Source organism: Mesorhizobium norvegicum, from assembly GCF_004919685.1.
In the GTDB taxonomy this organism is placed as follows: Bacteria; Pseudomonadota; Alphaproteobacteria; order Rhizobiales; family Rhizobiaceae; genus Mesorhizobium; species Mesorhizobium norvegicum.
In genome coordinates this window covers 1-57,481 of the sequence record NZ_SMYZ01000061.1, presented here as the reverse complement: position 1 = coordinate 57,481, position 57,481 = coordinate 1, and the positions used below count along the sequence as shown (strand labels likewise).

Below are 57,481 nucleotides of genomic sequence, written 5' to 3'. Positions count from 1 at the left end.
GCAAGGAACGCCTCGTAGTGCTCTAATTCGCCATGTCGCTCTTGGCCGACCGGCCTGCGACATAGACCTCGCGGACAGTGCGGTCGTCACCCAGCGTCTGCAGGAGAAACAGTTCCTGCGCCAGCGTCTCAACCGTTTCCATCCTGAGCCGCATCGCCGGCGTCGCCCTGGCGTCGAGCACGACAATGTCGGCATCGCTGCCTTCATCCAGCGTGCCGATCTTTTCCGCCACCGACAGCGCCTCGGCATTGCCGCGTGTCATCTGCCAGAAGGACTGGAACGGGTTAAGCTTCTCGCCATTCAGCGCGATCACCTTGTAGCCCTCATCCATGGTGCGCAGCATGGAGTAATTGGTGCCGCCGCCGACATCGGTGGCGGCTGCAATACGGATAGGCTTGTCGCGTCGGCGGAAGCGCTGGAAGTCAAACAGGCCGGAGCCGAGGAACAGGTTCGAGGTCGGGCAGAACACCGCCACCGACCCCGAGTCCGACAGTGCATCAGCCTCGCGTTCGGACAGATGAATGCAGTGACCGAACAGGCTTTTGCGCCCCAACAGCCCGTAATGCTCGTAGACATCGGTGTAGTCGCGCGACCACGGATAGAGTTCCTGCGTGAAGGCGATCTCGGCGTGGTTTTCCGACAGATGCGTCTGCATGTGTAGATCGGGATGTTCGCGGCACAGCGCGCCCGCCATCTCCATTTGCTCCGGCGACGAGGTGATGGCGAAGCGTGGCGTGATGGCATAGTGCTGCCTACCCTTGCCGTGCCATTCCTTGATCAGCGCCTTGCTGTCGTCATAACCGGATTGCGGCGTGTCGAGCACGCCGTCGGGCGCATTGCGGTCCATCATCACCTTGCCGGCGATGTTGAGCATGTTGCGGTCATGCGACTCGGCAAAGAAGGCTTCGGCTGACGCCTTGTGCACCGAACAATAGGCGGCAACCGTCGTGGTGCCGTGGCGCACCATTTCATCGAGGAACAGCCGCGCGATGCGGCGGCCGTGCTGCGCGTTGGCGAACTTCGTTTCTTCCGGGAAGGTATAGGTGTTCAGCCAGTCGAGCAGTTCTGCGCCATAGGAAGCGATGATCTGCATCTGCGGAAAATGCGCATGCGCATCGATGAAGCCTGGCAGCAGTAGATGCGGCCGATGGTCTATTTTTTTCACTGCATCGCCGGCCTGCTTTTCGACCTCGGCATAGGTGCCCGAAGCGACGATCCTGCCGTCGCGGATCAGCAGGCCGCCATCCTCCTCGTAGCGCCAGGCGGAATGGTCGTCGATGGTTTCGGGCCAGCGCACAAAGGACAGCGTGCGGCCGCGCAGAAGCGTGGAGGTCATGCTATTTCCCTGCGCCTTCGAACCAGGCCACCAGCAGCGCCCGCTCCTTGTCGGTAATCTGGGAGACGTTGGCGGGCGGCATGGCGTGGCTGCGGCCGGCCTGCAGATAGATCTCGCGGGCGTGGTTGGCGATGTCGGCGTCGGTGTCGAGCATCACACCCTTGGGTGCATGATAGATGCCCTCATAGACCGGCTCCGCCGCATGGCACATCGAGCAGCGGCCGAGCACTGTGTCGCGTACCGCCGGGAAATGCGCTGAAGCGACATAGATTTGCGCCGAGGCAGATTCCTTGGGTTCGCCGGTCAGCACCTTCGGCGCGGTCGACAGCCAGATGATGATGATGAACAAGACAAGGGCTCCCAGCCAGGTCCAGGTCGGATTGCCTTTGCGCGCGTGGATCGAGTTGAAATAGTGCCGAATCAGCACGCCGATGATGAACACCAGCGAGGCGATGACCCAGTTGAACTGCGTGCCGAACGCCAGGGGATAGTGGTTCGACAGCATCAGGAACAGCACCGGCAGCGTCAAATAGTTGTTGTGGAGCGAGCGCTGCTTGGCGATCTTGCCGTATTTCGGGTCGGGCTTGCGGCCGGCGATGAGGTCGGCGACGACGATCTTCTGGTTGGGGATGATGACCATGAAGACATTGGCCGACATGATCGTGGCGGTGATGGCGCCCAGATGCAGGAAGGCGGCGCGGCCGGTGAACAGATGCGTCAGCCCCCAGGCGATGAACACCAGCACGCAGTAGAGCACCAGCATCAACCCGGTGTCGCTTTTTCCGAGCGGCGAGCGGCACAGAAGGTCATAGACCACCCAGCCGACGCCGATAGTTGCCAGCGACAGCAGGATGCCGACCGGCACCGACATGGGCAGCACATTGGGATCGATCAGGAACAGATCGGCTCCGGCATAATAGACGACGCACAGCATGGCGAAGCCGGACAGCCAGGTGGCGTAGGATTCCCATTTGAACCAGGTCAGGTGTTCCGGCATCTCGGCAGGCGCCACCAGATATTTCTGGATGTGGTAGAAACCGCCGCCATGCACCTGCCATTCCTCGCCGAAGGCGCCGACAGGCATGCCCGGGCGCTGGCGCAGGCCGAGATCGAGCGCGACGAAGTAGAAGGACGAGCCGATCCAGGCGATGCCGGTGACGACATGCAGCCAGCGCACGGCAAAACTCAGCCAGTCCCAGAAAATCGCGAAATCCATCATTGAAGTCGTCCCTGCCGATGACGCGACTTTACGGTGTCGTGCGCAAACGGAAAGAGGCGAGGTGTGCGATGACTTTCAAAAAAAAATGGAAAATACTAGGCTGATCGCTGCAAACCGGCGAAGGTGCTCCGCATGGCCTATCTCGACAACATCGCCGTCTTCGTTCGCGTCGTCGAACTCGGCAATCTGTCGGCGGCCGGGCGCGACATGCGCATTTCACCGGCGGTCGCCTCCAACCGCATCAAGGAGTTGGAGAAGCACCTGGGCGTGCGGCTGTTCAACCGCACCACACGGCAATTGATGCCGACCGAGCATGGCACGGTTTTTTACGGGGGCGCCAAGCAGGTGCTGGAGGCGATCACCGAGGCGGAAGCCGCGGTCTCGGCGCTATCCGGCCAGCCGCGCGGTACCATAAAGGTGACGGCGCCGCTCGGCCTCGGCCGCCGGCTGGTGGCTTCGGGCATTCCCGACTTCCACGACAAATACCCCGATATCGAGGTGCGGCTGAGGCTGTCCGACCACAATGTCGACATCATGAAGGAAGGCATCGACGTCGCCTTCCGGCTCGGCATCATCGAGGATTCCAGCCTCAGGATGCGCGGCATCATGGAATGCGAACGCGTGCTGGTGGCGGCACCGAAATATCTCGAGGCGCGCGGCGAACCCATTGAGCCGCAGGAACTGATCGGCAAGAAGCACGACTGCCTGATGCTGCGTTACTCCGGCGCGCGCGAATATGTGTGGACGTTGCAGACCCCCACCGGCCCGCAGAAATTCGAGGTGCACGGGCCTTACGACACCGACGATGGCGACGTGCTGACCGGCTGGGCACTGTCCGGACGCGGCATCATCAACAAGCCGCGCTTCGAGGTCGAGCCGTTCATCCGCGACCAGCGGCTGAAGGTGATCCTGCCCGGCGCCCCGCCGACGCCGGTGCAGTTCGCCGCCGTCTATCCGCACAAGAAGCTGCAGGATCCGAAGGTGCGGCTGCTGCTCGACTTCATGGCCGAGCGCTGCCAGCGGCTGATCAACGACCTGCTTGCTGGCAAATAGGACCGCCTGCGGCAAGGAAGGCACCGGTCGATCCTTGACGCCTGCGTACGAGATTGGCCGAAGCTCCCAAACGTCGTCATCCCAGGGCGGAGCAGGAGCGAAGCTCCGTCGCGGAGACCCTGGGATCCATGCCGCGACCTTCACCAAGCAGTGCGGCGGAGCAGAATTCTGCACCGCAGCAGCACTCTGAAGTCGCGGCATGGATCCCTTGGGCTGCGGAGCAGCTCCAGGGGTCTGCGCCGCGTCGCTTCGCTCCTTGCTCTGCCATAGGATGACGAAGTCATTGATGTTTCGGCTAATCGTCGAGGTGTGTGATCCGCCAAAGCAAGCACATACGACCTGTCCAAATGTCCGCACCCCCAGACCGGCCGGAAACTAATTGCTGGCCGGCAAGTGAGCCGCAGTTGGCCCAGCGCCAGCGGTTGCCTTCGCTGCGGGCGGCGAACATAGTTCCAGCTCCATCTCGTCTCGCAGGAACCATCGATGGGCGACAACGCCAGAATGCATCTTGCTGTTTCGCTGTTGTCAGGAATCGCCGATCCCGGGGTAGAGGCGGAATTCAGCCATCTGGCCAGCTTCGTGCAAAAGGCCGAAGCGGCCGGGCTGGACATGGTCCTGCTTGCCGATTCAGCGCCAGCGTCCGATGGCGATGCAGCGAACAGTCCGATGCCCTTCGAAGCGACGACCTTGCTGGCCGCGCTGGCGACAGTGACAAGCAAGATTGGCCTCGTTGCCGCTGCCTCGACCATTGCCCATCAGCCCTACAATCTGGCGCGCCGTTTCGCCTCACTCGACATCATCAGCCATGGCCGCACCGGCTGGAACGCGACGATGGCGCAGAACCCTCGCGAAACGGCCAATTTCAGCCGGCCGGAGGGGTTTTCGTCAGGCGATTTCCGCCGCCGCACGGAGGAATATATCAGCATCGTCCAAGGCTTGTGGCAGGGCTGGGACGCGGACGCGCTGCTGTTCGACAAGAGCGGCGGCCGCTTCCACGATCCCGAAAAGATGCACCTGCTCGACCACAAGGGCGAGTTCTTTTCGGTGTGCGGACCGCTGAACGTCGCACGATCGCCGCAGGATGCGCCAGTGCTGGTGCTGTCCGGCCTGTCGGAGCCCGACTTGGATATTGCCGCGCGCACCGCCGATGTCATCCTGCTGGACGAGCGACCGATCGACGACGCGAAAGCTCACTATGCCGATCTCAGGCGCCGCGTCGCAGCCTGTGGACGCGATCTGGATGCTGTGAAGGTGCTGATGAACGTCTCGTCTATCGCCGATAGTAAGCCGGCTGCCGTCGCCGACAGCTTGGAAGAAGGATTCCGGGCGAAAAGCTGCGACGGGTTCAACATCATAATGCCGGCACAACTCTCCGCACTCGACGATTTCGTCGATCTGGTTTTGCCGGAGCTGAGGCGGCGCGGCCTGTTTCGGGAGAGTTATCGCGGCGCAACCTTGCGCTCGCATCTCGGGCTTGCCGGTGGAGGTGGCCAATGACCGCTCGCCAGATGAAGCTCGGCGCCTTTCTGTGGGCGACAGGCCACCATATCGCCGCCTGGCGCCACCCCAAGGCGCACGTGACCGCCGGCATCGACATCGACCATTACATCCAGCTGGCGCGCACGGCGGAAGCGGCGAAATTCGACATGGTGTTCTGCGAGGACGCCGCCGGCTTGCGCGAAGCCAATGTCGGCATTGCCAGCCAGACGTCGCGCTCGATCGGTTTCGAGCCGATCAGCCTGCTGTCGGCGCTCGCCGTCCAGACCAGCCGCATCGGCCTCGTCTCGACAGCGTCGACCAGCTACAACGAGCCCTATGGGCTGGCACGAACCTTCCTGTCGCTCGACCATCTGAGCGGTGGCCGGGCCGGCTGGAACCTGGTCACCTCGGCCAGTCCCATCGAGGCAGCCAATTTCGGCTCGACCGGCTTGCGTCCGCATGCGGACCGTTATGAGCGCGCGCGTGAGTTCGCCGAGGTGGTTGCCCGACTTTGGCACGGCAAGCTCGATGGGGCTTCCGGTCACGACGGCCAGAGCTTTTCGGTGCGGGATCCGCTCGACCTGCCGCGTTCGCCCCAGGGCGCGCCTGTGCTGGTTCAGGCCGGCGCTTCGGATGTCGGCCGCGACCTCGCCGCCCGAACCGCCGATGTGGTGTTCACGGCGGCGCAGACCTTCGAGGAAGCCAAGGCCTTCTACGACGATCTCAAGGGGCGTCTGGCGGCCTATGGGCGCGAGCCGGACGACATCAAGATCATGCCGGGCGTAGCACCCGTGGTGGCGGAGACCGAGGCGGAGGCCCGTGAAAAATACGAGGAATTGCAGGAGCTGATCCCCGACGATGTCGGCGTTGCGCTGCTGTCCAGCTATCTCAGCATCTCCGATCTGTGGCGCTGTCCGATCGATGGACCGCTTCCGGAGCTGCCGCCCAGCGAGAGCATGCAGAGCCGTCAGGCGCTGGTCATCGAACAGTCGCGCCGCGACAACCTTTCCATTCGCCAGCTTGCGCGCCATTTCGCCGGCGCGCGGGGCCATTGGCGCATCGTTGGCACAGCGGCCCAGGTCGCCGACGAGCTGCAGGCTCGGTTCGAAGGGGGTGCTGCCGACGGCTTCAACGTCATGCCCTCTTATTTCCCCGGCGAACTCGATGCCTTTGCCACGCTCGTCGTGCCGGAACTGCAGCGGCGCGGCCTCTTCCGCCGGGACTATGAGGGTCGCACCTTGCGCGACCATCTGGGCCTGAAACGGCCGGTCTAGAGCTCCTTGTTTTGACGCAATTCCCAAGGGAAAGCGCTATGCGCTTTTCCCGGGAAAACCAGTTCCCACTTTTCCTGGAATTGCTCTAGCTGCGACGCAAGCTTAGCCCGCCAGCACCTTGTCATGCAGGACCTGATGGTCGGCATTTGAGGCTGCAGCGTGGATGACCAGCGCCGTCATGATTTCGGCGGCCGCCAACGCCGCAATGACTTGCGGGCGCTTGTCCTTGACGGTGTCGCCGCCAATTGGCGAGACGAGGCGGGCAAACTCGGCTTTGCTGCCGTCCGCCGAGTTCAGGAACCAGTTCCTGAACGTCGCTTTCTTGGTCTTCGAGCCGATCATGCCGACATAGGCGGTGTCGCCTCGTTTCAGCGCTTCGGCGACGATCAGGAAATCCAGCGCATGGTCGTGGGTGAGGATGGCGAAGGCGGTGCCGGCGGGGGCGTTTCGCACCTCAGCCTCGGGCATCGGCGTCAGCCGCGTCTCGACGGTTTCCGGCATGCCTTCCAGCGCCTCGGCCCGCGTCTCAATGACGACGCCGTGCACGGGAAGCAGTGCGATCGTCGACGCCAGCGCCTGGCCGACATGGCCGCCGCCGAAGATGTAGACATGCGGCAGGTGCGCCTCCTCGGCTTCCGCAGCCGCAACCAGCTCAGCGGCGAGCACGGCATCGACGAGCCGGATCAGCACTTCGACGCGCCCGCCGCAGCATTGGCCGATCTCGGGGCCGAGCGGGACGTCGAGGGTTGCGCGGCTATCCCTCCCCCTTGAGGGGAGGGTGGCGGCAAAGCCGCCGGGTGGGGTCGGATCGACCGGGCTCAACGCCCTGGCGGTGCCTTCTGATAGGCCCCCCTCTGGCCGCCTTGCGGCTTGCCCTTCGCTATGGCTCCGGGCGCTCGTCGCTGAAAAAGCCAAATCGTTGGCTTTTTCTCGGCCTTCGGCCGATCGCTCCTCTCCCCCCTCGAGGGGGGAGAAAAGCATCTGCCGGGCTTTGTCGATCGCCATGTATTCGAGCTGACCGCCGCCGATCGTACCAAAGATCGCCGTCTGCGAGACGAGCATGAAGGCGCCCTTTTCGCGTGGCGTCGAGCCTTTTGTCCCGGCCACTTCGACCAGGGCAACCCGGCCGACGCTGGCGAGAAAGGCTTTCAGGCTTTGCACTTTCGAGTCCATGGCTCACGTTCCCAAACGGGAAATATAGGTTTTTTCGGCCCGAATTGCACGCATTGCCGACCCTGGGGCCGGACTCAGGCCTTGGCTTCTTTCTTCAGCCGCTCGATCGCCATCAGCACCCGTTCCGGGGTCGCCGGCGCGTCGAGGCGCGGGCAGATCTTGTTGTCGGCGACGCTGGCCACGGCATCCGACAGCGCGTGCAGCACCGACATGCCGAGCGGGAACGGCGGCTCGCCGACCGCCTTGGAGCGGTGGATGGTTGGCTCGCTCGCTTCCGGCCAGTCCGCCAAGGTCACGTTGAAGATTTTTGGCCGGTCGGAGGCGAGCGGAATCTTGTAGGTCGATGGCGCGTGCGTGCGCAGCCGGCCCTTGGCGTCCCACCACAGTTCTTCCGTTGTCAGCCAGCCCATGCCCTGGATGAAGCCGCCCTCGATCTGGCCGATGTCGATCGCCCGGTTCAGAGATCGGCCACAGTCATGGAGAATGTCGGTGCGCTCGACCATGTATTCGCCGGTCAGCGTGTCGACCGAGACCTCCGAACACGACGCGCCATAGGCGAAATAATAGAAGGGGCGGCCCTCGCCCTTGTCGCGATTCCAGTGGATTTTCGGCGTCTTGTAGAAACCGGCCGCCGACAGCTGGATGCGGGCCATATAGGCCTGCTTGACGAGGTCGGCGAAGGCGATTTCCTGGTTGCCGATGCGCACCCGGTTGGGCAGGAACAGCACCTGATCGCGCGGCACCTGATATTTTTCGGCGGCGAAATCGGTTAGCCGATCCTTGATCTGGCGAGCGCCATTCTGCGCCGCCATGCCGTTGAGGTCGGAGCCGGACGACGCTGCCGTGGCCGAAGTGTTCGGCACCTTGCCGGTGGTGGTCGCGGTGATCTTCACCTGGTCGAGGTCGATCTGGAACTCTTCCGCCACCACTTGCGCCACCTTGACGTAGAGGCCTTGCCCCATCTCGGTGCCGCCATGGTTCAGATGCACCGAACCGTCGGTATAGACATGCACCAGCGCGCCGGCCTGATTGTAATGCGTGGCGGTGAACGAGATGCCGAACTTGACCGGCGTCAGCGCCAGGCCACGCTTGATGAAACGGCTGTTGGCATTGAAGGCCGATATTTCGCGCCGCCGCCGCGCATAGCTGGCGCTTTGCTCCAGCTCGGCGACGATGCGCTGGATGATGTTGTCCTCGACCGTCTGGTGGTAGGGCGTGATGTTGCGGTCCGATGTGCCGTAGAAGTTCTTCTTGCGGATTTCGAGCGGATCCTTGCCGACGGCAAAGGCCACCTCGTCGATGACACGCTCGGCGCCGACCATGCCTTGCGGGCCGCCGAAACCACGAAACGCGGTGTTCGACACGGTGTTGGTGTAGAGCGGCGCCGATTGGGCATGCACCGCCGGCCAGAAATAAGCGTTGTCGCAGTGGAACAGCGCGCGATCGGTTACCGGACCGGAAAGGTCCGACGAGAAACCGCAGCGCGCCGCGAACATGAAATCGACGCCGAGGATGTTGCCCTCGTCATCAAAGCCCACCTCGTAGTCGACGAGGAAGTCATGGCGCTTGCCGGTGGCGATCATGTCGTCGTCGCGGTCGGGCCGGATTTTGACGGCGCGATGGTGTTTCTTCGCGGCGATCGCGGCCAATGCGGCAAACTGGTTGCCTTGCGTTTCCTTGCCGCCGAAGCCGCCGCCCATGCGGCGGATTTCCACCGTGATGGCGTTGCTCGGCACGCCGAGCGCATGGCTGACCATATGCTGGACTTCGCTCGGATGCTGGGTCGAGGAATAGATGGTGACGTCCTGATCTTCGCCCGGAATGGCCATGGCGATATGGCCTTCGAGGTAGAAGTGTTCCTGGCCACCAATGCGCATATTTCCTTTCAGCCGGCGCGGCGCCTGACGGATCGCTGTAGCGGCATCGCCGCGCCTCAGCGTGAGAGGCGGCGTGACGAGCTTGCTCTTTTTCGGATCGAGCGCGCCTATGTCGGTGACGAAAGGCAATTCCTTGTATTCGACCTTGGCCAGCCTTGTCGCCCGCCGTGCTTGCTCGCGCGTCTCGGCGATGACGCAGAAGATCGGCTGGCCGTAGAATTGCACCTTGCCGTCGGCAAGCACCGGCTCGTCGTGGCGGCCGGTCGGCGAAATGTCGTTTTCGCCCGGCACGTCACTGGCCGTCAGCACGTCGACAACGCCGGGCGCTGTACGCACCGCCGAGAGATCCATGCTGGTGATCGTGGCATGCGTGGCGGCAGAAAGCCCGAGGCAGCCATGCAGCGTGCCGGCCGGTTCCGGCATGTCGTCGATATAGACGGCGGTGCCGCTGACATGCTTGTGGGCGGAGTCATGCCGTTGAGAGGTGGCGACGCCGCCGGCGATCTTTTCAGCCTTGAGATTTGATGTGGCGTGCTTGTTCATCGAGGACCTCTTTTCCCTTCTCCCCGTTCACGGGGAGAAGGTGGCCCGAAGGGCCGGATGAGGGGCGGCGCTGACCGTGACGGGCTTGCGGATATCGATCGACGACGGCGCCGCCCCTCATCTGCCTGCCGGCATCTTCTCCCCGTGAACGGGGAGAAGGACGCTATTCGTGATCGCTCCGCTATTTGTTCGCTGGCGTTGATATGCATCACGCCGCCTCGTTCCGGGATACCTGGAACGGCGCCTTGGTGCCGCTCGTCTCTGCAAAGAAGCGCAACAGAAGGTTTTTCGCCGCCAGTGCCCGGTATTCGGCCGAGGCCCGCATGTCGGTCAGCGGGGTGAAATCCCTGGCATATTCGGCCATCGCTGCCTCAACCGTCTCTTCGGTCCACGGCTTGCCGAGCAGCGCTTTTTCGACAGAAGACGCCCGCTTCGGCGTCGCCGCCATGCCGCCATAGGCGATGCGCACATCCGCGACCGTGCCATCCTTGGCCAGGGTCAAGAAGAAGGCGCCGAGGGCCGCCGTGATGTCCTCGTCACGGCGCTTGGTGATCTTGTGGACGGCGAATTTCGTACCCTTGGCAGGGATGGGCACGTGCACGGCCTCGACGAATTCGCCTGGTAGCCGGTCCTGCTTGCCGTAGGCAATGAAGAAGGTTTCCAGCGGAATCGTGCGCCGCTTCTTGCCCTTGCGCAGCGTCAGCCGCGCGCCGAGCGCGATCAAGGGCGGCGGCGTATCGCCGATCGGCGAGCCGTTGGCGATGTTGCCGCCGATGGTGCCCATGTTGCGCACCTGTTCGCCGCCGATGCGGTCGAACAATGGCCCCAGCGCCGGGATGCGTTTGGCCAGCGTCGAGAACGCCTCGCTGTAAGTGACGCCGGCGCCGATCGAAATGACGCCCTTGTCTTCCGAGATGGTGCAAAGCCCGTCGAGATTGCCGATGAAAATGGCCGGCGAAATATCGCGCATGTGCTTGGTCACCCACAGCCCGACATCGGTCGAACCAGCAACGATGGTGGCGCCGGGTTCCTTGTCCAGCACGGCGGCGAAATCGTCGACGTTGGCCGGCACGACCAGCCGCGCCTTGGCCGAACCGATCTCGACCCGGGCGCCGTCATGCATGGCCTTGAGCCTGGCCGTGATTGCCTTGCGCTCCGCGGCCAGCGGGTCCTTTGCCGCCTTGCCGTAGCTGGAGATGGCATGCGCCGCGCGCATAATCGCCTCGTAGCCGGTGCAGCGGCAGAGATTGCCTTGCAAAGCCTTTTCGATAGAGGCGTTGGACGGGTCGGGTGATTTCATCCACAAGCCGTAGAGCGACATGACGAAGCCCGGCGTGCAGAAGCCGCATTGCGAGCCGTGGAAATCGACCATCGCCTGCTGCACCGGATGCAACTGGCCGGGTGAACCACGCAGATGCTCGACGGTCACGACATGGGTGCCGTCCAGCGAGCCGAGGAAGCGGATGCAGGCGTTGACGCTTTCATAGACCAGGCCGCCGGCGGAAAGCTTGCCGACCAGCACGGTGCAGGCGCCGCAATCGCCCTCGGCGCAGCCTTCCTTGGTGCCGCGCAGCGACCGGTTGAGCCGCAGCCAGTCGAGCAAGGTCTCCTCGGGCGCCACTTTTGCAAGCACGATGTCCTCGCCATTGAGGATGAAGCGGATCTCGTTGCGGATCTTGACCTTGGCCATGCCTCAGCTCCCCCTGTAGGTCGAGTAGCCGTAGGGCGAGACGAGCAGCGGCACATGGTAATGCACCGGTTCGGCCATGCCGAAGCGGATCGGTATCACATCGAGAAAGGCGGGTTTCGGCAGGCTCAGCCCCTGCTGGCGCAAATAGTCGCCCGCGGCGAAGACCAGTTCGTATTCGCCGGTGCGGAACTCCGCTCCGGCCAGCAGCGGCGCGTCGCACCGGCCGTCGGCATTGGTGGCAACAGTCTTCAAATGTGTCCGCGCGTCGCCCTCAAGATGATAGAGTGCAATCGACAGTCCCGCCGCCGGCTTGCCGGTCGCGGTGTCGAGGACATGGGTCGTCAGACGCCCGCCATCGGCTTTCGACGTTTCTGCCATTGGCCGCCTCCCATTTCCGGTACGAGCGAATTGGCCCGGTACGATCAAGTATCAACAGTGAATTGTGCGCCAATTAAAGGCGATGCATAAGTCCCGGTCGAGCGGAGTGCGACAAAAACACTTTCAAAAATTTTCGGGGGAATGCGAGAAGCACCCTTTCGATATCCTGATCATACTTCGGGCCATGCCCGGCGGGAGGGACGATGCGTTACATCAGAGACATGCGCGGCTACGGAGCCAATCCGCCGGACCCGAAATGGCCTGGCGGTGCGCATGTCGCCGTGCAGTTCGTCGTCAATTATGAGGAAGGCGGCGAAAACTGCGTGCTGCATGGCGACAAGGCGTCTGAAGCCTTCCTGTCGGAAATCGTCGGCGCGGCACCCTGGGTGGGCCAGCGCCACTGGAACATGGAATCGATCTACGAATACGGCGCCCGCGCCGGCTTCTGGCGGCTGCTTCGTCTGTTTACCGAGGCGCAGGTGCCGATCACCTGCTATGGCGTCGCCACCGCGCTCGCCCGTTCGCCCGATCAAGTCACGGCCATGCAGGAAGCCGGCTGGGAGATCGCTTCGCACGGGCTGAGATGGATCGACTACCGCGACCACAGCGCCGAGGATGAGCGCCGCGACCTCGAAGCGGCGATCAAGCTGCATTACGAAGTGACCGGCGCGCGCCCGACCGGCTGGTACACCGGCCGCACATCGGTCAACACGGTGCGGATTGTGGCGGAAGAAGGCGGTTTCGACTATGTGTCGGACACTTATGACGACGAACTGCCCTACTGGTTCGAGCATGAGGGCGGCACGCAACTCATCATCCCTTACACGCTCGATGCCAACGACATGCGCTTCGCCACCCCGCAGGGCTTCAACTCGGGCGACCAGTTCTTTGCCTATTTGAAGGACAGCTTCGACACGCTCTATGCCGAGGGCCAGGCCGGCCGGCCGCGCATGATGAACATCGGCCTGCATTGCCGCCTCGTCGGGCGGCCGGGCCGGGTGGCGGCGCTGAAGCGCTTCGTCGACTATGTGAAGTCGCACGACAAGGTCTGGCTGGCGCGGCGCATCGACATCGCCCGCCACTGGCAAGAGGTCAATCCTTATCAACCGGCGGCGCTCCGCCCATCGAAGATGGAATTCGAGACCTTCGTCCACACATTCGGCGGCGTGTTCGAGCACTCGCCCTGGATCGCCGAGCGCGCCTACGAGCTGGAGTTGGGCCCGGCGCACGACACTTCAGGCGGCCTGCACAATGCGCTTTGCCGTGTCTTCCGCTCCGCCAGCGAAACCGAGCGCCTTTCGGTGCTCAACGCCCATCCCGACCTTGCCGGCAAGCTGGCCAAGGCAAAACGGCTGACGGCGGAATCGACCAGGGAACAGGCCTCGGCAGGGCTCGACGCGCTGACCGACAAGGAACGCGAACTGTTTTCCAAGCTCAATGCCGCCTACGTCACCACCTTCGGCTTCCCCTTCATCATCGCGGTGAAGGGCAAGACGAAGGAGGAGATCCTCGCCGAATTCGAGGCACGCATCGGCAACAGCCGCGGCGTCGAATTCGAGACCGCCTGCAAACAGGTCGAGCGCATCGCGCTGCTCCGCCTCAAGGACATGCTTCCGCAATAGGTTTGAACCCATGGATACGATCAGGATGCCCGACCGAACCTATTACGCACCGCATGGCGGCCACCCCGGCCAGAGCGAGCTTCTGACCGGCCGCGCCGTCTTCACCGAGGCCTATGCCGTCATTCCGCGGGGGGTGATGCAGGACATCGTCACCAGTGCCCTGCCATTCTGGGACAAGACGCGCGTCTGGATATTGTCGCGACCGCTATCCGGTTTTGCCGAGACGTTCTCGCAATATATTGTCGAGGTCGCGCCCGGTGGCGGCAGCGATCGGCCGGAACCCGATGCCGGCGCCGAGGGCGCCCTGTTCGTGGTCGAGGGCGAACTGACGGTTCTGCTTGCCGGCAAGAAGCATGTCTTGCGGCCCGGTGGATTTGCCTTCCTGCCGCCGGCCAGCGGCTGGACAGTTCGCAACGAGCGCAAGGCCGACGTCCGCTTCCACTGGATTCGCAAGGCTTACGAGGCGGTCGACGGTCTCGATACACCGGAAGCCTTCTTCACCAACGAACAGGAGATCGCGCCGACGCCGATGCCTGGCACCGAGGGCCGGTGGGCGACGACACGTTTCGTCGATCCGGCCGATTTGCGCCACGACATGCACATGACCATCGTGACGCTGGAGCCCGGCGCGGTCATTCCCTTCGCCGAGACCCATGTCATGGAGCACGGGCTCTATGTGCTGGAAGGCAAGGCGGTCTACCGCCTTAACCAGGACTGGGTCGAGGTCGAAGCCGGCGACTATATGTGGCTGCGCGCCTTCTGCCCGCAGGCCTGCTATGCCGGCGGTCCGGGAAAATTCCGCTATCTGCTCTACAAGGACGTCAACCGGCACGCCAAGCTCGGCGGCGCCGGCATCGCGAAGCGCACGCCATGACCCGGATCGTGGCGCGGCCGCTGACCCGCGAGAGCTTTGCCCCCTTCGGCGATGTCATCGACATGGCCGGCGACAACCACTACCCGATCAATGGCGGCAGGGCCGAGCGCTACCACGATCTCGCCACCGCCGAAGCAACCGGACCGAACGCCCGCGTGCTGATCTCCATGGTGCGCGGCACGCCCTACGAACTGCCGTTGAAGCTGAGCATGGTCGAGCGCCACCCCTTCGGCAGCCAGGCCTTCATCCCGCTGTCGTCGCGCCCCTTCCTGGTCGTCGTCTGCCATGACGGCGATGAGGGGCCGGGCGAGCCGCATGCCTTCATCACCGCACCGGGCCAAGGCATCAACTATTCCCGCAATCTCTGGCATGGCGTGCTGACGCCGCTCGGCGAGGCGCAGGATTTCCTGATCGTCGACCGTGGCGGTGACGGCTCCAATCTCGAGGAGTTCCATTTCTCGCACGCCTACGAGATCCATCTCCCTTAATTTTTTTGTGCATGTCGTTACCCCAAAACCGGGGGCACTTTTGGGCAACATGCAGCAGGAGACCCCGTAATGACCGACATTTCACTGATCGACCGCTTGCTTGATGTGATCGAGCACGACATCGTGCCGAAGACGGCCGACGGCGTTGCCCACGGCAACAAGCTGTTCGGCGCGGCGATCCTGAGGAAGGATGATCGTTCGCTGGTGCTGGCCGAGACCAACAACGAGATGGAGAACCCGCTCTGGCATGGCGAGGTGCACTGCCTGAAGCGTTTCTACGAAATGCCCAGGGCTGAGCGCGTCGATACGAAAGACGCCATCTTCATCGCCACGCACGAACCCTGCTCGCTGTGCCTGTCGGCGATCACCTGGACCGGCTTCGACAATTTCTACTATCTGTTCAGCCACGAGGATTCGCGCGACAGTTTTGCCATCCCGCACGATCTGAAAATCCTGAAAGAGGTCTTCACCCTCGACCCCGGCGGCTACAATGCCGAGAACGCCTATTGGAAGAGTTTTTCCATCCGCAGGCTGGTGCGGGCGTTGCCCGAGGCCGAGCGCCAGCGCCTGGAAACGCGTATTGGCGCGATTTCGGCGCGCTACGATGACCTGTCCGGCGTCTATCAGGCGAACAAGGACGATAACGACATTCCGCTGAACTGACGCGGATTGACCAGCCGAATTCGTTGGCTGGCCCACGACGCGGTACGGCAGGCTCCATCATCTGGCGATCCTGGAGCACGCCATGAAAACCGTCACCGAATTTCCCCGCAAGATCGTCGAATTCCCGGATATGGGGATCGTCATGCCGGATGGCTGCCGGCTGTCGGCGCGGGTGTGGATGCCGGAAGATGCCGGCGATGATCCGGTGCCGGCGATCCTCGAGCATCTGCCTTACCGCAAGCGCGACGGCACGATCTTTCGCGATCAGTTGACGCATCCCTATTTTGCCGGCCACGGCTATGCCTCGATCCGCGTCGACATGCGCGGCAATGGCGATTCCGAAGGGCTGATGGACGACGAATATTCCGAGCAGGAATTGCAGGATGCCTGCGACGTCATCGCCTGGGCGGCATCGCAGCCCTGGTGCAACGGCAATGTCGGCATGATGGGCATTTCCTGGGGCGGCTTCAACTGCCTGCAGGTGGCGGCCAAGCAGCCGCCGGCGCTGAAAGCGGTGATCAGCCTGTGCTCGACCGTCGACCGCTATGCCGACGACATCCACTACAAGGGCGGTTGCCTGCTGATCGAGAATTTCGGCTGGGCCTCGACCATGCTGTCCTATTCGTCGCGGCCGCCGGACCCGCTGCTGGCCGGCGACAACAGATGGCGCGATCTGTGGCTGACCCGGTTGGAGAATCAGTCCTTCCTGGCGCCGCTGTGGCTGAAGCACCAGCACCGCGATGCCTACTGGAAGCGCGGCTCGATCTGCGAGGATTTTTCCGCCGTCAAAGCCGCGGTGCTGTCGATCGGCGGCTGGCATGACGGCTACCGCAACACCGTCTCGCATCTGGCCAGCAACATCGAAGCACCGGTCAAGGGCATCATCGGGCCGTGGATCCACAAATACCCGCACTACGCCGGGCCCAAGCCTGCCATCGGCTTCCTGCAGGAAGCGTTGCGCTGGTGGGACCGCTGGCTGAAGGGCGTCGACACCGGTGTCGAGGCCGACCCCGCCTACCGCGCCTATGTGATGGACAGCGTGCGGCCGGCGCGCTGGCATCCCGAGCGGCCTGGCCGCTGGGTGGCGGAGCAGGAATGGCCGTCGTCCAACATCAAGACGCAAGCGATCGACCTCATCCCCGAGGGCGGCAAGCCTGCCGTCGTCGCCTCGCCGCAAAGCTGCGGCCTGGCCGGCGGCGAGTATTTCCCGTTCACCTTCGGCCCCGAACTGCCGGGCGACCAGCGCCCCGACGACGCGCTGTCGGTGTGTTTCGACCAGCCGGAACGCAACGAGGCGATCGACATTGTCGGCGCGCCGGAAGTCGAGCTGCGGCTATCCTCCGATCGTCCGCAGGCCAACATCGCGATCCGCCTCTGCGACGTGCATCCCGACGGTGCCTCGGAGCTGATTTCCTACGGCGTGCTCAACCTGACGCATCGCAACTCGCACGAATTCCCGGAAGCGCTGGTGCCGGGCGAAACTGTGTCGGCTCGCGTTGTGCTCGATCAATGCGCTTACCGCGTTCCGGCCGGCCACCGCCTGCGTGTTGCCGTTTCGAACACCTATTGGCCGATGATCTGGCCGTCACCGGAGCGGGTACAGCTCACCTTGTCGGCGGCGACGCTCAGCTTGCCGCTGCGGCCGCTGGCAACAGGCGACGAAGTAACGTTCGCCGAGCCGGAAGGGGCCACCCCCTGGGCAACAGAGACGATCCGCGCCGCCAATTCCGAGCGTCATGTCGATCGCGACGAAAAGACCGGAATCGTCACGCTTTCCATCGTTGATGATTTCGGCGAGGTGCGCGATCTCGCTCACGGCCTGGCCAATGGCAGCATCGCCCGCGAGATCTGGACGATCCATCCCGACGATCCGCTGTCGGCTTCGGGGAAAACGCACTGGACGCAGACCCTGTCGCGAAATGGATGGTCGGTACGCACCGAGACATCGGCGGAGATGCGGTCGGACGCGCAAAACTTCATCGTCAGCGCCAGAATCGAGGCCTATGAGGGCGAGAAACTCGTTTTCGAGCGCAATTTCGAGGAGAGGGTGCCGCGCGCGCTTCTTTGAGCGCCGATTTCATTGGTCCAATTGCGACGTACGATTTACGCCACGGCATGTCGCATTCGGTCTTGCTTACCGCTTTCCCTTGCGGTCATTATTCTCCTCACAAGAAACAAGAAAAACGACCGCAGAGTCGAACCAACAGAGTGAGGAACTCAAATGTCGAACGAACTGGAATTTCTTAGCCGGCGTGTCGCGTCGGGCAAACTGAGCCGTCGTGATTTTCTCGGCCGGGCGGCGGCGCTCGGTATCTCCGCACCCTTCGCCAACTCGCTGCTTTCAAGTGCTGCGCGCGCGGCGGGCCCGGTCAAGGGCGGCACACTGAAGGCCGGACTTGTCGGCGGTGAATCCACCAACAGCCTCGACCCTGCGCTGATGATGACGCAGGTGCCGTTCGCCTTCGGCAAGTGCTGGGGCGAAATGATCGTCGAGCTGTCCCCCGAGGGCAAGCTCGAGAACCGCATCGCCGAGGAGATCGGCTCGTCGGACGACGCCAAGGTGTGGACGCTGAAAATCCGCGACGGCGTCGAATTCCACAACGGCAAGACGGTGACCGCTGAGGACGTGGCCGCCACACTCGAGCGCCATTCCGACGAGAAGTCGAAGTCCGGCGCGCTCGGCTACATGAAGGGCATCGAAACCATCAAGGCCAGCGGCAAGGAAGTGGTGCTGACGCTGAAGGAGGCGAACGCCGACCTTCCCTACCTGCTGAGCGACTATCACCTGATCGTCCAGCCCAATGGCGGCAAGGACAAGCCGGATGCCGGCATCTCGGCCGGCCCTTACGTGGTCAAGACCAACGAGCCTGGCGTGCGCCATGGCGCCGAGCGCTTCGCCAACTACTGGCAAGGCGACAAGATGGGCCATGCCGACCAGATCGAAGTCATCGTCATCAATGACGCTACCGCCCGCACGGCCGCCCTGCAGGGCGGCCAGGTCAACATGATCAACCGCGTCGAACCGAAGATCGTCGACCTGATCAAGCGCCTGCCGGGCGTTACCATCCGCAACCACGCGGGTCCCGGCCACTACGTGTTCATCATGCATTGCAACACGGCGCCGTTCGACAACGCCGATTTGCGCATGGCACTGAAGCTGGCCATCGACCGCGAGGAAATGCTGGACAAGATCCTGCGCGGCTACGGCTCACTCGGCAACGACTTCCCGATCAATGCGTCCTATCCGCTGTTTACCGAGATCGAGCAGCGCAAGTACGACCCGGACAAGGCCAAGTTCCACTTCAAGAAATCTGGTCATGACGGCTCGGTGCTGCTGCGCACCTCGGACGTCGCCTTCCCCGGCGCCGTCGATGCAGCACAGCTCTTCCAGCAGAGCGCGGCCAAGGCCGGCATCACGCTCGAGATCAAGCGCGAGCCCGGCGACGGCTACTGGAACGAGGTCTGGAACAAGCAGCCCTTCTGCGCCTCCTACTGGGGCGGCCGTTCGACCCAGGACCAGATGTACTCGACCGCCTATCTGTCGACCGCCGACTGGAACGACACGCGTTTCCTCCGTCCGGATTTCGACAAGATGGTGCTGGCGGCGCGCGCCGAGCTCGATGAGGCCAAGCGCAAGCAGATGTACCACGACATGGCCGTCATGGTGCGCGACGACGGTGGCCTGATCCTGCCGATGTTCAACCAGTTCATCGACGCGACCGGCGCCAAGGTCGGCGGCTGGGTCGACGATCCACATCAGGAGTTGATGAACGGCTACGCGCTGGCGAAGTGCTGGCTCGAAGCCTGAGCTTGGCCTTGCGGATATGTCCTCACCCATCTTGAAACTGGTGGCCCAGCGCGTTGCGCTGGGCATTCTCCTCTTGTTGGCCGTTTCGGTCCTGATCTTCGCCGGTACCCAGATCCTGCCCGGCGACGTCGCGCAAGCCATTCTCGGACAGTCGGCGACGCCGGAGTCGCTCGCCAATCTGCGCGAGCAGCTCGGGCTCAACCAGCCGGCCTATCTCAGGTATTTCCATTGGTTGGGCGGCGTGCTGACCGGCGATCTTGGCACGGCCATGTCGAGCGGGCAGGATATCGCAACGTCGATCAAGGGACGGCTGTGGAACACGCTGTTCCTCGCCTTCTGGGCGGCGATCGTCGCCGTGCCGCTGGCGATCATCCTCGGCCTGATCGCAGTGCGCTACCGCAATGGCTGGGTCGACAAGCTGATTTCCGGACTGGCGCTCGCCTCGACGTCGTTTCCCGAATTCTTCATCGGCTATGTACTCGTCTATTTCTTCGCCGTGAAATGGCAGATATTCCCCGGCATCTCGACCGTCTATGACGGCATGCCGTTCGGCGAGCGGATGCAGGCGATCGCACTGCCGGCGACGGCGCTGACGCTGGTCGTGCTCGCGCACATGATGCGCATGACACGTGCGGCGATCCTCAATGTCATGCAGTCGGCCTATGTCGAGACGGCGGAACTGAAAGGCCTGTCGGCCTTCAACGTCATCCGCAAGCACGCCTTCCCCAATGCCATCGCGCCGATCATCAACGTGGTCATGCTCAACCTCGCCTATCTGATCGTCGGCGTCGTCGTGGTCGAGGTGATCTTCGTCTATCCGGGCATGGGACAGTATCTGGTCGACCACGTCACCAAACGCGACGTGCCGGTGGTGCAGGCGGTCGGCCTGATCTTCGCCGCCGTCTACATCAGCCTGAACATCATTGCGGACATAGCGGCGATCGTCGCCAATCCGCGTCTCAGACATCCGAAATAGGGGGCGGATATGCTCGATATCAAACGCATCCCCATCCCTGCACTGATCGGCATAGTCCTGACGGCACTGTTCGTGCTGGCGGCGGTCTTCGCACCGTGGATCGCGCCGCACGGCAATGGCGAAATCGTCGGCGATGTCTGGGAACCGATGTCGGCTACCCATTTGCTCGGGACCGACAATCTCGGCCGCGACCTGCTTTCGCGCATGATTTACGGTGCCCGCGTCACCCTGTTCATCGCGGTGCTGGCCACCGCGCTGTCGTTCTCGCTCGGCGCCATTCTCGGCTTCTCGGCGGCCGTCTTTGGCGGCTGGTTCGACACGCTGCTGTCGCGACTCGTCGATCTGCTGATGTCGATCCCGACGCTGATCATGGGTCTCGTCGTGCTCTCCGTGCTGCCCACCAACCTGGTGACGCTGATCCTGGTGATGGGCGTTCTCGACTCGACCCGCGTCTATCGCCTGTCGCGCGCGGTCGCCGTCGACATCAATGTCATGGACTATGTCGAGGCGGCGAAACTGCGCGGCGAGGGCAGCGCCTGGATCATCTTCCGCGAAATCCTGCCCAATGCACTGTCGCCACTGGTTTCGGAACTCGGCCTGCGCTTCATCTACGCCGTGCTGTTCCTGTCGACGCTGTCGTTCCTCGGCCTTGGCGTCCAGCCACCGGACGCCGACTGGGGCGGCATGGTCAAGGAAAACAAGGACGGCATCGTCTTCGGCATCGCGGCCGCGCTCATCCCGGCGGCGGCGATTGCCTTGCTGGCGATTTCCGTCAACCTGGTCGCCGACTGGGTGCTCAACCGGACGACAAGCCTCAAGGGAGGACGCGGGTGATGGCCGACAGCAAAGCGAAACCCGGCCTTCTGCTCGACATCCGCAACCTGCGCATCGAGGCCACCGTCTTCCCGCCCGGCGAACCGCCGAAGAACATCGTGCTGGTGCACGATGTCTCGCTGACGCTCGAAAAGGGCAAGGTGCTCGGCCTGATCGGCGAATCCGGGGCCGGCAAGTCGACCATCGGCCTGTCGTCGATGGGCTACGGCCGCGGTGGCGTGCGTATCACCGGCGGCGAGGTCATCCTGAACGGCCGCGACATCCTCAAGGGCGGCAAGGATGGCTTCCGCAAATTACGCGGCCGCGAGGTCTGCTATGTCGCGCAGTCGGCGGCAGCTGCCTTCAATCCGGCGCACAGACTGATGGACCAGGTGGTGGAAGCCACACTGCTGCACGGCACCGCGACACGCGCCGAGGCCGAGAAGCGCGCGGTTGCGCTGTTCAAGAAGCTCAGCCTGCCAAACCCCGAAACCATCGGCGAGCGTTTTCCGCACCAGGTTTCGGGCGGCCAGCTGCAGCGCGTGATGACGGCGATGGCGCTGTGCTCCGAGCCGGACCTGATCGTCTTCGACGAGCCGACCACGGCGCTCGACGTGACGACGCAGATCGACGTGCTGGCGGCGATCAAGGACGCCATCCGCGACACCCATGTGGCGGCGCTCTATATCACGCACGACCTTGCCGTCGTCGCCCAGGTCTCGGACGAGATCATGGTGCTGCGCCATGGCCGGCTGGTCGAATGGGGCGGCACAAGGCAGATCATCAAGGAGCCGCGCCAGGAATACACCAACGCGCTGGTGTCGGTGCACGAGATCGAGCATGCCGAGCAGAAGCCCGGCATGACGCCGTTCCTGTCGGTGAAGAACGTCACCGCCGCCTATGGCCGCAGCCACATCAAGGTGCTGAAGAACGTCTCGGTCGACATCTACCCGGGACAGACGCTTGCCGTCGTCGGCGAGTCCGGCTCCGGCAAATCGACACTGGCGCGCGCCATCACCGGCCTGCTGCCGCCCGAACAGGGCACCGTCACCTTCGACGGGCGTCCGCTGGCAAACCGGCTGGCCGACCGGCTGAAGGAGGATCTGCGCCAGCTGCAGATGATCTATCAGATGGCCGACGTGGCGATGAACCCGCGCCAGACCGTCGGCACCATCATCGGCCGCCCGCTCGAATTCTATTTCGGCATACGCGGCCGCGAACGCGATAAACGCGTTGCCGAACTGCTCGACAAGATCGAGATGGGCAAGGGCTTTTCCGACCGCTACCCGGCCGAGCTTTCCGGCGGCCAGAAGCAGCGCGTCTGCATCGCCCGTTCACTCGCCGCCAAACCCAAGCTGATCATCTGCGACGAGGTGACCTCGGCACTCGATCCGCTGGTGGCACACGGCATCCTCGAGTTGCTGCTCGAGCTGCAGAAGGAGGAGAACGTCGCCTATCTGTTCATCACGCATGACCTCGCCACGGTGAAGTCGATCGCCGATTCGATCGCGGTGATGTATCGCGGCGAAGTGGTGCGCTACGGTCCAAAGAGCAAGGTGCTGGCGCCGCCCTTCGACGCCTATACCGACCTTCTCTTGTCATCGGTCCCCGAGATGGAGATCGGCTGGCTGGAAAAGGCGATCAAGGGACGGCGCATGGCCAGCGCGGGGAACTAGAGCAGTTCACCGTTTCACGGAAACGGCGAACCGCTCTAACTCTTTGTTTTGACGCAATTCCGGACGGAAAACCGTTTCACACTTTTCCTGGAATTGCTCTAGCAAGCCAGCGGTCCGCCAGGTCAGGGGGCCGGCGGCCGTCATCCGGATGCAACACTAGAGCGCCACACGTCCTACGGACGGGCGGCGCCCGTACGATTTTTTCTTAAAAGGGGTTGGACATGAAGACTGAACTCGACCATCTCGCTGAGCTCGCCGGCCAGGGCCGGATATCGCGCCGCGACTTCCTCGGCCGCACAGCCGCACTTGGCGTGTCGGCGGCACTGGCAACGACGCTGGCCGGTAAGGCTTTTGCCCAGACCCCCGTCAAGGGAGGAACGATCAAGGCCGGCCTGCAAGGCGGCGAATCGACCAACAGCCTCGACCCGGCGCTCAACCTCAGCCAGGTCACCTACAGCTTCGGCAAGCAGTGGGGCGAATACCTTGTCCGGCTGATGCCGGACAACAGCCTGACAAATCTGATCGCCGAGGAGATCGGCGCCGCCAAGGACGCCAAGACCTGGACGATCAAGGTGCGCGACGGCATCGAGTTCCACAATGGCAAGACCGTCACCGCCGAAGACATCGCCGCCACCATCGAGCGCCACGCCGACGAGAAGTCGAAATCCGGCGCGCTCGGCATCCTCAAGAACATCAAGGGCGTCAAGGCGAGCGGCAAGGAAGTGATCGTCACGCTTGGCGACGCCGATGCCGACTTCCCCTATCTGATGGCCGACTACCATCTCGTCATCCAGCCGAATGGCGGCAAGGACAACCCGAATGCCGGCATCAGCGCTGGGCCCTACAAGGTCACCGTCAACCAGCCGGGCGTACGCCATGGCGGCGAACGCTTCGCCAATTACTGGCAAGGCGACAAATTGGGCCATGCCGACCAGATCGAGATCGTCGTCATCAACGACGCCACGGCGCGGTTGGCTGCCCTGCAGGGTGGTCAGGTGCACATGATCAACCGCGTCGAGCCCAAGGTGGTGGATCTGGTCAAGCGCATCGCGGGCGTCACCATCGAGAACGTGTCGGGCAAGGGCTATTACCCGTTCAACATGTTCTGCGACACAGCCCCCTTCGACAGCAACGAGCTGCGGATGGCGCTGAAACTTGCCATGGACCGCGAGGAGATGCTGGAAAAGATCCTGCGCGGCTATGGCTCGGTCGGCAACGACTTCCCGATCAACGAGGCCTATCCGCTGTTTTCCGCCGACATCGAGCAGCGCAAGTTCGACCCGGAAAAGGCAGCGGCGGCTTACAAGAAGTCCGGCCATAGCGGCTCGATCGTGCTGCGCACCTCGGACGTCGCCTTCCCGGGCGCCGTCGATGCCGCTCAGCTCTATCAGCAGTCCTGCGCCAAGGCCGGCATCAAGATCGAGATCAAGCGCGAGCCCGGCGACGGCTACTGGTCGGAGGTGTGGAACAAGCAGCCCTTCTCGCTCTCCTACTGGGGCGGACGCGCCACGCAGGACCAGATGTATTCCACCGGCTACGTCTCGACCGCCGACTGGAACGACACGCGGTTCAAGCGGCCGGAATTCGACAAGATGCTGTTTGCTGCGCGCGGCGAACTCGACCAGGCCAAGCGCAAGGCGATCTACCACGACATGGCGGTGATGATGCGCGACGAAGGCGGGCTGATCGTGCCTTTCTTCAACCAGTTCATCGACGCTGCCGCCACCAACAAGATCAGCGGCTTTGCCAAGAGCCCGATCGGCGAAATGATGGACGGCTACGCGCTCGGCGAGTGCTGGCTCAACGCTTAGCCGAAATCTGATCGTCCGATTTCATTTATCAAGGACGCCGTGTGCCCAGAACGGCACACGGCGTTCCCGTTTCAACTGCCAAACCGCATGGAGCAGCCCATGGCGCTCAAATCCAAGCTTTTGCTGATCATCCTCGACGGCGTGCCCTACAGGAACTGGCGTCGGCTGATGGGCAATCTCGAAGGCTGGGTGCAATCGGGCGCGGCGCGGGTCTGGAAGATGCGCTCCGTGCTGCCGTCGACGTCAGCCTGCTGCTATGCCTCGATCCACACCGGGGTTTCGCCGCAGGTGCACGGCATCCTGTCCAACGAAAACCGGTTCCGCGTCGCACAGCCTGACATCTTCTCCGAAGTCAGCAAGGCCGGCGGCAAGACGGGTGCGGTGACACATTCCTACTGGTCGGAATTCTTCCGCGCCTATCCGTTCGACCTGGTCGAGGACATGGAATTCGACGAGCCAAGCGGGCCAATCACGCATGGCCGCTTCCACACCATGACCGGCTACAATCTCAGGAACCAGATGACGCCGAGCGACGTCGACCTGTTCGCGACGCTGACCATGCTGACCAAACGCCACGGCATCGACTACGGCATCCTGCACACCTGCACGCTGGATTCGATGGGGCATCGCTTCGGCCATGACTGCCACGAGATGGATCATGCCGTCTATGCAATGGACGGCATGCTGGCGGCCTTCCTGCCGCGCTGGATCGAAGCCGGCTATGAGGTGATGGTCACCGCCGACCATGGCCAGACCGACCGTGGTCATCATGGCGGCCATGACGACGAGATGCAGGATTTCGCGCTGTATTATTTCGGCGCCGGCAAGGGACCTCAGGCCGATACGCTGCTCGACCAGCTGCAGCTGGCGCCGACAGTGCTGAGCCGGCTGGGTGTTCCAGTGCCGGAGACAATGAAGGCGAAGTCTTTCTTGGGGTGAGAAGCGGTCCGCGTAGCGGACGAAAAGCCAATTGCTTGGCTTTTCGAGCTTCGAACGCCCTGAGCCTGCGAAGGGCCGGGCGAACGCGGATCGGCGCGCGGCGTCGATGACGGCGCTGGAAGAAACGCGGCGCGGCCGGCCCTACGCTATGGCTTCGGGCGTTCGTCACTTCAATCGACAAATCGTTGTCGATTGACCCGCCTCCGGCGGGACGCTCCTCACCCTCTGGCAACCTCCCCGCTCTTCGGTTAGCCTCCGCAAAATTCCTTGGCGGAGGATGAACCTTTTTGGGCCGATCAGCGACAGAGCAGACAGGAGCCAGGCGGCTCGACCGGCCATGACGGCAGCGACGGAGACCGATCGCGCGCTTGTCGACCGGGTCGCGAAGGGCGACCGTGCCGCCGTGCGGCTCCTGTTCATGCGTCACCACGCGCGGGTCTACCGCTTCGTGGCGCGCCAGACGGGATCGGAAATGATGGCTGACGATATCGCCAACGAAGTGTTCCTCGAACTGTGGCGCCAGGCGCCAGGTTTCGAGGGACGCTCCGAAGTCTCGACATGGCTGCTCGGCATCGCCCGCTTCAAGGCGCTGTCCCTGCTGCGCAAGAAGAAGGAAGACTGGATCGACGACGAGGCCGCCGCCGCGGTGCCTGACGGCGCCGACACGCCGGAGGTCGTCACCATGAAGGGAGACAAGGCTGCCGCCTTGCGGCGCTTCGTCGACGCCTTGCCCGAAGAGCATCGCGTGGTGATCGATCTTGCCTATTATCACGGACAGTCGGTGAGCGAGATCGGCGAGGTGCTCGACATTCCGGTCGCCACCGTCAAGACCCGGATGTTCTATGCCCGCAAGAAACTCGGTGAGGCCCTCAAGGCCGCCGGTTACGACAGGGGGTGGCCATGAGCGCCGCTGAAAAGATGTCGCGCCGCGACGAAATGGAAACGCTGCTGCCGTTCTATCTGAACGGCTCGCTGGAAGGCTCGGATCTGGAAGCCGTCGAGGAATGGCTGGCCAGCGATCCGTCCGCACTTGCCGCCCTTGGCGAGGCGGAAGCCGAATTCTCCGGCACAACGGCCGCCAACGAAGCGATCCGCCCACCGGCCGATGCGCTCAGCCGCTTCGCCAGGGCGCTCGATGCCGAGGCTGGACCGGCGCGAGCGCCGGCGGGATCGTCCTGGCTGGCGCAGGCCTGGGGCCGCTTCATGGCGGTGCCGGTCGGTGTCGCCTGGGCCGCGGCCGCGGTTCTGCTGGCCCTGGTCATGGTGCAGTCGTTTGTCGAGCCCGGCGGCAAGGGCAATGATTTCGAGATTGCCGGCGCGCAAGACGATCTGGCGAAAATGCCGTTCGCGCTGGTCAAGTTCAAGCCGGATGCAAGGATGTCTGACATTTCCGCCTTCCTCGACAGCAACGGGCTGAAGATCATCGGTGGGCCGACCGCCGACGGTGTGTTCCGGCTTGGCATCCCGGCTGCGACCGCTGCCGACTACACGAAGCAAATCGGCCTTATTGCCGCCCAGCCTTTTACGGAGACTGTGATCGAGGGAAGGAAACCGGTTGATGGCGGCTGAGGCAGTCATTCGATTTGCGGCAATGCTTGCGGCGGCGATGACAATTGCCGCCGTGCCTGCGTCGGCGCAGACCAGCGCCAATCCCGACCAGACGAAAATCGACTGCCGCAACGGGACCAACGCGGCAGGCACCGACTGCGCCAAGGATGGTAGTGATGCAAAGGGCGGATCGGACGCAGGCCAATCCGGCGCTGTCTTCCTGCCGGCGCTGATCGTCGACCTGTTTCCCAATCCGGCGGCGACGCCGGCACCGGTGCCGACGCCACGGCCGGCGCCCGCGACGCCGCCTGCCGGTACTCAAGCCGGCCCCCCGCCTGGTGGCCCGATCGTCTCGCCGACCGATCTCATCGCGGTTCAGCCGCCGCGCGCGGTGATCGGCGATTTCGTGCCCGACGAGGTGCTGGTGACCGTCGACGGCGATGCCGGCGCCGTTCAGCAGATCGCCGCTTCCTTCGGCCTGCAGGTGCGCTCGCAGCGCCAGTCGCGGCTGCTTGGCACCACGCTGGTGCGCTTCGGCATTCCCGACGGCCGACCCGTCGGCGTCGTTCTGGCGCAACTGGCCGCCGACGGCCGCACCCAGCGGCGCGAGCCCAACCATGTCTATTCGCTGCAGCAGGCCGCCGGCATCGTCAATTATGCCTTCGACCGCATCGCGCTCGATGCCAAGCAGGCCAGCGGCGAAAACGTCCGCATCGCGGTGATCGACACCGGCATCGACGACACCAATCCGGCGCTGTCAGGCGTCATTGCCGGGCAGTTCGACGCCATGCCCGACGTGCCGATCGAAAAGCGTGATCACGGCACGTCGATCGACGGCCTGATCGCCGGCGTCGGCGCGCTGGAGGGCATGGCGCCCGGTGCCAAGATCTACCACGCCCGTGCCTTCGAGGGCGGCAAGTCGACCATGGACGTCATCCTGGCGGCGCTCGACTGGGCGGCGGAGCAGGACGTGCGCATCATCAATATGAGCTTTGTCGGGCCGAAGAACGACCTGCTCGGCGTCGCCTGCCGCAATGCCCGCGCGCTCGGCATGGTGCTGGTCGCCGCCGCCGGCAACAACGGGCCCAAGGCGCCCTATGGCTATCCGGCCGCTTTCGACGGCGTCATCGCGGTGACCGCCACTGACGCCAAGGACGGGCTAATGCCGCAGGCCAATCGCGGCGCCTATGTCTTCATCTCGGCGCCCGGCGTCGAGATGGTGGCGCCGAGCGGCGCCGGCTCGGATGTGGTCACCGGCACTTCGTTCGCGGCGGCGATCGTGAGCGGCGCCATCGCCAATCTCATCCATGCCGCGCCCGATCGCTCGGCCGACGACATCGAGAAGGCGCTCGCGGCAACGGCCAGGGATCTCGGCCCCAAGGGACGCGACAATGATTTCGGCTATGGGCTGCTGGACATCAAGGCGGCGGCGGCGAGGGAATAAGGTCAGTCGAAGTGGGTTTGGGTCAAAACTCAATCAACTGACTGCCGCCAATGGCTGAGATGGGTGGGCAGCGGAAGCCCGAGGCTGGCACGAGCAGCAACTACATTAAACCAGAAACAGTCATTCGCCACCGGTTGTCGAATGACCGGGATGGGCCGAGAGCGGACCGGCTGCTTCGGGCTGCCTATCTTCAAGAGCAGACATTTTACTCGTGACCTGACTCAGCGCACCGACAAAGGGTTCCAGCTCTCAAGTGGTCGGGCCTGGTCATCACCAGAATGGCTTTGCAAGTTCAGATTCGACTTCGTCCTTCGTCAAGCCAATATCGTCGATCATGTGCGGCGCTACCCTGGATAGTCGCGCGAGGTCACTGCGGTAGAAATTCCGTTCCCGCCATCTTGAGACATAGTCAGCTATTCTGATTGCTCGAACCGTTTGGACCGAGTGCTGTAACGTGGAGGATAGGAGATCGTTGCTCACCGTCAGGCCTCCGTGCCAATCTCGCTTACAGTGACAGCGTACCGCCGCATCGAGGTGCTTCACTGTCACAGCATCCACGTCTGTTGCAGCAAGTCCTGGTAAGACGTTGGCTCCCTCGCGATAAACGACGGAGGGGGCGGCGAAAGGTGATCGATCTCACCGATATCGCGCCTTAGGTGCGCGGGGAGCTCCGCGATATTGCGCTTTTGGACGGCATCTACGTACCACCGGCAGATGATCCCGAAGACGGCGACCGGCGCGGCGACAATCGCCTTGCCCAGCGGACGGCCGGGAATTTGGGAGGCGACCTGTGCGTCATCGGTGATAGTCATGTCCTATCCTCTTGTTCAGTGAGACGAGAATGCCGCTCTCGCTGTGCGAACGGAAACGAGTTGTGCAAATCCAGCGAATAAGGGAGACTTATCGCCATGCCCCTCGCGGCAAGCTTTGACCTCGACCTGTTGCGCAGCTTTGTCGCCATTGCTGAGGAGAAGAGTTTTACGCGTGCAGCATCTCGCGTCGGCCGGACGCAAGCTGCGGTCTCGTTGCAGATGCAGCGCCTCGAGGGCTTGCTTGGCAAAGTCGTAATCGTGCGCGGCAAGGGTGGTACCGTCGATTTGAACGGCGACGGGCTCCAACTTCTCGAGCGAGCACGGGAACTTCTGGCGCTTAACGATGACATCATGCGCTCGATGCAGGCCACTCCGGTCCATGGCACGATCCGGCTAGGGATCGCTGCCGAACTATCGCCACGGTTCCTGCCTCAAATCCTCGACCGCTTTACGCACACGACGCCTTGGGTGGAGGTAGAGGTGGAAGCGAACGTCTCCTGCCTCTTGGCATTGAAGTTGAAGAACGCCGAGTTCGACCTCGTGATCGTAAGGGAGGGGCTGGAACCCAGGCAATGGCCGGCGACCGAAGTCTGGCGCAGTCAGGCCAAGTGGATCACGTCACAGCAGCACGCCCAGCATATGCGTGAGCCGCTTCCTCTCGCCATCTCTGCCGCAGATTGCCCGGGGCGGCCGGCCGACCTCAGTGAATGCCCTTGGCGGAGCATGCTGCTGCGGGCGCTGGAGCAAGACGGTCGCAGCTACCGTATCGTCTCCACTTCCTCAACAACGCAAGCCCTGCTGGCACCAGTGCTGGCGGGCCTCGCGGTGACCAGTACTCCGGAAGGCTATGCGCTGCCAGAGGGCCTCAGAACTGTTCGCGCCGACGAAGGGCTACCGAAACTGCCTGAGAGTCGCTACTTGATGCTGAAGGGGCGCAACCCGCGCCAGCCCGTAACTGACATGCTGGCCGTGCAGGTGCAAGACGTGTTCAGCGAGAGCCACGCGCCATAGCAATCAGCCGTCGCGATTGTGCATGGGTCTTGCCTCGATTATCTCTGGCGAGACATCAATCGGCAGTGTGCCGAGTCCCGACGTTTATCACGATGATTGCGCCACCCACCGATGGCGCCAAACGCTTCGCCCAGCGCGCGATTGGAACGTCAGGTTTAAGGCAACTGCAAAAGGTACCTGCTACGGCCGAGATGCGGCGCGTAGCGGCCATTCGCGTCGTGGAAGACGGACGTAGGCTTTGGGTCGAGCTCGATCGCTACAGGTGATTGAGTTCTGACCTCAGGCTGGCGCGCCGGCGACCGATCCCCTGACCACCAGGTCGACCGGCCAGACCTCGCCGCGGGCGCCCTCCTCCAGTCCGGAAATCCGTGCCGCCAGCCGCTCGGCGACGCGAGCGCCGGCGAGGCGTATCGATGAACGCGTCGTCGACAGCGGCACCGAAAAATTCTCCGGCCTCAGCCAGGGGAAGACATCGTCATGGGCGATCAGCGAGACGTCGCCCGGAATGCTCAGGCCGAGGTCGCGCACCGCGCGCACGACGCCCAGCGCCATGATCAGGCTGGAGCAGGCGATCGCCGTCGGCGCGTCGCCCTCTTCCAGCAAACGCCTGGTGGCGCGATAGCCGTTCTCCTCGGTCATCACAACCGAGCAGACATGGCGCTCGCCCAATGTCAGCCCGCTAGCGGCAAGCGCCCGGCGCACGCCGCGTTCGCGATGGATGGCGAAGGTCTCGCGATCGTCGCCGTTGATCAGCGCCAGCCGCCGGTGGCCGAGCTGGATCAAAAGCCTGGCCGCCTCGTGGAAGGCGCCCTCATTGTCGATATCGGTGAAGGCATAGTCGAAATCGAAACCTTCGCTGCGGCCATGGACGATGAAGGGAATGCCGAGCGTGTTGACCAGCGCCACGCGCCGGTCAACGGGCCTTGGCGAGGAGATGTAGACGGCGTCGACCTGCCGGTTGGCAACGATGCGCCGGTAGGTTGTCTCCTGGTCGTCGGCGTCGGCCGGCGACAGCACCAGGTCGAGTTCGTGCGAGCGGGCGTAGTCGCCGAGGCCGGACAGGAACTCGACGAAATGCGGATCGATGTCGACGGCGGCCCCCGTCGGCAGGACATAGCCGATCATCCCTGTCTTGCCGGTCGCCAGCCGGCGCGCGCTCGGATTGGGGCGGTAGCCGTGGCGCTTGGCGGCATCCATCACGCGCCGGCGCGTTTCCTCGTTGACCTCGGGATAGCCGTTCAGCGCACGGCTTACCGTGGTCTGCGAAAGTGCCAGCATATGGGCGAGCTGCTTGAGGTTCACGAAAGGTCTCCATTCCCTCAAAGCGCTTTTAAATTGAATCGACCCAAGTGCCGCAAGGGCCGGTCCATAGGAGGATGAAGCATAGACGCGGTTTGGGCCCGTTTGAAACAAAAATTGCTGCTGCACTGCCATAAAAGCATGTTGCAGCGCACTTTTTCTGTCGCAAATACGCGAAGTTAAATCGATTAGCTCGCCGGCCTCTTGACTTCCAAGCGATTCAATGGCGAGATCAAAAAAGCCAAAGCGCTTTGGAAGACTCTTCGAAAGGTTGCGGTTCCTTTCTGACTGAGTCACAGTCCTGCGGCGTCGGCGGGCGGAATGGAGGTTCCGTCCGGTGTGTGTGTGACCCACTGGGAGGAATACCGATGAAGAAAATGCTTTTGCTGGGTGCTGCGTTTGCCACGCTCGCCCTGAACGCGCCCGCGCATGCCGAATTGAAGTTCAAGCCGGGCGAAGACAAGCGCTTCAACTGGGCGAACTACGAAGAGCTCAAGAAGGTCGATCTCAAGGGTGAGACGCTGTCGATCTTCGGACCGTGGCGCGGCGAGGACGAAGGCCTGGTGCGCGGCGTTCTCGACTATTTCTCGGAAGCCACCGGCGTCGAGATCAAATACTCCTCCTCGGAGAATTACGAACAGCAGATCGTCATCGATACACAGGCCGGCAGCCCGCCCAACATCGCCGTGCTGCCGCAGCCGGGCCTGATCCAGGACCTGGCATCGAAGGGCCTTTTGACGCCACTCGGTGACGACACCGCCAAATGGGTCAAGGACAATTACGGCGCTGGCCAGTCATGGGTCGATCTCGGCACCTTCAAGGACAAGGACGGCAAGCCGGGCTTCTTCGCCTTCCCCTACAAGGCCGACGTGAAGTCGCTGGTCTGGTACTCGCCGGACAATTTCGAGGAAGCCGGCTACAAGGTTCCGAAGACGCAGGAAGAACTCGCCGATCTCGAAAAGAAGATCATCGCCGATGGCGGCAAGCCGTGGTGCATCGGCCTCGGCTCGGGCGGCGCCACTGGCTGGCCGGCAACCGACTGGGTCGAAGACCTGATGCTGCGCACCCAGCCTCCGGAAACCTATGACAAATGGGTGAAGAACGAGATCCCGTTCAACGATCCGGCGGTGGTCAACGCCATCGACATCTTCGGCAAGATCGCGACCGACGACAAGATGGTCGACGGCGGCGCCAAGGCGGTTGCGGCTACCGATTTCCGCGACAGCCCGAAGGGCCTCTTCTCGGTGCCGCCGAAATGCTACCTGCACCATCAGGCATCGTTCATCCCGACCTTCTTCCCGGAAGGCACCAAGGTCGGCCAGGACGCGGACTTCTTCTACTTCCCGCCCTACGCTTCCAAGCCTGAACTGGGCACGCCCGTGCTCGGCGCCGGTACGCTGGCGATGATCACGAAAGACAGCAAGAGTGCCCGCGCGTTCATCGAATTCCTGAAGATGCCGCTCGCCCATGAGATCTGGATGGCCGAGGGTGGTTTCGTGACGCCGCTCAAGTCGGTCAACAAGGATGCCTACGCCAGCGACGCGCTGAAGAAGCAGGGCGAAATCCTCGCCAACGCCTCGACCTTCCGCTTCGACGGTTCCGACCTGATGCCGGGCAAGATCGGCGCCGGCGCTTTCTGGACCGGCATGATCGACCTGGTCGGCGGCAAGTCCGCGCAGGATGTCGCCACCGACATCCAGAAGAGCTGGGACGCCATCAAGTAGGCGGCCGACAGGTAAGCGACCGATTGTTCGGCTGGACGTTTGGACCATCCGATCCTGACTGGATCCGGGCCCTGGAGGCCCGGATCCAACCGGCGGCCCGTGCCGCAGCGACTATCATGAGCACACAGACATCCGGCATGAAGCGCGATCAGCAAAAGGGAAAACCCGTCTTGCTTGGCGATCGCGCTCTGAACAACTGAATCGGCGCATCTCACCGCCCGGACCGTTCGGCTTTGGCTAGTGATGCGCAGGGGGAGGGACCCATGGCGGCTCAGATTTTCTCGGCCATATTCGTCATCATCGTCGGCGTCGGCGGTTGCGTCGCCTATTTCTGGGGCGCCAACAAGCTGGTCGACCTGATATTCCCGTCGCGCGGCGTCGCCGGTGCTGCGGCCATCGACAATCTGCGCCGGCAGGGGCTGGTCCGTCCCTGGCTGTTTGTTGGCCCAGCGATGATCATCCTGACCATCTACCTGATCTATCCGGTGGTCGAGACGCTACGGCTGTCCTTCCTCGATCGCGGCGGCATCAATTTCGTCGGCTTGGCCAATTACGAATGGGCTTTCGGCGACCGCGAGTTCCGCAACTCGATCCTCAACAACATCATCTGGCTGGCGGTCGTGCCCGCCGCCTGCACCTTCCTCGGGCTGATCATCGCCGTGCTCACCGACAAGATCTGGTGGGGCACGATCGCCAAAAGCCTGATCTTCCTGCCGCTGGCGATCTCCTTCGTCGGCGCCAGCGTGATCTGGAAATTCATCTACGAGTATCGTGGCGAGGGCCAGACGCAGATCGGCATCCTCAACGCCGTCATACAGCATTTCGGCGGCCAGCCGCAGGTTTGGATATCGCTGCCGTTCTGGAACAATTTCTTCCTGATGGTGATCCTGATCTGGATCCAGACCGGCTTTGCCATGGTCATCCTGTCCTCCGCCTTGCGCGGCATCCCGGAAGAAACGCTGGAAGCCGCCGTCATCGACGGTGCCAATCCGTTCCAGATCTTCTGGAAGATCATGGTGCCGCAGATCTGGGGCACCATCGCCGTCGTCTGGACCACGATCACCATTCTGGTGCTCAAGGTGTTCGACATCGTGTTGACCATGACCAACGGCCAGTGGAACAGCCAGGTGCTGGCCAATCTGATGTTCGACTGGATGTTCCGCGGCGGCGGCGATTTCGGCCGTGGCGCCACCATCGCCATCATCATCATGATCGCGGTCATTCCGATCATGGTCTGGAACATCCGCCAGGCGAACAAAGAGACGGGAGGACATTGAGATGGCCGTTGCGACCGGAAATTCCTTCGCCAGCCGCTTTGGCGTCCACATCGCCGTGCTTGTCTTTGTCGCGATCTGGACCATCCCGACGCTCGGCATCCTGGTCTCGTCGCTGCGCGACAAGAACCAGATCATCGCCTCGGGCTGGTGGAATTCGTTCTCCAGCTCCACCCAGACCGAAGCCGGCCGGCTGCCGGCCGCCTCTACGCAAGTCGAAAAGGACGGCAAGTTCGTCCTTCAGGGCAACATCTTCGGTGACGGTGCTGCCCGCAACATCAGCGCCTTCGGCGTCAAATCGGCGGCACCGACGCAATATCCTGCCGGCACGACAGCCGATCTCGGCGACGGCGTGACATTGCTGCTCAACGCCGACGGCAGCTTCGTCATGGCCTCGCCCAAGGCGTTCGACGGCGATCGCGGCCAGCGCGTCTACTATGCCTCGTCGGCGCCGCCGAAATTCACCACCGACAATTACAAGACGGTGTTGTTTTCGGAGGGCATCGGACGGTCGTTCATGAATTCGCTGACCGTCACCATCCCGGCGACCGTCATTCCGATCCTGATCGCCGCCTTTGCCGCCTATGCACTGGCCTGGATGCGGTTTCCCGGCCGGGCGCTGCTGATCGCGGTCATCATCGGCCTGCTGGTGGTGCCGCTGCAGATGTCGCTGATCCCGCTGTTGAAACTCTACAACGGCGTCGGCTCTTTCTTCGGCATGCCGTCGAAAACCTATCTCGGCATCTGGCTGGCGCATACCGGCTTCGGGCTGCCCTTCGCCATCTACCTGCTGCGCAGCTACATTGCCGGCCTGCCACGCGAAATCATGGAGTCGGCGCGCATCGACGGCGCCAGCGATTTCGAGATCTTCGTCAAGATCGTCTTGCCACTGTCGTTCCCGGTGCTGGCTTCGTTTGCCATCTTCCAATTCCTGTGGGTATGGAATGATCTGCTGGTGGCGATGGTTTTCCTCGGTACAGAGGCAGACCAGATCGTGCTGACCGCCAAGCTCAACGCCCTGTTGGGCTCACGCGGCGGCGACTGGGAGATCCTGACGACATCGGCTTTCGTGACCATCATCGTGCCGCTGATCGTCTTCTTCTCGCTGCAGCGCTATTTTGTCCGCGGGCTGCTTGCCGGCTCGGTGAAAGGAGGCTGAGACGATGCAATCCGCTTTGAAGGCCAACTCGAAGCCTGATCTCGCCATCGATAGCGACTGGTGGCGAGGCGCGGTGATCTACCAGATCTATCCGCGCAGCTACCAGGACTCGAACGGCGACGGCATCGGTGACCTCAAGGGCATCATCGGGCGGCTGCCCTACATCGCGGCACTCGGCGCAGACGCCATCTGGATTTCGCCGTTCTTCAAGTCGCCGATGAAGGATTTCGGCTACGACGTGTCAGATTACTGCGACGTCGATCCGATGTTCGGCACGCTGGCCGACTTCGACGCGCTGACTGCCGAGGCACACAGGCTGGGCTTGAAGGTGATGATCGACGAGGTGCTGTCGCACACCGCCGACAACCACCCATGGTTCAAGGAAAGCCGGTCGAGCCGCACCAACCCGAAGGCCGACTGGTACGTCTGGGCGGACGCCAGGCCGGACGGCACGCCGCCCAACAACTGGCTGTCGATCTTCGGCGGCTCGGCCTGGCAATGGGACACCAGCCGCCAGCAATATTACCTGCACAATTTCCTGGCCGAGCAGCCTGACCTCAATTTCCACAACCACGAGGTCCAGGACGCGTTGCTCGATGTCACCCGCTTCTGGCTGGAGCGCGGCGTCGATGGTTTCCGGCTCGACACCATCAATTTCTACTTCCACAGCCAGGGCCTGGAAAACAATCCGCCGCTGCCGCCGGAAGAGCGCAACGACCAGACCGCACCGGCGGTCAACCCCTACAACTACCAGGACCATCTCTACGACAAGAGCCGCCCCGAGAACCTCGGCTTCCTCGAACGCTTCCGCGCCCTGCTCGATGAATATCCGGCAACCGCCGCGGTCGGCGAGGTCGGCGATTCGCAGCGCGGGCTGGAAGTGGTGGCTGCCTACACCGCCGGCGGCAAGCGCGTGCACATGTGCTATTCCTTCGATTTCCTGGCACCGGAAAAGATCAGTGCGGCCAAGGTTCGTTCGGTGCTGGAATCCTTCGGCAAGGTCGCCAGCGACGGCTGGTCGTGCTGGGCCTTTTCCAACCATGACGTGATGCGCCCGGCCTCGCGCTGGGCCGCCAATGAGGCCGACCCGACCGCCTACCTCAAGGTGATCTCGGCGCTGCTGATGTCCTTGCGCGGTTCGGTCTGCATCTATCAGGGCGAAGAGCTTGGGCTCGGTGAGGCCGACCTGCGGTTCGAGGATCTGCAGGACCCCTACGGCATCCGCTTCTGGCCTGAATTCAAGGGCCGCGACGGCTGCCGCACGCCAATGGTGTGGGACGGCAGCGCCAGCAATGGCGGCTTCTCGTCGGCAAAGCCCTGGCTGCCGGTGCCGGCCAAGCATCTGGCGCAAGCGGTCAATGTCCAGCAGGGCGACGAGACTTCGCTGCTCGAGCATTACCGCCGCTTTCTCAGCTTCCGGCGCGCCCATCCGGCGTTGGCCAAGGGCGACATCACCTTCATCGAAAGTGAGGGGGACACCGTCGCCTTCACGCGCCGCGCCGGCAACGAGCAGATCGTCTGCGTCTTCAATCTGGGCGCCAAGCCGGCCGAGGTTGACCTTGGCAACCGATCGCTGCAACCTTTGCCGGGACACGGATTTTCGGGGCAGACGAGCAGCGGCGCCATAAAGCTCGGCGGCTATGGCGCCTGGTTCGGGCGTATCGACTGAATTTCAAATCACTTGAATTTCAAAATTACTGGGAGGAAACCAATGGCCGATGTCACGCTAAGACAAGTGAAGAAGTCCTACGGCAATCTGAACATTCTCCACGGCATCGACCTCGACATAAAGTCGGGCGAGTTCATCGTCTTTGTCGGCCCGTCGGGCTGCGGTAAGTCGACATTGCTGAGGTCGATCGCCGGGCTCGAGGAAATCACCTCCGGCGAGCTCAAGATCGCGGGCGAGGTTGTGAACGACGTGCCGCCGTCGAAGCGGGGCATCGCCATGGTGTTCCAGTCCTACGCGCTCTATCCGCACATGACCGTCTACGACAACATGGCGTTCTCGATGAAGATCGGCAAAGAGAACAAGGCCGAGATCGACCGCCGTGTGAAGCAGGCGGCTGAAATCTTGCAGCTGACCAAATATCTCGACCGCCTGCCCAAGGCGATGTCGGGCGGCCAGCGCCAGCGCGTCGCCATCGGCCGCGCCATCGTGCGCAATCCGAAAGTGTTCCTGTTCGACGAGCCGCTGTCGAACCTTGACGCCGCACTTCGCGTCGCCACCCGCATCGAAATCGCCAAGCTCAAGGAATCGATGCCCGCCACGACCATGATCTACGTCACCCACGACCAGGTCGAGGCGATGACGCTGGCCGACCGCATCGTGGTGCTCAAGGATGGCCATATCGAGCAGGTCGGCACGCCGATGGACCTCTACAAGAAACCCGGCAATCTGTTCGTTGCCCAGTTCATCGGCTCGCCGGCCATGAACATCCTGCCGGCGACCATCGACAAGACCGGCAACCCGACCGTCGTCAGCCATGTCGGCGGGCGCAAGGCAACCGTGCCGATCACGACGCCGGCTTCGGCGAAGGGTACCGCGGTGAGTTTCGGCGTGCGGCCGGAAGATCTGATCATCTCCAGCGGCGCTGACTATCTGTTCGAGGGAACGGTCGACTATGTCGAGCAGCTCGGCGAGGTCCAGCTGGTCTATATCGACATCGGCCGCGCCGATCTGCCGCTGGTGACCAAGCTGCCCGGCAATGTCGAGGTCAAGCGCGGTTCGACATTGCGGCTGAGCGCCAATGGCGAGGACTTGCATATCTTCGATGCGGACGGACATTCCTTTGCGCTGCAAAAGCCGGAAGCAAAGGCGGCCTGAGGCGGAACCATCTCGACGACGACGTAAAAAAGAGCGGCGGGCCAAGGCCCGCCGCTCTTTTCTGGACATCAGCTTCGGCTGTTAGCGGCCGAAGAGGTTCCGGTCGCTGCCCTGAGGGGCGGACTTCTGCACATCACCCGACGAATTGAGCAGCTTGTAGACGGGCGATTCGCTGTTGCGGATCGAGCCCGTATGCGAGGTGTCGACGTTGACGGTCGCCTGCTTGTTGATGTCGGTGCCGCCAACGTTGTCGTTGCGGGCATAGGCGCTGCCGGCGGCGATCAGAAGAGCGGCGGCAGTAAGAACAATCTTTTCATTTTTGATACTCCGGTATTTTCGAATCTGAGGTGGCGGGCTGACCCGCCGCCTCACGGTCGGATGTTAGTTGTTGCCGAACAGGTTGCGGTCGCTGCCATGGTTGACAGGCGCCTGCGTGGCCGGCTCCGACTTCTTGACGGAAGCCGTGTACGAGCTGTCGACGGCGGTGGTGGCAGGCTGGTTGGCGCCATTGGAGCCAAAATTGTCGCTGCCGGCGAAGGCACTGCCGGTGATGGCCAGAACGGCGGCGGTAGCAAGAATGATCTTCTTCATTTCAAGTCTCCTGAATTTTTGGATTTCGCCAGGGCGGCGGGCGAACCCGCCGTCAATTGGTGATTCGGCTGTTAGCGGTTGCCGAAGAGGTTACGGTCGCTACCCTGAGCAGGCGTCTGAGCAGCCGGTTCCGACTTCTTGATCGAAGCGGTGTACGAGCTGTCGGCAGCAGTGGCTGCCGGGGCGTTCGAACCATAGTGGTCGCTACCATTAGCGAAGGCGCTGCCGGAAATGGCCAGAAGGGCGGCGGCAGTGAGAATGATCTTTTTCATTTTATGTACTCCAGTATTTTTCCCGTCCGTCTAGCGGCGTGTCTTGGGAGGAAATCGCGTCGTTCGGACAGCCCCGATGTGGTAGGGCCGGTCTGCCTTTTCCAATCACGAAGTTGTTCCGTGTGGACCATGAAACCACCACTTGAAATTGCGCCAAGGGCGTCTACGCCATATATTTTTCTCTTTTATTTCAAATATTTAGGCAAAAACTGCGCATGGATCACCAACTGTTTCGGAGGCCCAGCGTTCACACCGTCTTGCACGCACCGTCAACAGAAACGAACCGTTCGGTTCGATTTTAGAACGAGCTAATAGTCACTTTTCGAAACTGTTAACCTTTTTTGACCCCGGTCAGGGATCGGTTTCGAGGAGATTGCGGACGGGGAACGGCCGCCGCGGAGATAGGATATCAGCTCCGCAATCGCCAACCGGAACGTTTCGCGTCCCGTGTCGCGCCGCATGGATACGATGTCGTTTTCATGCCGATGGCGCGTCCGCGATCGTGGTTAGATCATGCCATCTCAGGTGCCGCTTCGTGACGACGGGGCGGAGAATTGGGAAGCCGGTCAGAATCCGGCGCTGCCCCCGCAACGGTGGTGGAGTTCAAGTCGCAACGGGAGACCACTGGGCAACTGCCTGGGAAGGTGTCGCGATGGTCCGCAAGGACAACTCCAGAGCCCGGAAACCAGCCCGAGATTTCTAGACTCGACTGATCGCGGTGGGCGGTCAAGAGGTGGATAGTGCATGTCCGGCTTATCGCCGGCCTGCGTCCAATCCTTCCTCCGTCACCACCAGTTCAGTCCTTAAAGCGAGGACAGGACATGGATATTCGCAACGACATGCTGAGGCTCTTGAACAGCCGCCGGCAAGGCTTTTCGCTAGAGCAGCCCTTCTACACCGATCCGGATTATTTCAAGCTAGACATGGAGCTGATCTGGTATCGCGACTGGCTGTTCATCGGCCACGATTGCGAACTGCCTAAGCCGGGCAGCTACATCACAGTGCAGATCGGCGACTATCCGGTCGTTCTTGTCCGCGACCAGCAAGGCAAGATCAACGCCTTCCACAATTCCTGCCGCCATCGCGGCAGCCGCGTCTGCAACACCGAGAAGGGTACGGCGGCAAAGCTCGTCTGCCCCTATCACCAGTGGACCTATGAGCTCGACGGCCGCCTGCTGTTTGCCCGCCAGATGGCCGACGGTTTCGACAAGAGTGAGTTCGGCCTGAAGCCGGTCGCCTGCGAGAGCGTCGGCGGCTACATCTTCATCTGCCTGGCCAAGGAGCCGGCGGACTTCGCGCCGATGCGGGCGATGATCGAACCCTATCTTTTGCCGCACCGTTTGCGCGAAGCAAAGATCGCCTTCGAGAGCACAATCATCGAGAAGGGCAACTGGAAGCTGGTCTGGGAAAACAACCGCGAGTGCTACCACTGCGCCGCCAATCATCCCGAGCTGTGCAAGACCTTCCCCGAGGCGCCGACCGTGACCGGCGTCAACGGCGCCGACAGCGACCCTGAGATGGTCGCGCACTGGGCCAAATGCGAGGCATCAGGCCTGCCGAGCAAATTCCGCATCGATCCGGCCGGACAGTATCGCGCCACCCGCGCGCCGCTGCTGCGCGATGCCGTCAGCTACACCATGACCGGCAAACTGGCGGTGAAGAAGAACCTCTCCGACACTGTGTCCGCCGACCGGATCGGCACCTTGATGCACTATCACTATCCGACGACCTGGAACCACATCCTCATCGATCACGCGGTGACGTTCCGGGTGCTGCCGATCAGCGCCACGGAAACGGCGGTGACGACCAAGTGGCTGGTGCACAAGGATGCGATCGAGGGCGTCGATTACACCATCGAAGACCTCACCCATGTCTGGACCGAGACCAACGACCAGGACCGCCGCATCGTCGAGGAAAACGCCTTCGGCATCCTGTCGCCCGCCTATGAGCCGGGCCCCTATTCCGAGCTGCACGAAGGCGGCGTGATCCAGTTTGTCGAATGGTACGCGTCGTTCATCGGGCCACGCCTTGCCGAGGGCGGCCGGCGGGCGCTGCGCAGCGTCGCCTAGTGCACGGCATGCACAGAACAAAAGGGACAAGGGGATGAATGCGATGACGGATCTTGGCCTCTATCGCCATCTCGACCAGATGACGCCGTGGAACGACAGGCTGCAGGTGCTGGAAGTGATCGGCGTCAGCGACGAAGCGCCCGACGTGAAGACCTTCACCTTCCGCTCCGACAACCAGACCTGGTTCCGCTACAAGCCGGGCCAGTTCGTGACGCTGGAACTGCCGACATCAGACGGGCCGCTGATGCGCACCTATACGCTGTCGTCCTCGCCGTCGCGGCCGTTCTCGATCGCGGTGACGGTGAAGGCGCAGGCGGGCAGCGCAGGCACGCGCTGGATGTTCGACCATCTGACGCCGGGCTCGCACGTCAAGGCCTATGGGCCGACAGGCGACTTTTCGCTGCACAGCCACCCGGCGGCCAAGTATCTGTTCATTTCGGCAGGCTCCGGCGTGACGCCGATGATGTCGATGCTGCGCTGGCTGAACGACTGCGCGCCATGGACCGATGTCGGCTTCGTCAACTGCGCGCGCCGCCCGGAAGAAATCATTTTCCGCAAGGAACTCGAGCTGCTCGGCAGCCGCATGCCCGGCCTGTCGCTCGGGTTCATGATCGAGGAGCGGTCGAGCCGCGAGGGTTGGTTCGGCCATATGGGCCGCATCGATGCGATCCGGCTGCCGCTGCTGGCACCCGATTTCCGCGAGCGCGAAATCTTCTGCTGTGGCCCCGATCCCTTCATGCGCGCCGTGCGCGGCATGCTGGACTCCGCCGGCTTCGACATGACGAAATACCATCAGGAGAGCTTTGCGGCGCCTGTCGTGGAAGAAATCCCGGCGCCGTTCACCTCGCCGGCTGAAAACGGTGCCGCAATTATCGTCGAAGCCGCGACGCCGATCCGTTTCGCGCTTTCGGATGTCGACGCCGAATGCGTCGCCGGCCAGACGGTGCTGCAAACGGCACGGGCCTCGGGCGTGCGGATTCCCGCCGCCTGCGAGTTCGGCCTGTGCGGCACCTGCAAGGTGAGGAAGGTCGCGGGCGACGTCGAGATGAGCCACAATGGCGGCATCCTCGATCACGAAATCGACGACGGTTTTATCCTCGCCTGTTGCTCAAAACCGCTTTCGGCGCTCGAAATCGAGGCGTGATCCGCTTGGAGCCGCCGGCGCTCCTTGGCTTGCCAACAAAGAATCGAGTGTTTACAGGCGTTACAAGCTGAGCGACGGTGCCGACCGGCGATTGCTCGCGCAGCTGCGGGGGCCGAGAGCAATGCGTCATACCGACGTCTACGCAATTTCGAGCAAGGACATTGTCTTTGAATCCTTCGACGGCGAGGCCGTCGTGCTCGATCTTTCGAGCGGGAAGTATTTTGGATTTTCCGATTCGGGCAGCAGGATCTGGCAGGCGCTGTCGTCCGGCGTCGATGCCCAGGCTCTGATCGGGCTGACCGCTGGCGCCTCGACGATTGGCCCGGCTGAACTCCAAGGCTTCGTATCGCAATTGCTCGAACTGGGACTGCTGGTTCGCCTGGATGCGCCGCCGCAGCCGCTGCCCGGCGAACTGCTTGCCGAGCTTGCCGCCACGAGCGAGCCGCTCACCGTGAGCGTTCACGACGACCTGGCGGACCTGATCGTCGTGGATCCCATCCATGAAGTCGAGGAACCCGTTGGCTGGCCGGCGGTCAAACAGGCATCCTGACGAGCCGCCGCTTGCATCGCGATAGAAGGGCACTGGACCTGGCCATGTCGCGCGTCACTCTCGAAACCCTGCCGGATTACGCCCGATATCTCATCGCCGCCGCTGAACGTGCGGCCGCGTACAATCCGGTCGCGCGCAAGATCCGCCTGCCCCGGCTGGAGCTTACCGCGCATCTCGGCCCCGGCGTGCTGGCGGATGCGCTCGGCAATGCTTTTGCCGAGACCAGGGATGATCAGCCGGAAACGTCCCGTTGCCGCATTTTCATTGTTCATCCAGGCATCCCCGGCATCCCCGAGCCGGCCAGCTGGGGCGACGCACATTTCACCGAGCACGGCTTTGCCAAGCGGCTCGCCGAGGCCGGGTTGCGTGGCCACCATTTTCACGATCTCGACTTCTGGCAGTTCTACGATCCGCAACGTCGCGTTGGCGTGCAATTGATGGCCTCGACCGACGCCTTTCCACCGTGGGAGCCGGGAGCGCCGCTGCGGGCTTTCCTGCATTGGGAATATGCGGCGCGCGGCATGCGCCTTGCCCATGCAGGCACGCTCGGCGCCAATGGCAAGGGCGTGCTGCTCGCCGGCGCGGGCGGCGCCGGGAAATCCGGGACCGTCGCTGCCGGCCTCCTCAACGGGCTGGACAGCGTCGGCGACGACTATGTGCTGATCGACCTCGCCAATGGCGTGACTGCACGCCCGCTGTTTTCAACACTCAAGCAGGATCCCCAGGGGTTTGCGCGGCTTGGGCTCAAGCACCGCTTGCCGGCCCATGGTCCGCTCAACTGGCAAGGCAAGCATGCTTTTCACATTGGTGACATTGCGCCTCGGCCGGTGCCAGAAACTCTGGACATCGTTGCGCTGGTGGTGCCACATATCGGTGGTGGCGGGGCAAGTTCGATCGTGCCGGTGTCGCGCAGGGATGCCATGATTGCCTTGGCGCCGTCCGGCATAGCGCAGATGCCGGGCGAGCGGGAAAGCGGCTTTCGCTTCTTCAGCGACCTGACCCGCCTGCTGCCATGCTACCGTCTGTCGCTGGGAACGCAGCCACAGGAGATAGCCGGCACGATTGCGGACTTTCTCGCGCGGGGCGCTTCGTGAAACTGAGCGTGATCATGCCTGTCTACAATCGCGAGCGCTATGTCGTTTCGGCATTGCGCTCGCTGGTGCGGCAGCGTGACGCCGCCGATCTCGACATCATCGTCATCGATGACGGCTCGACCGACGGCTCAGTGGAGGCCGTGCACTCGATGATGCGCGAGACCCCCTGCATCCGTCTGTTCCAGCAATCCAACATGGGCGTCGCCAAGGCGCGCAATGCCGGGCTGCGGCAACTGCCGCCGGACGCCGCGTTCGTGTCGTTTCTGGATTCCGACGACATCTCGCTGGCCGGGCGGTTCAAGACGGATCTCGCGCGCTTCAAAGCCGATTTCAGCCTGGAGCTGACCTATTCGCTGATGACGCTGGCCGACCGGATTGACGACGAGCGGCTGGAGCCGACAGTCGACAGCCGCACGATGACACTGCGCGGAATTTCGCTGGCCACCGCCCTGTTCAAAAGGGGGCTTGTCGACCGGACGGGCCAGTTCGATGAGGATTTCGAGCAGGCCGAGGACACTGATTATCTGCTGCGCGTTTTCGAAACGGGACCGAACTACGAATTGACGGACGCCGTCGCGATCTACTACCGCCGCCACGCCGGGAATGTTACCAAGGAGCATAGCGGCAGGGTCCGTAACCACTTGCGTGCAATCCACAAGTCGATGCGACGGCGCAAGGCCGATCCGTCGCTGCGCGCGGTCCAGGGAATCTTCGAACTGAAGAGTCCCGCTGATTGGCAGATGCTATGATGCTCGACGCAATCGGGCCGTATCGGCCAAGCCCGGAACGGTCGTGGCGCCGCCGATGAGGCTGAGCGTCATCATGCCGGTCTACAACCGCGAGGCTTTTGTCGGTTCGGCCCTGCGCTCGCTGCTGAGGCAACGCGACGCAGCCGATCTCGACATCATCGTCATCGATGACGGTTCGACCGACGGATCGGCGGCGGTCGTGCGGTCGTTGATCGACGAGGCCCCGTGCATTCGTCTTTTCCAGCAGACCAATGGCGGGGTCACCAAGGCGCGCAATGCCGGGCTGAAACAGTTGCTTTCGCAGACTCGCCTGGTGTCGTTTCTCGATTCGGACGACATCTCCCCGATAGGCCGCTTCACGGCGGATCTCGCCTGCTTCGAAGAGGATCCTGGCCTCGACCTGACCTATTCGCGCATGACGCTGGTGGACAAGATAGATGGCGAGACGCTGGAACCGGCCGCCGACAGTCACTCCATCACCGTGCGAGGGATTCACCTGTCAGCCGGGATCTTTGCGCGAGACCTCATCGACCGCATCGGCGGCTTCGACGAGGACTTCAAACAGGCCGAGGACACCGACTATCTGCTGCGTATCTTTGAGAGCCAAGCAAAATACGTTATGCCCGATACGGTGGCTCTCTATTACAGGCGTCATCCCGGCAACATGACCAAGGAAGCCGATGTGCCCTTTCGCGAGTTCATGCGCGCCATTCACAAGTCGATGAAGCGTCGCAGGGCCGACCCCAGCTTGCGCCGAGTGGAGGGAATCTTCGACTTCAAGGATCTCGCGCAGTGGCGATTCCTGTAATGGCAGGCTACGGCGTCGTCATTCCGGCTTTCAACGCGGCCACCACCATAGGCCCGGCCCTGAACTCCGTTCTGGCCCAGACGGTAAAGGCGGAAGCCATCGTCGTGGTCGATGACGGTTCGACCGACGATACCGCTGCCGTGATCGACGCGATGAACCTGCCGGTGACGGTTCTGCGGCAAGAGAATGCGGGGCCCGGAAGCGCCACGACCAAGGGGTTTGCCGCACTCTCTACTCCGTTCGTCGCGACGCTCGATGCCGACGACCTGTGGCTGGCGGACAAGATCGAAAAGCAACTGGGCTATCTCGACCGTCATCCCGCAACAGCGGGCGTTTTTACGAACTGGCGGACGTTTCGCGGTGACAGGCCCGATTTGCCCGAGACGGCCAGTGTGGCGGGCTGGTCGCGCACGACGATGATGATCCGCCAGGAGGTGGTGCCGACCGTCGGTCCTATCATCGACCCACCAGGTGGACGCGGCGAGATGATCGACTGGATCGCTCGGGTTCGTGAGGCAGGCTTTGTCCTTGCCATGCTCGACGACGTGCTTGCATTGCGCCGCATCAGGCCTGGCAGCCTTTCCTATGGCCGCGATCCGGAACGCGACCGCGGCTATCTCCAGGTGGCAAGGCTCGCCATGCAGCGGCGGGCCCAGAACAAGGCGGGCTCCAGTTGAAAGCCAGGCCCGTTCGCCGCATCGGGCGTCGCTTCCCGGACTATGGTTGGTCCTGGCCGACCGGCCAGCTCGACCAGTTGCTCAAGGCGGCGCTGCTCTCCGATGAAGACGCAGCCGCCGGCTGCGCCGCGCGCTGGCTGGACGAGAACGACATCGACCTTGTCTCGTTTAGAGAACACCGGTTGCTCGCTGCCATCTCCGACAGGTTCGGCAGGAAGCTTGCCGGCCATTCCGCCTATCCGCGCCTTGTCGGCCTGCAGAAGATGCTGTGGACCAAGTCGCGCATGGCGATGCGCGAAGCCGAGCCGGCGCTGAAGGCAATGGTCGACGGCTGCGCCGACATCATGCTGATAAAGGGCGCCAGCCGCATTGCCTTGAATGCGTCGGCGCAGCGCGGCCGGGTCGCGCACGACATCGATATACTGGTGCGCCCGCGCGACATGGCTGCCGTCTTCGACATCTTGCGCGATCGCGACTGGCAGATCGCCTCGGGCGTCAGCGCGCAATATCTGCGAACCCGGTTGGCGTCGCTGCGGTCGATGAACTTCTTCAAGGGCCGTTTCGGCGACGTCGACCTGCACCAGCTCGGCTATGACGGGTCGCAGACAAGCGCGGAAGACGATCTGGCGATCTGGCAAAGGGCGATCCCGGCCGAATTCAGCGGCGTCTCGGTCTTCGTGCCGTCGCCGGCCGATCGCATGGCCCTGGCCATCGGCCATGGCGGCCTCGACGCCCACACCCATAGCGACTGGCTTGTCGATTGCGCCGTCGCCATCCATAGCGGAGACGTCGACTGGGACGTGTTCCTCGACATCGTCGGCAGACGCGGCCTGGCCGTTCCGGCGGCGGTGGCATTGTCCTATCTGGCGTTTGAGATCGGCATTGCGGTGCCGGAGCCGACATTGGCCAGAATCTTCGAGATGGCCGACCGGGCTGGCCTGTCGCGCTGGTCGTCGGTTCTGCAGGCCAAGCCGCGCACGGATTTCGGCGGCCTTGTCTGGCTGTCGCGCGGGCTTGCCAAGCAATTGCGCCTGAAGCGGAAGAAGGGCCGGTTGCAACAGGAGCCGCCCGCCAAGGCCTGGCGCGGCAGACCGGCCGCGCGCAAACGGCAAGCCGCACCGGCGCCATTGGCGTTTTCGCAGGCCATCGCCTGTCCGCAAACGACCGGCGACATGATGCTTGATATCACCGTCAGGATCAGTGTTCCGCCGGTCCGACGCCGCATCGAAATGGAAATCAATGCCGGTGACGACCATATCGCTCGGCTGCGCGCCATGGCCATCAGCCGATCCGGTAGGGAACGCGTGCTGCATTTTCGCGGCAAGGTGACGCTCGACGGCGCGCGGGATGCATTGACGCTCGAAGCGCGGCCGTCGCGCCAGTTTCGCGAATGGAACGACGAGGCCACGGTGGCTGCTTATGGCGCCTTGCCTTTCCAGCTGCTGTCGGCGGAGTTCTCGCCGGTTGGCTGAAGAGCGAAGGCCCCTCCGGCAGCCATCAGGGTCCGGAGTGATCAGCCTCAAAGATGGGAAATAGGTCCGGTAGCGGCCGACATCACGGGTCAGGAGCGGAAGCCTGGCGACGGTGGCATGGGCTGCGCGACCGACCAGCCCGCCCAATTCGGGTCGTCCGTGGCAAGGTCGAGCAGAATATTGGTGTCGACGAGCGTCACGCTTCGCCACGCGTCAGCGCCGTGATCGCGTCGGTCGTGAGCCCCTCGCCGGCATGGCCGCGCAACTTGGCGAAGCGGCTCGCAGGCGGGCTTTTGTCAGCACGAACCAGCACCACGCTGCCATCGGCGGCGCGTCGGAAATCGACCCTGCTGCCCGGGACGATCCCCAAGAGATCGCGGACCGGTTTGGGAATGGTCACTTGTCCCTTTGCCGTAACGGTGGTGGCCATCTTCACTCCTTGGCTCGAATTTCAATGCTTGAACCGCCGGGCCTCGACCGAACCGTCAGCTCCAGGGGCAGCGTCCGTTCAAACTCCATACCGTTCGGTGCGAATGTTTTCCGCTGCAACGCCGGCATCGATCAGCGCCTGGGCGGCGGCAGAAACGAACGCATTCGAGCCGCAGACAAAGGCGAGACCGGGCGGCTCGGGCAGCCGCACCATCGCTTGCGCCATCATCGCAACATCCACCCGCCGCGAATAATCGGCGGGACGACGTGCGGCCTCGCGCGTCAGCGTCAGCACCAGATCGAAGCCGTGTTGGCGATCGTCGAGGGTGATCAGTTCGTCACGAAAGATCACTTCGTCCCAGACCCGGGCTGAAAAGACCAGGACGACGGGCACGCTTGAATTCTGCGCGGCGCGATGACGGACCATCGACATCAAGGGAACGACGCCCGAACCGCCGCCGACCAGCACAAGCGGACCATTCTCATCTTCTGGCCAGACGAAATGCCCGCCGAGCGGTCCGCGTAGTTCGATTTCGTCGCCAATTGCCGCGACCTCGTGGAAGAATGGCGAAACCTCGCCATCGTCGAGTTTTTCGATCGCCAGTTCGATCACGCCGCCACTCTCGGGTGCCGAGGCGATGGAATAGGAGCGGCGCGCCTGATAGCCGTCCGGCGCCGTCAGCCTGACGTCGACATGCTGCCCGGCGCGATAGGCGAAGGGCCGAGACGGCTGGAAAAAGAAGCTGGTGACACGCGGCGTGCGCTTTTCGATGCGGACGATCTTGGCCATCTGCCAAGGCGATTGCACTGCTGCCGCATCGCTCATGGATCGTCCGTGTAGCGCTGCTCGCGCCATGGATCGCCATAGATATGGTAGCCGCGCAATTCCCAGAAACCGGGTTCGTCGCGCGTGGTGAATTGCAGGCCGTTCAGCCATTTGGCCGACTTCCAGAAATAGAGATGCGGAACGAGCAGCCTTGCCGGGCCGCCATGGTCCGATGTGATCGGCTTGCCTTCGTAAAGCAGCGCCACCATGGCCTTGCCGGCGGTGAGATCCTTGACCGGCACATTGGTGGTGTAACCGTCGAACGCGTGCGCCAGCGTGAAGCCGGTCGGCGGCTCCAAACCCGCGTCGGCAAGGATGTCGTCGACCAGCACGCCCTGCCACGGCGTGTCGAACTTGGTCCATGCGGTCACGCAATGGATGTCGCGCGTCATCTTGGTCAGCGGCAGCGCGTTGAACTCGGCCCAGCTCCATTTCTTGATCGGGCGTGGCCCATGTTTCAGCGTGAAAGACCAGTCCTCGGTGCGCACGCGCGGCGTGGGACCGGCCGACAGCACTGGAAAACCCTGTTCGAGATATTGGCCCGGCGGTATGCGCGCATCGCCATCGGTTGGCGGGCGCCGTCCTGAAGAGAAACCCCGGGTGACCATCGCGGCAATCCCCATTGCATCAGGCCACTATCGGCCTGATGCAATGTTCTCGAAGATGTCGTGGCGGGCAACCGAAATCTTGACGGCAGAGGCCGCCAGGGATCGTCACCGACCAGCCCTGCCGATCCTGCGTTGACGTCAACGTTGCGGTTCAGCCATTGGCGAAAGGCACCGCGACATAGATCTGGCCGCCATCGCGCTCGACCAGCAGAAGGACAGATTTGCGGCCGGACCTGCCGGCCTGGGCGATCGCCTGCGTCACTTGCCTGGCGCTCTTCACCGGCACCTGATTGACGGCGACGATGATGTCACCGGCCTGGATTCCGGAAGCCGCTGCAGCCTTGTCGGGATTGACGCTGGCAACCACCGCGCCGTGCTGATTGTCGGCGAGATTCATCTGCTGGCGGATGTCAGGGGTGATGTCCATCAGGCCAAGCCCCATTGCCGGAACGCGCGAGCCTTGCTCGGCGCTTGGCGTGCCGGACCCGTCGTCCAACGACGCGGTCTTCACGTCGTCGGTGTTGCGCCCGACATCAACGGAAATATCCATGGCCTTGCCTTTGCGCCAGACGTCCAGCGTCTCCCTGGCGCCGGCAGCGACATCGGCGACCGCCCGCGACAGGTCCTTAGGATCCTTCACATCCTGCCCGGCAAAGCTGGTGATGACGTCGCCGGTCTCGACGCCGGCCCTGGCCGCCGGCGAACCGTCATTGACTTGCGAAACCAGCGCGCCGCCAGGATGATCGAGGCCGATGGCGCTTGCCACGTCCGGCGTCACCGGCTGGATCTCGACACCGAGATAGCCGTACTGGATGGAGCCGTCCTTCATCAGCTTGGCGACCACCTTCTCAGCCTGGTCGGACGGGATGGCGAAGCCGACGCCAACACTACCGCCATTGGGCGAATAGATCGCCGTGTTGATGCCGACGACATTGCCGTTCACATCGACCAGCGGACCGCCGGAATTGCCATGGTTGATCGGCGCGTCGATCTGGATGAAATCGTCAAACGGCCCGCTGTGCAGATCGCGGCCGCGGGCCGAAACGATGCCTGCGGTGACCGTGGTGCCGATGCCGAACGGATTGCCGATCGCCAGCACCTGGTCGCCGGTCATCAACCTGTCGGAATCGCCCCATTTGACGGTGGGCAGGGGCTTGTCGGACTTGATCTTGAGCACGGCGAGGTCATTCTTGGCGTCGCGGCCGACGAGCTTGGCGGGAAGCTCCGTGCCATCGTCGAGCGTCACCTTGATGGAAGAAGCGTTGTCGACGACGTGATTGTTGGTGACGATGGTGCCGTCGGCCGCAACGATGAAGCCGGAGCCGAGCGCCTCGGAACGCTGCGCCGGCTCCTGCGGCGGTGTGCGCGGGGCGGGCATGCCCTGGTCGCCGAAGAACTGACGGAAATAGTCGTCGAATGGCGAGTTGCCGAGCGGCATGCCGTCATCGGCGCTTGCCGGCTGCGCCTTCATGACGGTGGTGACCGTCACCACCGCGGGCTTGTCGGCCGCCACGATCGGGGCGAACGAGCCATTGGGTGCCGTCACGCCGGCCATAGGGGTCATGGTGCCTGCCTGGGCATGATTGGCCCTGACGACGGAGAACGCGACAGGGCTGATGATGAGGGCGGCGCCGAGCAGCGCGGCGACGCGATGTCTGCGAAGAATTCGAAGGGATGACATGATCGTTGTCCGTGCGAGACATTGGTCCGGCGCCGTGGCCTGTTCCTGGGAGGGGAACGGCCCATCCAGCGTATCGGCCTTCGCGGTTGCCGGTCTCGCTTCATGCGGCAGCCGGTCGGGTCGACGAACCCCGATCTAGGGCGCCGATGCGGGCAAATTAGGTTTTTTCGCCGATATTACAAAGATTTAATTCTTTGGGGATGATGAGCGGGCCTACGGCTTGACGGCTGCTGCCAGCTCACGGTCGCGGCGAGGCTCAGACCTTGCCGGTCTGCCTGACGTAAGCCGTTGCAATCTCGCGCATGCGCTTGCCGTCGAAGCTCGGTCCGTGGCCGCCATGACCAATGCGGATCGGCAGGTCGAGCAGGCGCTGCATCGTGCTGATATAGGCGGCCCGGTCGGAGTCCGGCAGGCTGTCGATCAGCGTGTCGTCATAGATGGCGTCGCCGCTGAAGAACAGGCCGTCAGCCTCATCGAACAGCGCGATCGAATCCGGCGAATGGCCCGGCAGATGCAGCACGCGAAACTGCCGGTCGCCGAGATCGACCACATCGCCCTCGTCGAGGGTTCGCGTCAATGGAGCGGACGGGATCTTGTAGTCGGCCGCCTTCCAGCCCGGCGCCGGCAGTTTCGAGACGGCGCCTTCGAGATCGTGGAACATGTAAGCGTAGGTCGCCGCCTCATCCATGCTCTCGAATTGTTCTGCGCTCATCCTTGGCCCGGCCCGCAACGGAAATTCGTGCAGCGAGCCGACATGGTCGAGATGGATGTGGGTGGCGACGACCAGCAGCGGCTTGCCGTCGGGCGTCTCGATCTCGGGCGCCAGCGGACAGATGCCCATGCCGGTGTCGACCAGCAGGTCGGCATCGCGGCCGCGCAGATGCCAGATGTTGGCACGCACATAGGCATGCACGAACGGCTCGGTCAGCATTGTCGTCTTGTCGTCGACGATGCGCCTGCTGAACCAGTCCGGCATCAAGTGTGAGTCCGGCATGAGAAGTGAGCCAGGCATCAGACGAAGGGCTTCCCGACCTTGTACTTTTCCGGCACCAGCCGCTTGAGATAGGCCATGCCGGCATCCGACAGCTGATTGACATCGGGCTTCATGAAATCGTCCGGCATGTGGCGGGTCTTGCCGGCGACGTTCTTCAACGGCACCTTCTTCAGCACCGTTTTGGTGCCGTCATATTGCAGGGCCACCGAGCCGCCGCCCTGTTCGGCGACAGTGACGGCGAAAGCGCCGGCATCGAAAGCCTCCTGCGCGTCGACCGCGCTGATAGCGCCGATATAGCCGCGCGGCATGTAACCGAGCGCGTCGACGCGGGCTCGCTTGCCCGGCAGCCCTTCGGCCAGCGCGCGCTCGAGTGCGGCCGGCAGGTCGCTGCCCGACAGCTTGACGTTGCCATGGGCGTCGCGCTCAAGCTTGTCCGGCGGCACCAGGCTTTCGACCAGCGCCTTGCCATCGGCGGTGCTGACACCTTCCGACACGGCGACGATGCAACGCTTGTGGCGATCGAGCGTGGCGCGGACGTCGTCGATGAAGCCGGCGGCCGAGAATGGGCGCTCGGGCACATAGACAAGGTGCGGGCCGCTGTCGGGGTCGAGCTGCCAGGCAGCGGCCGCGGCGGTGAGGAAGCCGGCATGCCGGCCCATGACGATGCCGACATAGATGCCGGGCAGGGCGCGGAAATCGAGATCGACGGAGAGGAAGGCGCCAGCGACGAACTCGGCCGCCGAAATGAAGCCCGGCGTGTGGTCGTTTTCCTCGAGATCATTGTCGATGGTCTTTGGCGCATGGACGAAGGCGATCTTGCCGCCGGCGGCGTCGGTCAGGATTTGCTGCGTGCCCGACGTGTCATTGCCGCCGATGTAGATGAAGGCGTCGGCGCCGGCTTTCTTCAGGCCGTTGAGGATGACATCGCAATAGGCGGCATCCGGCTTGTCGCGGGTCGAGCCAAGGGCCGCACTTGGGGTTCCGGCAATCAGCCGCAGACGCTCCTCGGGAATGGCCGAAAGGTCGACATAGTTGCCGTCACGGATGCCGCGCACGCCGTGGATGGAGCCCAGGACCTTGGCGCCGGGATGCCGCTTGCGGATCTCCAGCGTCGCCCCGACCACCGTCTGGTTGATGACGGCGGTTGGGCCGCCGCCCTGCGCGATGACAAAAGTTCCGGCCATTCCTGACGTCTCCCGAGCGATGAATCCTCAGGCACATTCGCCTGTCTTGCAGCATCGTGCAACGGGAGAGTCGGCGGACTAAACGATCAGACGACCACGACCGGGTTTTTCTTGGAGACGCGGCTGTAGAGGTCGATGATGTCCTGGTTGATCAGGCGCACGCAGCCCGACGACATCGCCTGACCGATGCTCCACCATTCGGGCGAGCCGTGGATGCGATAGCCGGTGTCCTTGCCGTCCTGGTAGATGTAGAGGGCGCGTGCGCCGAGCGGGTTGGTGAGGCCGCCGGGCTGGCCGGCCTGCCATTTCACCAGTTCCGGCTTGCGCGCGATCATCTCGGGCGGCGGCGTCCAGGTCGGCCATTCCCTGCCGTACTGGATGTTGGCGCGGCCGGACCAGCGGAAGCCGTCCTTGCCGATACCAACGCCGTAGCGGATGGCATCGCCGCCCGGCTGCACGAGATAGAGCATGCGCTCCTGCAGATGAACGACGATGGTGCCGGGCGCCTCGCCTGTCGTGTCGACGACGATCTGGCGGCGGAATTCGGACTTGACCTTGAGATAGGGCACTTCCGGCAGATTGAAGCCGCCATCCGTCATCGCGGCATACATGACGCCGGGGCTGGTGATGTTCTTGTCGACGCTGATGCTTGGCCGGATCGGCCGCACGGAGCCGGTGGTAACGTCGTCCAGCTCGAGCGCCGGCAGGCCACCACCCGAGGTTGAGCAACCGGCGGCGCTGAGCAGCGCGAGCGCCCCTGCCCCGGACAGGATGGCGCGGCGGGAAAGATGATGATCGGTTTCGAATGCGTCGCCGTTTCGCGGCGGCGTCAGACCTTGCGGCAACTCACGCATATACCCAAACCCTACGCTGTCGGCGGGAAGCACGGTCCGGCCGGATAGCAGGTATTTTCATCATTCATGGTTGATAAAGCGTGAAGACCTTGCATGGCCTGCGTTTGCGCGTGGCCCGCGGGCGCTCGACCTTCCTGCCTGACCATTGACTGGGAGCTGCTGCACAAAAAGACCTCGGTCGGGTCATAATCCCGGCACTGGTGTTTCCTACCCCTCAAGCGATCAGCGAGGGGCCTCCATGTGCAAGACGTTAAAAACCGACATCAAGCTTTTTGCCGCTGCCATTGTCGCGGCAGCAACCGTTCTCGGTGCCAATGTCAGCCTGGCCGATATCGTGAGCACGCTGAGCGGCGCGAACTGACGCCGATCTGCCGTTGGCGCAATTGATACCGCAGCAATTCCAGGAAAAGTGCTTGGCGGTCTACCGTCCGGAATTTGCGTAAAAACAAAGAACACGCCTCTTTACATTCTCCCAGGGCTCAGGATTTATCCTTTTCTTTAACCCAAGGGAGACAAACATGTCCTTCGAAAACTGGGCCGCCTTCACCGCAGCGTCGACGATCCTTCTCATCATTCCGGGTCCGACCATCCTGCTGGTCGTGTCGTACGCGCTGGGCCAGGGCTGGCGCACAGCGCTGCCGATGGCCGTTGGCGTGGCGCTGGGCGACTTCACCGCGATGACCTTGTCGATGCTGGGCATCGGCGCGCTGCTGGCGGCTTCGGCGACCGTCTTCACCATCCTGAAGCTGATCGGCGCAGGCTATCTGATCTATCTCGGCGTGAAATTGTTTCGCGCGGGCGGCGCGCTGAAAGCCGAACCGCGCACCGATGCGGTGTCGTCGGCCAAGATGATGGCGCATGCATGGCTAGTCACCGCGCTCAACCCGAAAAGCATCACCTTCTTCGTCGCCTTCCTGCCGCAGTTCCTCGACCGGCACGCCGATTTCTGGACGCAGATGCTGATCTTCGAGACGACCTTCCTGGCGCTCGCCTTCGCCAATGCCTTCGGTTATGCGCTGATCGCGGCACGCGCACGCAACGTGGTGCGCAATCCCAAGGCAATCCGCATCTTCAACCGCACCGGCGGCACGCTGCTGGTCGGCGCCGGCATCGCCACAGTGGCGATGCGTTCGGGTAACTGAGCATCGGGTTGGATTCGCTTAGGACGCGGCGTTAGCGCTGCCCCTCATTGTCCTGCCGGACATTTCTCCCCGTATAGTGACGGGGAGAAAGACGCCGTCATCCACGGTTTCGCCAATCATCAGTGGTGCAAAAAGGGCGCCAGCGTTGCGACAGTCCCCTTCTCCCCGTCACTATACGGGGAGAAGGTGCCGGCAGGCGGATGAGGGGCGGCGCAGACCTTGCTGCAGAAAACAGATGTCGCAAGCGGCATCATACGACTCCATCATGGCCTGTTTCACCATTTGACGCTGAAGCCGAGATTGCCTTCGAGGATACGGCGTTTGTCACCGCCGAGATTGGTGGTGTAGCCGCCGGTGGCGAAGATGCTGACCTTGTCCGTCACCTTGGCGATCACGCCGCCGCCGAATTCGAACGAGGTCGATTTGCCCTCGGTCGAGATATCGGTGGTGTCGAAATTGACATGGCTGGTACCGCCGAAGTCGTGCCAGATGTTGGCTTTGAGGTAGGGCTGCAGCGGCACGCCGTTGATAGCAGTCTCGCCCTGCAGCCGCACGCCCAGCCGGCCGGTGACGCTGTCGTTGGAATCGAAGGAAACCGACGAGAAACGGTCCGAAGCATCGTCGAGCGCCAAATGCTGCCAGACCAGTTGCGCCTGCGGTTCAAGCGTCCAGCCTTGCGCCAGCGCAATCGGATAGCCGCCCTCCAGCGAAGCGGTGACGCCGGTTCCGCCGATGTCGATGCCGACGTCACGCGACGATGTTGCGTTGCCGCCGAAGAAGGTGGCCATGAGGACGCCGTCCAGATACCAGCCGCTTTGGCCGATACGGGTCCAGTAGCCGCCGACACTGGTGCCGGTGAGATCCATGCTGCCGACGGACAAATTGTTCCAGCCCAGCGCCTGGCCGCGCACGTCGCCATTCATGCTGGCATAGGCGATGAACAGGCCGGCGCGGTCGGTCTGGCCTGACGACGTTTCGCGGCCGAACACGTCGAAGCCCGCCTGCAGGCCGAACAGGGTGCCGTCGAAGGACGGCGACACCGTTCCCGAATACGCCATCTTGCTATCCTGGCCGAAAATGCGGCCCCAGACCGGCGACAGCTCCGTGTTCGACAGCAGGCTCTGCTCGCCGCGCCGTTCGTGGAAGGTGCCGAGCGTCGTCATCGCCAGATGTTCGGCGACCGGCGGCAAGGCCGAATAGACCGGAACCTCGATGCGATAGAGCAGGATTTCCTCTCCCGCGGCCGGTGTTGGCAGGTCGGGCGCCGCCGTCGGCACCACCGGTGGCGGGGGTGGCGGATCCGCCACCGGTGCCGGCGGTGGCGGCGGTGGTGGCTCGGGCTCCGGATCGCTTGCCTGCACCGGCGGCGTCGGGTCGACAGGCGGATTGTTGATGTCGCCCTCGGTCGGCGGCGGCGTCGGCGGCAGCTCGGAAGGCGGCGGGGGCGGTGGCTCGACCGCCGGCGGCTCCGGTTCCGGCTGCGGGGTGGGTTCGAGCGCTGGCGGGGCTGCGGCCGGCGGGGCCGGCGTGTTCAGCGTCGAGCGCAGGTA

Annotated in this window: 52 protein-coding genes, 2 pseudogenes and 1 riboswitch; of the genes and pseudogenes, 33 read left to right on the top strand and 21 right to left on the bottom strand. The window is 63.2% G+C overall.

Going from position 1 to position 57,481, the window contains the following annotated elements:
* Positions 1-22: 22 nt before the first annotated feature.
* Together guaD and FCU66_RS25105 are read right to left on the bottom strand one after the other, a co-directional pair.
* The gene (gene guaD / locus FCU66_RS25110; RefSeq protein WP_136616392.1) at positions 23-1,336 is read right to left on the bottom strand and encodes a guanine deaminase; all 1,314 of its coding nucleotides are present in this window, start codon (positions 1,334-1,336) and stop codon (positions 23-25) included.
* Between the two features lies 1 nt (position 1,337).
* Entirely contained in the window at positions 1,338-2,555 is a 1,218-nt protein-coding gene (locus tag FCU66_RS25105) for a urate hydroxylase PuuD (protein ID WP_136616393.1), read from the bottom strand.
* Positions 2,556-2,687: 132 nt separating this feature from the next.
* Here FCU66_RS25105 and FCU66_RS25100 point away from each other — a divergent pair, with 132 nt between their 5' ends.
* The 3 genes from FCU66_RS25100 (at position 2,688) to FCU66_RS25090 (ending at position 6,361) form a co-directional block, all read left to right on the top strand.
* Entirely contained in the window at positions 2,688-3,608 is a 921-nt protein-coding gene (locus FCU66_RS25100; RefSeq protein ID WP_136616394.1) for a LysR family transcriptional regulator, read from the top strand.
* 483 nt (positions 3,609-4,091) lie between these two features.
* Positions 4,092-5,105: an LLM class flavin-dependent oxidoreductase gene (locus FCU66_RS25095; protein WP_136616395.1), complete on the top strand. Its 1,014-nt coding sequence runs from the start codon at positions 4,092-4,094 to the stop codon at positions 5,103-5,105.
* Positions 5,102-6,361: an LLM class flavin-dependent oxidoreductase gene (locus FCU66_RS25090; protein ID WP_136616396.1), complete on the top strand. Its 1,260-nt coding sequence runs from the start codon at positions 5,102-5,104 to the stop codon at positions 6,359-6,361. Before FCU66_RS25095 ends, FCU66_RS25090 begins: the two co-directional genes overlap by 4 nt.
* Before the next feature lie 102 nt (positions 6,362-6,463).
* Here the strand turns inward: FCU66_RS25090 and xdhC are convergent, their stop codons facing one another.
* The 4 genes from xdhC to uraH form a co-directional block, all read right to left on the bottom strand.
* Positions 6,464-7,534 carry a xanthine dehydrogenase accessory protein XdhC gene (gene xdhC, locus FCU66_RS25085; protein WP_136616397.1) on the bottom strand — a complete coding sequence of 357 codons (1,071 nt, stop codon included), beginning with the start codon at positions 7,532-7,534 and terminating at the stop codon, positions 6,464-6,466.
* A 74-nt stretch (positions 7,535-7,608) separates the two neighbouring features.
* The gene (gene xdhB / locus FCU66_RS25080) at positions 7,609-9,954 is read right to left on the bottom strand and encodes a xanthine dehydrogenase molybdopterin binding subunit (RefSeq protein WP_136616398.1); all 2,346 of its coding nucleotides are present in this window, start codon (positions 9,952-9,954) and stop codon (positions 7,609-7,611) included.
* Between the two features lie 208 nt (positions 9,955-10,162).
* The gene (gene xdhA, locus FCU66_RS25070; protein WP_136616400.1) at positions 10,163-11,644 is read right to left on the bottom strand and encodes a xanthine dehydrogenase small subunit; all 1,482 of its coding nucleotides are present in this window, start codon (positions 11,642-11,644) and stop codon (positions 10,163-10,165) included.
* Positions 11,645-11,647: 3 nt separating this feature from the next.
* Positions 11,648-12,022: a hydroxyisourate hydrolase gene (gene uraH, locus FCU66_RS25065; protein WP_136616401.1), complete on the bottom strand. Its 375-nt coding sequence runs from the start codon at positions 12,020-12,022 to the stop codon at positions 11,648-11,650.
* A gap of 203 nt (positions 12,023-12,225) precedes the next feature.
* On the opposite strand from uraH, the gene puuE reads away from it, so the two are divergent.
* The 14 genes from puuE (at position 12,226) to FCU66_RS24995 (ending at position 28,684) form a co-directional block, all read left to right on the top strand.
* Entirely contained in the window at positions 12,226-13,644 is a 1,419-nt protein-coding gene (gene puuE / locus FCU66_RS25060; RefSeq protein WP_136616402.1) for an allantoinase PuuE, read from the top strand.
* Positions 13,645-13,654: 10 nt separating this feature from the next.
* Entirely contained in the window at positions 13,655-14,518 is an 864-nt protein-coding gene (locus FCU66_RS25055; RefSeq protein ID WP_136616403.1) for a bifunctional allantoicase/(S)-ureidoglycine aminohydrolase, read from the top strand.
* On the top strand, positions 14,515-15,006 hold the full coding sequence (locus tag FCU66_RS25050; RefSeq protein ID WP_136616404.1) for an ureidoglycolate lyase: 492 nt from the start codon (positions 14,515-14,517) through the stop codon (positions 15,004-15,006). Before FCU66_RS25055 ends, FCU66_RS25050 begins: the two co-directional genes overlap by 4 nt.
* 69 nt (positions 15,007-15,075) lie before the next feature.
* Complete coding sequence (locus FCU66_RS25045; RefSeq protein WP_136616405.1) at positions 15,076-15,669, top strand: nucleoside deaminase; 594 nt, start codon at positions 15,076-15,078, stop codon at positions 15,667-15,669.
* 82 nt (positions 15,670-15,751) lie between these two features.
* Complete coding sequence (locus FCU66_RS25040) at positions 15,752-17,737, top strand: CocE/NonD family hydrolase (protein ID WP_136616406.1); 1,986 nt, start codon at positions 15,752-15,754, stop codon at positions 17,735-17,737.
* 153 nt (positions 17,738-17,890) lie between these two features.
* A complete protein-coding gene (locus FCU66_RS25035; RefSeq protein WP_136616407.1) occupies positions 17,891-19,477 on the top strand; it encodes an ABC transporter substrate-binding protein in 1,587 nt (528 codons plus the stop codon).
* A 16-nt stretch (positions 19,478-19,493) separates the two neighbouring features.
* Complete coding sequence (locus FCU66_RS25030; RefSeq protein ID WP_013528249.1) at positions 19,494-20,453, top strand: ABC transporter permease; 960 nt, start codon at positions 19,494-19,496, stop codon at positions 20,451-20,453.
* 9 nt (positions 20,454-20,462) lie between these two features.
* The gene (locus FCU66_RS25025; RefSeq protein ID WP_136616408.1) at positions 20,463-21,287 is read left to right on the top strand and encodes an ABC transporter permease; all 825 of its coding nucleotides are present in this window, start codon (positions 20,463-20,465) and stop codon (positions 21,285-21,287) included.
* Positions 21,287-22,942: an ABC transporter ATP-binding protein gene (locus tag FCU66_RS25020; protein ID WP_136616409.1), complete on the top strand. Its 1,656-nt coding sequence runs from the start codon at positions 21,287-21,289 to the stop codon at positions 22,940-22,942. Before FCU66_RS25025 ends, FCU66_RS25020 begins: the two co-directional genes overlap by 1 nt.
* A gap of 221 nt (positions 22,943-23,163) precedes the next feature.
* The gene (locus FCU66_RS25015) at positions 23,164-24,753 is read left to right on the top strand and encodes an ABC transporter substrate-binding protein (RefSeq protein WP_136616410.1); all 1,590 of its coding nucleotides are present in this window, start codon (positions 23,164-23,166) and stop codon (positions 24,751-24,753) included.
* A gap of 99 nt (positions 24,754-24,852) precedes the next feature.
* Positions 24,853-25,692 (top strand): alkaline phosphatase family protein, encoded by an 840-nt coding sequence (locus tag FCU66_RS25010; protein WP_136616411.1) that lies wholly within the window; start codon positions 24,853-24,855, stop codon positions 25,690-25,692.
* Positions 25,693-26,029: 337 nt separating this feature from the next.
* On the top strand, positions 26,030-26,596 hold the full coding sequence (locus tag FCU66_RS25005) for a sigma-70 family RNA polymerase sigma factor (protein WP_136616412.1): 567 nt from the start codon (positions 26,030-26,032) through the stop codon (positions 26,594-26,596).
* Positions 26,593-27,261: an anti-sigma factor gene (locus FCU66_RS25000; protein WP_136616413.1), complete on the top strand. Its 669-nt coding sequence runs from the start codon at positions 26,593-26,595 to the stop codon at positions 27,259-27,261. The genes FCU66_RS25005 and FCU66_RS25000 overlap by 4 nt, the downstream gene beginning before the upstream one ends.
* Complete coding sequence (locus FCU66_RS24995; protein ID WP_136616414.1) at positions 27,251-28,684, top strand: S8 family serine peptidase; 1,434 nt, start codon at positions 27,251-27,253, stop codon at positions 28,682-28,684. The genes FCU66_RS25000 and FCU66_RS24995 overlap by 11 nt, the downstream gene beginning before the upstream one ends.
* Positions 28,685-29,229: 545 nt before the next feature.
* Here FCU66_RS24995 and FCU66_RS24990 read toward each other — a convergent pair.
* Positions 29,230-29,496 carry a hypothetical protein gene (locus FCU66_RS24990; RefSeq protein ID WP_136616415.1) on the bottom strand — a complete coding sequence of 89 codons (267 nt, stop codon included), beginning with the start codon at positions 29,494-29,496 and terminating at the stop codon, positions 29,230-29,232.
* 96 nt (positions 29,497-29,592) lie between these two features.
* On the opposite strand from FCU66_RS24990, the gene FCU66_RS24985 reads away from it, so the two are divergent.
* Complete coding sequence (locus FCU66_RS24985) at positions 29,593-30,507, top strand: LysR substrate-binding domain-containing protein (RefSeq protein WP_136616416.1); 915 nt, start codon at positions 29,593-29,595, stop codon at positions 30,505-30,507.
* A 279-nt stretch (positions 30,508-30,786) separates the two neighbouring features.
* Here the strand turns inward: FCU66_RS24985 and FCU66_RS24980 are convergent, their stop codons facing one another.
* Positions 30,787-31,809 carry a substrate-binding domain-containing protein gene (locus FCU66_RS24980; protein WP_136616417.1) on the bottom strand — a complete coding sequence of 341 codons (1,023 nt, stop codon included), beginning with the start codon at positions 31,807-31,809 and terminating at the stop codon, positions 30,787-30,789.
* Between the two features lie 365 nt (positions 31,810-32,174).
* On the opposite strand from FCU66_RS24980, the gene FCU66_RS24975 reads away from it, so the two are divergent.
* The 5 genes from FCU66_RS24975 (at position 32,175) to FCU66_RS24955 (ending at position 38,787) form a co-directional block, all read left to right on the top strand.
* Positions 32,175-33,530, top strand: coding sequence for an ABC transporter substrate-binding protein (locus tag FCU66_RS24975; protein ID WP_136616418.1), 1,356 nt, complete (start codon positions 32,175-32,177; stop codon positions 33,528-33,530).
* 263 nt (positions 33,531-33,793) lie between these two features.
* A complete protein-coding gene (locus FCU66_RS24970; protein WP_109666829.1) occupies positions 33,794-34,807 on the top strand; it encodes a carbohydrate ABC transporter permease in 1,014 nt (337 codons plus the stop codon).
* A 1-nt stretch (position 34,808) separates the two neighbouring features.
* A complete protein-coding gene (locus FCU66_RS24965; RefSeq protein WP_136616419.1) occupies positions 34,809-35,963 on the top strand; it encodes a carbohydrate ABC transporter permease in 1,155 nt (384 codons plus the stop codon).
* A gap of 4 nt (positions 35,964-35,967) precedes the next feature.
* Positions 35,968-37,632: a beta-galactosidase BglA gene (gene bglA, locus FCU66_RS24960; RefSeq protein WP_136616420.1), complete on the top strand. Its 1,665-nt coding sequence runs from the start codon at positions 35,968-35,970 to the stop codon at positions 37,630-37,632.
* Between the two features lie 42 nt (positions 37,633-37,674).
* Positions 37,675-38,787: an ABC transporter ATP-binding protein gene (locus FCU66_RS24955; RefSeq protein ID WP_136616421.1), complete on the top strand. Its 1,113-nt coding sequence runs from the start codon at positions 37,675-37,677 to the stop codon at positions 38,785-38,787.
* Positions 38,788-38,868: 81 nt separating this feature from the next.
* On the opposite strand, the gene FCU66_RS24950 is transcribed toward FCU66_RS24955, so the two are convergent.
* From FCU66_RS24950 to FCU66_RS24940, 3 genes are all read right to left on the bottom strand, one after another.
* The gene (locus tag FCU66_RS24950; RefSeq protein WP_246094004.1) at positions 38,869-39,159 is read right to left on the bottom strand and encodes a DUF680 domain-containing protein; all 291 of its coding nucleotides are present in this window, start codon (positions 39,157-39,159) and stop codon (positions 38,869-38,871) included.
* 9 nt (positions 39,160-39,168) lie between these two features.
* The gene (locus FCU66_RS24945) at positions 39,169-39,378 is read right to left on the bottom strand and encodes a DUF680 domain-containing protein (RefSeq protein ID WP_136616422.1); all 210 of its coding nucleotides are present in this window, start codon (positions 39,376-39,378) and stop codon (positions 39,169-39,171) included.
* 71 nt (positions 39,379-39,449) lie between these two features.
* Positions 39,450-39,650 (bottom strand): DUF680 domain-containing protein, encoded by a 201-nt coding sequence (locus FCU66_RS24940; RefSeq protein WP_136616423.1) that lies wholly within the window; start codon positions 39,648-39,650, stop codon positions 39,450-39,452.
* A 506-nt stretch (positions 39,651-40,156) separates the two neighbouring features.
* Positions 40,157-40,358: riboswitch (cobalamin riboswitch) on the top strand.
* Between the two features lie 113 nt (positions 40,359-40,471).
* On the opposite strand from FCU66_RS24940, the gene FCU66_RS24935 reads away from it, so the two are divergent.
* From FCU66_RS24935 to FCU66_RS24900, 8 genes are read left to right on the top strand one after another with little or no spacing between them, the layout of a single operon-like run.
* Positions 40,472-41,719 carry an aromatic ring-hydroxylating oxygenase subunit alpha gene (locus tag FCU66_RS24935; protein ID WP_136616424.1) on the top strand — a complete coding sequence of 416 codons (1,248 nt, stop codon included), beginning with the start codon at positions 40,472-40,474 and terminating at the stop codon, positions 41,717-41,719.
* 43 nt (positions 41,720-41,762) lie between these two features.
* Positions 41,763-42,863 carry an FAD-binding oxidoreductase gene (locus tag FCU66_RS24930; protein WP_136616425.1) on the top strand — a complete coding sequence of 367 codons (1,101 nt, stop codon included), beginning with the start codon at positions 41,763-41,765 and terminating at the stop codon, positions 42,861-42,863.
* Positions 42,775-43,413, top strand: coding sequence for a PqqD family protein (locus FCU66_RS24925; protein WP_246094005.1), 639 nt, complete (start codon positions 42,775-42,777; stop codon positions 43,411-43,413). The genes FCU66_RS24930 and FCU66_RS24925 overlap by 89 nt, the downstream gene beginning before the upstream one ends.
* A gap of 44 nt (positions 43,414-43,457) precedes the next feature.
* The gene (locus tag FCU66_RS24920; protein WP_136616426.1) at positions 43,458-44,507 is read left to right on the top strand and encodes a serine kinase; all 1,050 of its coding nucleotides are present in this window, start codon (positions 43,458-43,460) and stop codon (positions 44,505-44,507) included.
* Complete coding sequence (locus tag FCU66_RS24915; protein ID WP_168991746.1) at positions 44,504-45,256, top strand: glycosyltransferase family 2 protein; 753 nt, start codon at positions 44,504-44,506, stop codon at positions 45,254-45,256. The genes FCU66_RS24920 and FCU66_RS24915 overlap by 4 nt, the downstream gene beginning before the upstream one ends.
* Positions 45,257-45,311: 55 nt before the next feature.
* Positions 45,312-46,064: a glycosyltransferase family 2 protein gene (locus FCU66_RS24910; RefSeq protein WP_136616427.1), complete on the top strand. Its 753-nt coding sequence runs from the start codon at positions 45,312-45,314 to the stop codon at positions 46,062-46,064.
* Complete coding sequence (locus FCU66_RS24905; RefSeq protein WP_246094003.1) at positions 46,049-46,741, top strand: glycosyltransferase family 2 protein; 693 nt, start codon at positions 46,049-46,051, stop codon at positions 46,739-46,741. Before FCU66_RS24910 ends, FCU66_RS24905 begins: the two co-directional genes overlap by 16 nt.
* The gene (locus FCU66_RS24900; RefSeq protein WP_136616428.1) at positions 46,738-48,213 is read left to right on the top strand and encodes a nucleotidyltransferase family protein; all 1,476 of its coding nucleotides are present in this window, start codon (positions 46,738-46,740) and stop codon (positions 48,211-48,213) included. The genes FCU66_RS24905 and FCU66_RS24900 overlap by 4 nt, the downstream gene beginning before the upstream one ends.
* A 33-nt stretch (positions 48,214-48,246) precedes the next feature.
* On the opposite strand, the pseudogene FCU66_RS42840 reads toward FCU66_RS24900, so the two are convergent.
* The 9 genes and pseudogenes from FCU66_RS42840 to FCU66_RS24860 form a co-directional block, all read right to left on the bottom strand.
* Positions 48,247-48,333: pseudogene (locus FCU66_RS42840) on the bottom strand (DNA-binding protein); the annotation flags it as partial.
* Between the two features lie 2 nt (positions 48,334-48,335).
* Positions 48,336-48,413 (bottom strand): annotated as a pseudogene (locus tag FCU66_RS42835) (DNA-binding protein); the annotation flags it as partial.
* Entirely contained in the window at positions 48,410-48,643 is a 234-nt protein-coding gene (locus FCU66_RS24890) for an AbrB/MazE/SpoVT family DNA-binding domain-containing protein (RefSeq protein ID WP_136616429.1), read from the bottom strand. The pseudogene FCU66_RS42835 and the gene FCU66_RS24890, both read right to left, overlap by 4 nt.
* Before the next feature lie 78 nt (positions 48,644-48,721).
* Positions 48,722-49,468 carry an FAD-binding oxidoreductase gene (locus FCU66_RS24885; protein ID WP_136616430.1) on the bottom strand — a complete coding sequence of 249 codons (747 nt, stop codon included), beginning with the start codon at positions 49,466-49,468 and terminating at the stop codon, positions 48,722-48,724.
* On the bottom strand, positions 49,465-50,076 hold the full coding sequence (locus tag FCU66_RS24880) for a sulfite oxidase-like oxidoreductase (RefSeq protein WP_136616431.1): 612 nt from the start codon (positions 50,074-50,076) through the stop codon (positions 49,465-49,467). The genes FCU66_RS24885 and FCU66_RS24880 overlap by 4 nt, the downstream gene beginning before the upstream one ends.
* A 151-nt stretch (positions 50,077-50,227) precedes the next feature.
* Entirely contained in the window at positions 50,228-51,757 is a 1,530-nt protein-coding gene (locus FCU66_RS24875; RefSeq protein ID WP_136616432.1) for a DegQ family serine endoprotease, read from the bottom strand.
* A 256-nt stretch (positions 51,758-52,013) separates the two neighbouring features.
* Positions 52,014-52,733, bottom strand: a complete 720-nt coding sequence (locus tag FCU66_RS24870; protein ID WP_136616433.1) for an MBL fold metallo-hydrolase — start codon at positions 52,731-52,733, stop codon at positions 52,014-52,016.
* 35 nt (positions 52,734-52,768) lie between these two features.
* Positions 52,769-53,935, bottom strand: coding sequence for a diphosphate--fructose-6-phosphate 1-phosphotransferase (locus tag FCU66_RS24865; protein WP_136616434.1), 1,167 nt, complete (start codon positions 53,933-53,935; stop codon positions 52,769-52,771).
* Between the two features lie 86 nt (positions 53,936-54,021).
* Complete coding sequence (locus FCU66_RS24860) at positions 54,022-54,789, bottom strand: L,D-transpeptidase (protein ID WP_136616435.1); 768 nt, start codon at positions 54,787-54,789, stop codon at positions 54,022-54,024.
* A 238-nt stretch (positions 54,790-55,027) separates the two neighbouring features.
* Here FCU66_RS24860 and FCU66_RS42565 point away from each other — a divergent pair, with 238 nt between their 5' ends.
* On the top strand, positions 55,028-55,150 hold the full coding sequence (locus tag FCU66_RS42565) for a hypothetical protein (protein ID WP_013528283.1): 123 nt from the start codon (positions 55,028-55,030) through the stop codon (positions 55,148-55,150).
* Positions 55,151-55,307: 157 nt separating this feature from the next.
* Positions 55,308-55,931, top strand: a complete 624-nt coding sequence (locus FCU66_RS24850; protein WP_136616436.1) for a LysE family translocator — start codon at positions 55,308-55,310, stop codon at positions 55,929-55,931.
* 275 nt (positions 55,932-56,206) lie between these two features.
* On the opposite strand, the gene FCU66_RS24840 is transcribed toward FCU66_RS24850, so the two are convergent.
* The coding region (locus tag FCU66_RS24840; protein ID WP_136625450.1) for an autotransporter family protein at positions 56,207-57,481 on the bottom strand (1,275 nt) is incomplete at its 5' end.

Coding starts and splice junctions, on each gene's coding strand:
- FCU66_RS25055 (WP_136616403.1), top strand. CDS start 13,655: ATGGATACGATCAGGATGCCCGACCGAACCTATTACGCACCGCATGGC.
- FCU66_RS24860 (WP_136616435.1), bottom strand. CDS start 54,789: ATGCGTGAGTTGCCGCAAGGTCTGACGCCGCCGCGAAACGGCGACGCA.
- FCU66_RS25050 (WP_136616404.1), top strand. CDS start 14,515: ATGACCCGGATCGTGGCGCGGCCGCTGACCCGCGAGAGCTTTGCCCCC.
- FCU66_RS25030 (WP_013528249.1), top strand. CDS start 19,494: ATGTCCTCACCCATCTTGAAACTGGTGGCCCAGCGCGTTGCGCTGGGC.
- FCU66_RS24975 (WP_136616418.1), top strand. CDS start 32,175: ATGAAGAAAATGCTTTTGCTGGGTGCTGCGTTTGCCACGCTCGCCCTG.
- FCU66_RS24880 (WP_136616431.1), bottom strand. CDS start 50,076: ATGGTCACCCGGGGTTTCTCTTCAGGACGGCGCCCGCCAACCGATGGC.
- FCU66_RS24910 (WP_136616427.1), top strand. CDS start 45,312: ATGAGGCTGAGCGTCATCATGCCGGTCTACAACCGCGAGGCTTTTGTC.
- bglA (WP_136616420.1), top strand. CDS start 35,968: ATGCAATCCGCTTTGAAGGCCAACTCGAAGCCTGATCTCGCCATCGAT.
- FCU66_RS24945 (WP_136616422.1), bottom strand. CDS start 39,378: ATGAAGAAGATCATTCTTGCTACCGCCGCCGTTCTGGCCATCACCGGC.
- xdhC (WP_136616397.1), bottom strand. CDS start 7,534: ATGGACTCGAAAGTGCAAAGCCTGAAAGCCTTTCTCGCCAGCGTCGGC.
- FCU66_RS25010 (WP_136616411.1), top strand. CDS start 24,853: ATGGCGCTCAAATCCAAGCTTTTGCTGATCATCCTCGACGGCGTGCCC.
- FCU66_RS24970 (WP_109666829.1), top strand. CDS start 33,794: ATGGCGGCTCAGATTTTCTCGGCCATATTCGTCATCATCGTCGGCGTC.
- FCU66_RS24930 (WP_136616425.1), top strand. CDS start 41,763: ATGACGGATCTTGGCCTCTATCGCCATCTCGACCAGATGACGCCGTGG.
- FCU66_RS24850 (WP_136616436.1), top strand. CDS start 55,308: ATGTCCTTCGAAAACTGGGCCGCCTTCACCGCAGCGTCGACGATCCTT.
- FCU66_RS25040 (WP_136616406.1), top strand. CDS start 15,752: ATGAAAACCGTCACCGAATTTCCCCGCAAGATCGTCGAATTCCCGGAT.
- FCU66_RS24985 (WP_136616416.1), top strand. CDS start 29,593: ATGCCCCTCGCGGCAAGCTTTGACCTCGACCTGTTGCGCAGCTTTGTC.
- FCU66_RS24890 (WP_136616429.1), bottom strand. CDS start 48,643: ATGGCCACCACCGTTACGGCAAAGGGACAAGTGACCATTCCCAAACCG.
- FCU66_RS24990 (WP_136616415.1), bottom strand. CDS start 29,496: ATGACTATCACCGATGACGCACAGGTCGCCTCCCAAATTCCCGGCCGT.
- FCU66_RS25100 (WP_136616394.1), top strand. CDS start 2,688: ATGGCCTATCTCGACAACATCGCCGTCTTCGTTCGCGTCGTCGAACTC.
- FCU66_RS25105 (WP_136616393.1), bottom strand. CDS start 2,555: ATGATGGATTTCGCGATTTTCTGGGACTGGCTGAGTTTTGCCGTGCGC.
- puuE (WP_136616402.1), top strand. CDS start 12,226: ATGCGTTACATCAGAGACATGCGCGGCTACGGAGCCAATCCGCCGGAC.
- FCU66_RS24920 (WP_136616426.1), top strand. CDS start 43,458: ATGTCGCGCGTCACTCTCGAAACCCTGCCGGATTACGCCCGATATCTC.
- FCU66_RS25000 (WP_136616413.1), top strand. CDS start 26,593: ATGAGCGCCGCTGAAAAGATGTCGCGCCGCGACGAAATGGAAACGCTG.
- FCU66_RS25005 (WP_136616412.1), top strand. CDS start 26,030: ATGACGGCAGCGACGGAGACCGATCGCGCGCTTGTCGACCGGGTCGCG.
- FCU66_RS24925 (WP_246094005.1), top strand. CDS start 42,775: ATGGCGGCATCCTCGATCACGAAATCGACGACGGTTTTATCCTCGCCT.
- guaD (WP_136616392.1), bottom strand. CDS start 1,336: ATGACCTCCACGCTTCTGCGCGGCCGCACGCTGTCCTTTGTGCGCTGG.
- FCU66_RS25015 (WP_136616410.1), top strand. CDS start 23,164: ATGAAGACTGAACTCGACCATCTCGCTGAGCTCGCCGGCCAGGGCCGG.
- FCU66_RS24955 (WP_136616421.1), top strand. CDS start 37,675: ATGGCCGATGTCACGCTAAGACAAGTGAAGAAGTCCTACGGCAATCTG.
- FCU66_RS25090 (WP_136616396.1), top strand. CDS start 5,102: ATGACCGCTCGCCAGATGAAGCTCGGCGCCTTTCTGTGGGCGACAGGC.
- FCU66_RS42565 (WP_013528283.1), top strand. CDS start 55,028: ATGTGCAAGACGTTAAAAACCGACATCAAGCTTTTTGCCGCTGCCATT.
- xdhB (WP_136616398.1), bottom strand. CDS start 9,954: ATGAACAAGCACGCCACATCAAATCTCAAGGCTGAAAAGATCGCCGGC.
- FCU66_RS24965 (WP_136616419.1), top strand. CDS start 34,809: ATGGCCGTTGCGACCGGAAATTCCTTCGCCAGCCGCTTTGGCGTCCAC.
- FCU66_RS25020 (WP_136616409.1), top strand. CDS start 21,287: ATGGCCGACAGCAAAGCGAAACCCGGCCTTCTGCTCGACATCCGCAAC.
- FCU66_RS24935 (WP_136616424.1), top strand. CDS start 40,472: ATGGATATTCGCAACGACATGCTGAGGCTCTTGAACAGCCGCCGGCAA.
- FCU66_RS24870 (WP_136616433.1), bottom strand. CDS start 52,733: ATGCCGGACTGGTTCAGCAGGCGCATCGTCGACGACAAGACGACAATG.
- FCU66_RS24865 (WP_136616434.1), bottom strand. CDS start 53,935: ATGGCCGGAACTTTTGTCATCGCGCAGGGCGGCGGCCCAACCGCCGTC.
- FCU66_RS25025 (WP_136616408.1), top strand. CDS start 20,463: ATGCTCGATATCAAACGCATCCCCATCCCTGCACTGATCGGCATAGTC.
- FCU66_RS24940 (WP_136616423.1), bottom strand. CDS start 39,650: ATGAAAAAGATCATTCTCACTGCCGCCGCCCTTCTGGCCATTTCCGGC.
- FCU66_RS24875 (WP_136616432.1), bottom strand. CDS start 51,757: ATGTCATCCCTTCGAATTCTTCGCAGACATCGCGTCGCCGCGCTGCTC.
- FCU66_RS25095 (WP_136616395.1), top strand. CDS start 4,092: ATGGGCGACAACGCCAGAATGCATCTTGCTGTTTCGCTGTTGTCAGGA.
- FCU66_RS24995 (WP_136616414.1), top strand. CDS start 27,251: ATGGCGGCTGAGGCAGTCATTCGATTTGCGGCAATGCTTGCGGCGGCG.
- FCU66_RS25035 (WP_136616407.1), top strand. CDS start 17,891: ATGTCGAACGAACTGGAATTTCTTAGCCGGCGTGTCGCGTCGGGCAAA.
- FCU66_RS25045 (WP_136616405.1), top strand. CDS start 15,076: ATGACCGACATTTCACTGATCGACCGCTTGCTTGATGTGATCGAGCAC.
- uraH (WP_136616401.1), bottom strand. CDS start 12,022: ATGGCAGAAACGTCGAAAGCCGATGGCGGGCGTCTGACGACCCATGTC.
- FCU66_RS24885 (WP_136616430.1), bottom strand. CDS start 49,468: ATGAGCGATGCGGCAGCAGTGCAATCGCCTTGGCAGATGGCCAAGATC.
- xdhA (WP_136616400.1), bottom strand. CDS start 11,644: ATGGCCAAGGTCAAGATCCGCAACGAGATCCGCTTCATCCTCAATGGC.